The following is a 57,671-nucleotide window of genomic DNA, read 5'->3' as shown; positions in this document are numbered from 1 at the left end:
GGGGCCTTCAGGTGCAGGAAAATCTACATTACTGAATGTGCTAGCAACCATTGATACACCAACGACTGGTGGTATTACGATTGGTGATGTTAATTTAACGCATATGAAGGATGCTGAGCTAGCAGATTTTCGTCGTGATAATTTAGGATTTATTTTCCAAGATTATAATTTACTCGATTCTTTAACTGTGAGAGAGAACATTGTGTTGCCATTGGCGATTGCCAAAGTGCCTGCGAAGGATATTCATAAAAAGGTAAATCATATTGCGCAGCTTTTCGGTATTAGTGATTTACTTGATAAGTATCCTTACCAAATATCGGGTGGGCAAAAGCAGCGTACAGCCTCATCCCGTGCATTAGTAACAGAGCCGAAGCTGATTTTTGCTGATGAGCCAACAGGGGCGCTGGATTCTAAGTCAGCCACTGATTTATTGGAAAGCTTAAGTGACTTAAATCAATCACAGGCTGCCACAATTATGATGGTGACACATGATGCTTTTGCAGCGAGCTTCTGTCAGCGCATTTTATTTATTCAAGATGGACAGCTTTCACAGGAAATTCATCGTGGCATGCAAACACGTAAGCAATTCTTTCAAGAAATTTTGCAAGTGTTAGCGAGCATCGGGGGTGGTGTCAATGACGTTATTTAGTCTGGCACGTAAAAATATTCAACGCAATTTATCGAATTATTTTTTATATATTGCCTCGATGGTCTTTAGTATCGTGATTTACTTTACCTTTGTAACATTAAAATATAGTGATACACAGGGCTCTTCAAAGCAAATTCAAGGCTTAATGAGCGGGTCATCTGTAGTGCTATTATTTTTTATCGTTATTTTTATGGCATATTCCAATTCATTTTTTATGAAGAAGCGTAAAAAGGAAGTGGCGCTGTATTCGTTACTGGGTGTGCGTAAACAAAAAATTGGCTTTATGTTGTTTTTTGAAAATATCGTGATTGGGCTACTCTCTCTTGGGCTAGGGATTGGCTTGGGCTTCTTTGTGTCACAAGGATTATTCATGATTTTAGTACGCTTAATGGGCAATGAAGTCGTTACACAGCTAACATTTTCGATGCAGGCGCTTATGAATACGGCAGGCATTTTTGCTGTACTTTTTTTACTCACATCTTTACAGGGCTATCGTGTGATTTATCAATTTAAATTGATTGATCTATTCCATGCAGAAAAGCAAGGTGAGCAAATTCCAAGAGCTTCGATTGTATCTGTCATTTTTGGGGTGGCGTTATTAGCGTTTGGCTACTATACATCTGCAGCAGATATATTTACAAGCAATATTTGGCGCTTTTTCACAGCATTAGGCACACCGCTAGTTGTAATAGCTATGACAATTGCAGGGACATATTTATTATTTCATAGTGTTAGTGTGTTTGTGTTAACCACATTGAAAAAAGCAACGGCTTGGTCATGGAAGGGTTTGAATTTAATCGGTGTATCGCAATTATTGTACCGTATTCGTGCCAATGCAAAATCACTATCCATCATTGCAATTTTAAGTGCTACAACGATTACAGCAGGTGGTGGTGTCTTTGGTGTGTACTATAATGCTGAGACAACAGTGCGTCAAATGCTACCAAATACCTTTATGTGGAAGGGCGAAGCGGTGTCATTTTCGCAGGTAGACGTTTTATATAACGAGTCATTGGCAGTAAAAAATTTACGTGTAGATAATGAGCATGCCTTTTTTGAATATACGCTTTTAAAGGAATCGGATTATAATCGTCTAGCAAAGTGGCAGGGCAAGGATGAACAACTTCATGTTGCAGAAGGCTCAGCAATTGTATTAGATGCTACTTATGATGAACGTTTCTCACATGATTTCACAGGAGAAAATTTCAAATTAGCAAATGGTGATGCTTTCCATGTAGATAAAATGTATACAGACAGCGTGCTAAACTTTCAGCCAGCAGGTACGGTATTAGTGGTCAATGATGATGAATTTGCTACGACAGATGCAGAGGCTGTCACAATGCAGGTGGTTGGTTTGAACGATGACTTGAAGCAAAAGGCTGTTTCAAAGGAAATTTATCAACAGTTATCATCGGAACAACAGGACAGCTTTTCCAGTGTGCCACAAAGCTATGAAGAAAGCTTAGCGATGGTTGGCTCATTACTATTCGTTGGTAGCTTTTTAGGGCTAGTCTTTTTAGCTGCAACAGGCAGTATTATTTATTTCAAAGTATTAACAGAAGCGGAAGAAGATCAAGCCAAATATGCTATTTTAAATAAAATTGGTGTGAATAGTAAGCAAATATTGAAAACAGTAGCAGGGCAAGTAGCGGTTATTTTCAGCGCGCCACTACTTATCGGGATTGTGCATAGTACATTTGCACTCATTGCCTTGTCACAGCTTCTAAATATGAATATTACGAAACCTGTAATTATTTGGATGCTTATCTATTCAGCTATTTATGCAATTTATTATGTAGTAACAGTGCGTTCATTTTATAAAATTGTTAGACAGGAGACGAAATCATGAAAAAAGTATTCATAGGAATTGGTGCATTATTAGTAGTGCTTGTCGCAGGGCTTGTGGTGTTGATGACTGTGGACTTTAACCGTTTAAATAAGGATGCATATTATGTGCAAATTACAGCAGATGGGAAAGTAAAGGAAGATAAAGCAGACAATGGTGAGATTTTTAAGACATACTGGTATGAACTAGAGGCATACAATGAAAATGCTGAGGAAAAAGCGCTAACGTTTTCCGCACAGAAAAACTTGCGTCAGGATGCCTATTTGAAGCTATATGTGAAAAATGGCACAGAGGTTACATCATATGATGAAGTGCAATTTGATGAGTTGCCTAATAAAGTACAACAACAAATGAAATCCTGAAGGGTAAGGGCGAGGAGAAATGTTCTCCATCGCCCTTTTCGAATATGTGAAAAAGCATTGATACAACAATTGTTTCATTTCAGAAAGATGTGAATTTGCAACAGTAAGAATAAAATGTGGTTTTGCAGTACCAAAATTTCATGCAAAAAATGCAAAATTGGTTTTGTCGTATCAAAAAATCGTGCAAAACAATGCAGTTTACAACAGTTAAAATAAACGGAACGGATTCATTACATACTAATAGGAATTCATTGACGATTGCTCTTTATCGGCATACAATGAAGGTTGATAATATCGCCGAACGCAATGAAATGGAGTATGGTATTAGAAAAACATTGAAAGCATCGATATCTCTAATATTCCACCGGATTCGGTATATACTATTTATTGCTAATTATTTAACTTATGTGCTTGATTCTTCGGGAAAAATAGCTTCTTATCTTGATTCTAAAGATAAAAACCAAATAATGGTTATTTTGATGTTGTGTGGTGATTGAAATTGAGCGAAAAATTAAAACTAATTTCAATTATATTTCTTTATCTTTTTAGTGGATTTATTCTTTATGTTCTAACTGATGAACATAAAACCTTTTTCTTATTATATAAATTTATTTACAGAATACTTTTTTTCATAATTTTGTATTATGCTTATAAGCATTTAGCAAAGAAATATAAGTAATAAAAACCACTTCGTGGACGTGATTTATAAAATGTACCCTATACGATATAAACTTTGAAAAAAGACTATCGTATAGGGTATTTATCTTTTAATGAGAAAAAAGTGTTGAAGCGGATGAGAAATGACTTAAAAATTTTTTATTAAAAAAGATCAGGCATAACTAGAATGCAATCCAATCAGCATTTTTTAAAATACATAATAGGAAAAAAGATAATCCAAAAAATAAGAATTACATAATTAAGGGCTAAGAGCGGTTCGTGAAACGGATTGCTATTATTTTGATAATCTGTCACTACCCGAATTGCTAGCACTAGAATAGAACCGAGGGACATCAAGATTAAGTAAAGTTTCATACAGATTCATCCCCTTTTTTCATAATGACGTTTAAACTGTATCGATACTGTTGTGCCTTTTTGTATCTCAGAGCTAATGCTTACCGTACCGCCATGTGCCTGAATAATATCTCGTGCAATCGCTGTTCCTAGCCCCGTGCCAATAGTTTGCTCTGTATTTGTCCCACGGTAATAGCGCTCAAAAATATGCTCAAGATCCTCGGCTGCAATCCCTTTACCATTATCTGTGATGGTAATTGTCGTATCATCTACATGAATACGCACCGTTACATCAGCCTCATTATGCAATAACGCATTGTGGATAAAATTAAGGATGGCACGTCGCATAAAATGAATATCTATGGATTGTATCACCTTATTTGTAGAGGCATCAAACTCAATCGTAGCCTGTTCAAATTGTGGTGTATTCAGTACGTCAATCACAATTTCCCTTAAAAATGGAACAATATTGACTTCTTCCAATGCAAGAGGGAGTTTACCATGCTTTAAACGCATTGTTAAATTCAAGTCGTCTAGTAATTCTTGCATATGCAAGGATTGCTTTTCAATAATTTGTGCATACTCGGCATGTTCAGAGCCGTCATTTAATAGCTCAGCATAGCCACGAATGGAAGCGAGTGGCGTTTTCATATCATGAGATACATTGCTAATCCACTCATCACGTAATTGCTCTAATTGCGACAGTTCACGGGATACATCGTTTAATTGTTCAAAAACAGGCTGATAGACACCACGTTGAACATCATTTGGTACAGGTTTATGGCTTTTTAAATGTTGAATGCGTTCAATCAGTGCATATAGAGGCTTTGTGAGTGTACGACCAAAAAGCCAGCCAACAAGCGTAGCTACGAGCAAGTCAGCGATGATAATAAAAAGCCCTAATTTCCCAATCCACTGTAGTACAGATGCACCCGAAATATGCATAATCATTCTTGAAACATTACTTCCTTCAATGCCAATTAAATAGCTAATATTGTCCTTCGCCCCTATATAGACAGTTGTGTCCCCACCGAATTCTTTATATTTATACACCTGAACTAAGTCAATAGGTGCATAATGTGAAGGAGCATTGCTTGGCGTGAAATATGAATCAAGTACATCGCCATTGGGGCTCAAAAGCTGAATCCAAGCATTGCGTCCATGTAAAAGCTGTAAACCCTCTTCATAAACAAAAGGTAGTCCATCCTTTATTTCAATATAACGTTGAAATGTGCGCACAAAATCTTCGTCATTATTCATCCATGCGTCTTCATAGTTACTCATTTGTTGATTGAGTAATAGTGCGATGAAAATAGCTGTATTAACAAAAATCACAATGACTACAATCGCTAGGACAGAGAATAAAAAACGTGCAGTGAGCTTCCATTTCATTTGGAAGCCTCTTTTGGTACAACAAATTTATAGCCAAGCCCTTTAACGGTTGTAATATAAACAGGCTTTGACGGATTAGTTTCTACTTTTTCTCGCAGACGTCGAATATGTACCATCACCGTATTATCAGAGCCGAAAAAACCCTCACCCCAAACACGCTCAAACAATGTTTCTTTGCTTAATATGCGATTGGGATTGTGCATGAAACAAGCCATCAAGCCAACTTCCTTCGCCGTTAATTCTAACAGTACATCATCCTTCTGTACCTCTGTTGCATCGCTATTTATCTGGAAAGGGCCTACTTGAATGAACGAGGGTGTTTCTTGCGCTAGGTAGCCAGCTCGACGTAATTGTGCTTTGACACGATAAGCTACTTCTTTTGGGCTAAAAGGCTTTGTAATATAATCATCACCGCCAATAGCAAGTCCCAAAATCTTATCAATTTCCTCATTTTTAGCTGACATAAAGAGCACAGGTATATGTGAAGTTTCTCGAATACGCCTACATAAATCGTAGCCTTCACCATCTGGTAGCATTACATCCAGTAACACGATATCAGGGGATACCTGTTGAAAGCTTGTCCATGCCTCTTCAATAGAGCCAGCCGTGTATATATGGTGATAGCCTTCTCGCTGTAAAGATATTTTTAATAGATTGGCTAAATCTGCCTCATCATCTACAATTAAAATAGTTGGTTCCATTGCATGACACGTCCTTATTTAAAATTTTAAAAGCTTTGAAACCATTATGCCCTAAAAGGCGTACAAAGAGTATAACCTATTCAAGGAGGAATGAAGATGTTTAAAAAAATAGCAGCAGAAGCGTTTGGCTTGTCAGATATTGGGGTTGTGATTTCACCAGAGGATTATGACAAAACCGATGCCGATGATTTTATTCTCCACGAAATTGATGAAAAAATTTATTTTTTAATTAAAACAAAAGCAGATGAGTATTGCTTTACAAATCGTGCCATTATTCATGTGGATGGAGAAAGTGCGATGAGCAAGAAACGCTTACTACGCCGCTATGACTATTCTTTATATTCCATTAGTGACGTATTTTTGGAAACGGCAGGAACAATTGACCTTGATGTCGAAATTAAGTTTACAATTGGCAATGTGGCATTGTCTATCGATATCCACAAACGTTTCTTAGATGAAATTAAAGATTTATATAAGGCACTACATGCGATTAGCTATGAGCAAACGCATAATGCCTATAAGCTAGAAATGGCTGAAAGAAGTTTGTCCATTGCGGCAACCTCTTTAGGACGTATTGGCAATGACACAATTACACCAGCCTCATCATTTAAGGAAATTACACGTTTTACGAATGATTGGTTAGTTGACCATAAGCAACAATATAAGAAAGAAGATTTCACACATATTTTTAATCTCTATATTAATCAGTAGTTATCAGCTCTCTACAGGGATGTAGAGAGTCGTACATAAAGGAGTGGACAAGTATGGAAAATGAAGAATTTGTACAGGAACAAGAAGAAGTAGTAGCTGCTGAGACATTGTTTGTGAATGAATTTATTAATGGTATTCTTGATCCACAGCAAGAAATGTTAGGTCCTGTCAAAGATGGGGGCACGATTATTGCGAATACAGCTCCTGGTTGTTGGGGACCTATGTTAACACCAACAATTCGAGGTGGGCATGAGGTGACGAAGCCTGTATTTGTCGAAGGTGCAGAAGTAGGAGATGCCATTGTTATTCACATTAAATCCATACAAGTGACATCACTAGCGACTGCCTCTGGTTATGATGAAGTCCTTGCTGAACGCTGTATTGGCGACCCATTTGTAGCGGTGAAATGTCCAGGGTGTGGCAAACTTTATCCGAATACAGTGATTAAAGGTATCGGGCAACATGCTATTCGCTGTGCAACATGTGATACAGAGACAGCACCATTTCATATGGTTAATGGCTATACAATGGCATTTGATCACAAAAATGGTATGGGGTTAACTGTTGGGCGTGAAGGAGCTCGTCGTATCGCATTAGAAGCAAAGAATTATATGCGTACACCTGAAAATTCTGTGCAAAATCCTGTTGTGACGCTAGCGCCAAGTGATTTAATCGGAGTTATGGCAAGAATGCGCCCATTTTTAGGACAGCTTGGTACTACGCCATCGAAAGCAATGCCTGATTCTCACAATGCAGGTGATTTTGGCACGTTTTTAGTAGGTGCTCCACATGAATACGCATGGACAAAAGAAGAGCTTGATACACATCGAACAGATGGACATATGGATATTAGCCGTGTACGTGAAGGTGCCACATTAATTTGCCCTGTAAAAGTACGAGGTGGTGGTATTTATATTGGAGATATGCACGCAATGCAGGGAGATGGTGAAATTGCCGGGCATACGACCGATGTGTCAGGCATTGTGCAATTACAAGTACATGTATTGAAAAAAGTTTCACTTGAAGGTCCTATTTTATTGCCAAATGAAGAGGATTTACCATATACAGCAAAGCCTTTCACGAAAGAAGAAAAGCGTCGAGCAAAAGAATTAGCGGAAGAGTTTGGTGTGAAGCATGTAGAAGAAGCATTTCCAGTGTCCATTATTGGTACAGGAGCTACATTAAATGAAGCAACGGACAATGCGATTAGCCGAGCTGCGAAGCTTTTTGAAATGAGCGAGCCAGAGGTATTAAATCGTACGACCATTACAGGCTCTATCGAAATTGGTCGCCATCCTGGAGTCGTGACCGCTACCATGCAAATTCCTAAAACCGTGCTAAAAAAGATGCGTATCTACAAAACAGTAAAAAGGCAATATGATTAGTGTTAACTATTTGATTTTTTCACAAAATGAGCAGATTAGCTATTATGTAGCTAGTCTGCTGTTTTTTTGCGCAAGGCGGTTGATTTCTGGTTAGGAGTTGGTATAATAGAACGAAATTAAAACATACAAAGGTGGTAGGTTATATTGGAATTGGCACAGAGGCGAGTGAAATGGAAGCCAGCAAAAAAAGAACAAGAAAATCATATGATAAAAGCATACATAGCGAAAATGCGTGGCGGTGGACGAGCACCTTCACGTACTAATTTCGCAGATGCCATTACGGGTGCTGTTGGTGGGCTAATGTGTATTACCATCTTATTTGCATTAACCAATTACACAGGAGCTACTTGGTTAATGGCATCACTTGGCGGAAGCTGTGTATTAGTATTTGTCGTTTGGAATGCGCCATTATCACAGCCAAGGAATATTATAGGTGGTCATTGTTTATCAGCGATGATTGGGTTAATCATACACTCTTTATTAGGGACAAGTATTGTGACGATTGGTTTGGCTGTTGGGCTAACTATTTTTTGTATGGCGTTTCTTGGCATAATTCATCCACCCGCAGCAGCAAATCCGATTATTATTTTGTTAAATGGCTATGGATGGAGCTATTTATTCACACCTGTTTTAATCGGTACAGTTTTGATCGTACTATTAGGGTTAATTATTAATAACTTACGAGACACACGAAAATATCCGCTATTTTGGTAATGATAAATGGTTGTAACTTTTTTGTGGTACAACCGTCTACTGTTATAAGTAAGAGGTAATAAAATGATGTATGATTGTCAGTAAATTGTGCATTATAATGATAGCGCTAGCCATGACTAGTGTCGGCAATGAGCCATTCGTGACGAGACGCATGGGCTACCAACTTATGAGTGAAAGTCCGATGAGCTCATTTGCCTTTCTAGATGAATAAAAAGAGGCGTTCAGGACATGGTCTTGAACGTCTTTTATAAAGTTTTAAACATTTTATCCACAAGTTATGCAGGTAATCCACACTGCTTGATGATAGAGGTTATTTTCAAGCAAATTTCAACAAGTAGACAGTTATTTTTGTGGATAAGTCTGTGGGTAAGTGTAAAAATCTATGGATAAGTAGCTAATTTATGTAGATAACTGTCGTAGGAGAAGTGTCTACTATTGTCGAATTATGACGATAGTAGACACTTTTTAGTATTATTGTAAAATGCCTCGTTGGACTAATTCAGCAATATGCTCCTCATCGTAGCCAATCCCAGATAAAACTTCCTCATTATGCTCACCTAATTTAGCACCTACATGTTTATACACAGGCTCATGACTGTGGAATTTCAGGGCAGAGGCGATTTGCTGCTGTGATGTACCGTCATGTTTTGGAATATCCACAAGCATACCACGGGCCTGTAGCTGAGGATGTTCACAGGCTTCAGGAAATGTTAAAACAGGTTCCACACAGCCTTCAAATTCCTCATTAAAAACTTCCAGCCATTCTGCATACGTTTTCGATAAAAACGCATCCTGTACCGCCTCTTTAAAACGAATTTGTGTATAGTGAGAATCATTGAATGTATTATGAATCAACTCGGGAATATCCAATGCCTCGCAAAGTAACTTACGGAATTGAGGCTCTAAGCTACCAACAGAAAAAAAACGACCATCCTTTGTTTTATAGTAATCGTAATAACTACCACCATTTAATATTTCCTGTTCAGGCTGTGGTGTATGTCCGCCACTAATATAAGCAGGACCATAGATAGCATTTAATGAAAAAGTAGCATCTAAAATACTGACATCAATATACTGTCCTTCACCTGTTTTTTCACGATGTAAGGCTGCGGCAAGTATACCTACTGCGGCATGCATCGCCCCACCTGTGATATCTGCTAATTGAATGCCCATAGCAACAGGCTTTTTATTTTGATGACGAGAATAATCAGCAATACCAGCTAATGATAGATAGTTGTTGTCATGTCCAGGACGATTGCTGTAAGGACCTGTTTGCCCATAACCTGTAATGGAGCAATAAATAAGTTGTGGATTAACCGTCTTTAACGCATCGTAATCAATACCAAGCCGTTTCATAACACCTGGGCGAAAGCCTTCAATAATAATGTCATATTCTTGGACAAGTGACTTGACGATATCCACAGCTTCAGGTGCTTTTAAATTTAATGTTAACGATTTTTTAGAGCGATTTAAATATTGATGAATATAGGCTTCACGGTCTTCGTCATACGGTGGCATAATGCGAATCAAATCAACGCGTTTAGATGACTCTACGTGAATAACTTCCGCTCCTAAATCAGCAAAGAGCATCGTTGCCATTGGACCTGGCAATAATGCGGAAAAATCGAGAATTTTTAACCCCTTTAGTATGCTCAAATTTCTCAGCTCCCATGAATGAAATTGTATTAATACAGAATATATTTTTATTATCAGTATTATAACAGGATATTTTGTTATTTGGCTATGTTAATTTACTAATATACTTTTATTGAGAATTTAATGGGTATATATGGGTTAAAGATAAATATTTTGGTGTGTATTTAGCTGTTTATATGTTTTAATATAAACAAGCTAGTTCTATAGTTGGAGGTGAAATGGATGCGTATTCAACACTATAAAGAGATTTGGAGAAAGATTAAATTAGCGCATTTGATTATTGGCATTATCATTACGATATTCATGCTTTCAAGTATTAGTTTTGTTTGGAATGGCTATCAGGCAAATATTGATTCAGTCCGAACCCATACATTAGAAATGAATCGAGTATACGCTCAAAAATTGGCAACAACAAGTAATGGACGCTTACAGGAAACATTCGGTGTTTTGGATTATAGTGCCAATATTTTAAAAAATCATATGCATGATGAAGAGCTATTAAATGCAGAAGTAGATCGATTACGATTACAATATCAGCTATTCAATACAGTGTTTATCGTAACATCAGAGGGAAAAGTGCAATCTGTTTCACCATTATCATTAAATGTGAAAGGACAAATTCTTACAACAGCAGGACCACAAGAAGCGCTAACGAAGAAAGTACCGATTGTCTCAAAACCGTATATGAGCCTAGTAGGAGAGTTAGCTATTTGTATTTCTACACCGATTATTTCAGACGAGGGAAAATACCTTGGTATGTTAGGTGGTTTGATTTATTTAAATGAAAAAAATATTTTCCATACAATACTTGGCGAGCACTTTTATAACGATGACTCGTATGTGTTTGTAGTAGATGGTGATGGACGTATTATTTATCATCAAGATAAAAAACGTGTCAATGATATTGTGTTGGAAAACCCAGTTGTACGAAAAGTGATTATTGGAGAAAGCGGTGCTGAAGAGGTTGTCAATACGAAGGGCATCAAGATGTTAGCGGGTTATGCACCGATTCCATTAGCGGATTGGGGAGTGATTTCACAACGTCCATTAGATGCAGCATTAAATGGTTCCAACGAACAATTGCAAAATATGCTTGTGAAAGCAATTCCGTTTACGATGATTTTAGCTATTATTATTATTTGGATTGTGTCTTGGATTGTTCGACCATTACAGCAATTGGCTACCTTCACAGAAAGAAGTGCCATGGCTCAAAATATGGATAGTTTGAAATCCGTGCAGGGCTGGTATTTTGAGGCACATCATTTAAAAAATATATTAATTAAAAATTTAACCTTTTTACAAAGCCAAATTTCCTATTTTAAAGACCAATCGACAACGGATGCCTTAACAGGGCTGACAAATCGCCGTACCATTGATGCGATATTAGCTGAATGGTGTGCCAATAATATAGCGCATGCAATTATTTTAGTCGATGTGGATAACTTTAAACAGATTAATGATCGATATGGTCATCCAGTAGGGGATTCAGTATTGCAATTTTTGGCGAATACGATGGAGAAGGTAGCAAGAGAGCAAGATGTGTGCTGTCGTTATGGTGGAGAGGAGTTTATTATATTATTGCCTCACACAGATGCTGAGGAAGCAAAAGAGATAGCAGAACAATTGCGCAAAAAAATGATGCATAGTGTGAGTCCATGTGGCTATCCTGTGACACTATCAGCAGGTGTAGCAACATATCCTCAAAGTGCTACAAATCGAAAAGAGCTTATTGAGGCAGCAGATAATGCACTGTATCGTGCCAAGGAAGCAGGACGTAATTGTGTGATACAGGCAGACCAGCATTAATTTGCGTTTGAATGATTAAAGAATAGATAATTCGGGTAAACTATAGATAGATTATGGCAGGACACCATTTTTATCGACTTGAAAAATATAAGGTTATCCCCCTTTCCCTTATAACCCCACAAGTACGATAAAATGTGCCTATATATTATGAAAGCCAAGAGAGTAACATGCTCCTTGGCTTTTTTGTGCGGAAAAATTTCATTATTATGTATGAAGGTTCTTATATAAATGGTCGATATAAACAAGGAGAAAACGATTTGTGCGTATCGGAGTACAGGCAAGAAAGGAAGAATGGGATGGATAAGACAAAAATCCAAAAAGTAAATAAAGCATTAATTGCAACCGTTTTTGGAGCGAGTGGACTTGCGGTTGTTGTACCACCGCCGGAAAAAGTAGCGGCCGCTACACTACCATTTAAAGATGTTGATCAAAACTCAAGTCATTATAGTAGCATTGTGAAATTATATACGCAAAAAGTAATGGATGGCTATAAAGATAATACATTCCGTCCTGATGTGGCTGTAACACGTGGGGAGGTAGCGAAAATCATCGCAAAGGCATTAGAATTAGATGTCAATGATGTGGATGATCCGTATTTTAAAGATGTGTCTAAAAATAATGAGTATTATAAGTATATAGCAGCACTACAAAAGGCAGAGCTTATGTCAGGCTATGCGAATAACACGTTTATGCCGAACGAGGCGATTACTCGTGGACAATTAGCTGAATTATTAGTGCGTGCTTTTCATTTAGAGGTAGCCTCACAGTATAAAGGTGTCTTCAAAGATGTAGATAGTAAAACAAAAGGCGCACAATATATTCAAACATTGGTTGATTTAAAAATTGCAGAAGGCACAACACCTGTCACATTCTCACCATATGATACGGTGACACGAGGTCAGCTTGCGACATTTATTGTACGTACACAAAATCATAAGCAAGATGCTACATCGTTTAAAGTAACAGGTGTAGAAGATGAAATCGTCTATATTAATGGTGATCGTTATACAGTCCCAGAAAGTTTAGCTCATATTTTTAATGAAGATAATGCACCTGTTTTAAAAGGGGCTCTCATTGAAGGTGATTTTTCTGGCAAAACGATTCGTTCAATAGCGAAGCTAACACTGAATGCGAATGGTACAAGCTCGCAATTTTTAACATTAGATGGTGGTGGTCGTTCCTTTGGAGCAACAGTCATTGTGAATGGTAATTATATTGAATTTGACAATATTACATTTGCAGGAACGATGTTTGTTAATGAAGCGGCTCGTTCTTCACTACAGTTTACAGGCTTCTATCAAGATGCATTGAAGTTGGGTCGAATTGCGAGCAATAATTTAGCGTTTATTAATTGGTCAGATAATGGAAGCTCTACAAATGAAAGCCCATCCACTACGACGCCAAATAGCCCAACGACTAATTTTGAAAATTGGACAAATCAAAACGCAGACAAAAACCCAGCAAATCCAAGCAACAGCAAGCCATTTGAAAACTGGTCAAAAGAAAAAGATGAGATGAAAAACGTTGCCAAACATATTGAATTTTACAATAGTACCGTGGCACGCTTAGTCGTTTCTCAAAACGCTACAAAGATTGAAACAAATATGAAGTTACCACGAGTAGATATTATCAATGATGTGCAGGCATTTGAAATTCATGGGAATATTGGTACACTCAATATTGATACAAAGACACCACTAACAATTTACGGCAGTGGCAATATCGATTGGATTAACTATAATAGTGCAAAAGATTTAAAGCTGTATATCGATGGTCGAGTAGGTACACTATATGTAGGTAGTGGAGCAGGTCGTATTGATATTGGCGACTACACATATGTAGATAAAGTTGTACTACCGAAAGATGGGAAACCGAATAATAGCTTTGATGACTTCTTAAATGACCGTGATAATATTGGTGGTATTACAGACCCAGATGGTAAACCAATTGATCCAGATGATATAGAAAACCAAAAACCAACGGACAAAACGAAGCCAACGATTAGCATTACAACAGTAGATATATTAAATGGTAGTGAAATTAATGCAGAATTCACATCAGATGAAGTCGGCACATACTACTATATCGTGCGTGAAAAAGGCGCAGAAGCTCCGACAAAGCGAGAATTAATTGATCGTATTTCTGTAAACAATGTAGCGAGTGGTACAGGCGCAGCAGTTGTAGGAAAAAACAAAATTAATGTCAAAGGACTAGCCGAGAAGCAGGAATATGTGATTTATATTATGGTTGTTGATGGTGCGAAAAATGCATCGGATATGGCTTCACAAGGCTTCCAAATGAAGGATTCTTCACCACCAAAAGTAACATCCTTAACTGTGACACCTCTACATGGTGGGCAACGTGCTGAATTTAGCTTTGTTGCAAGTGAGCCAGGGGATTATTATTACTATGTGCGTAAGAAAACAACAGCAGCCGATCCAACAACAGCAGATATTATTGCAAATCCAACAGGTAAAGGTAAGGCAAAGGCAGGAGAACTTGGTATATCAGGTTTGCTAACAGATTTAGAGGCACTATCACCTTACCAATTATATGTTGTAATGAAAGATACATCTGGCAATAATTCAGTAGACCCAGCAGTTGTGAAGGAATTCTCGACAGGTGAATTAGATAATGTTCCACCATATGTAGTGGGTGGAAAGTTATTTATATTAGATGAGATTAAAAATGAATTTTATTTAACGGTTAGTGAGGAATTAGATCCACTTACAGCTACAAATGTAGAGAACTATGAGTTAACAGGGACAGGGATTATTAACCAAGGCTTACAAAAGCCAATTCGTCCAGAACATGTCGTCTACAATAAGGCTCAAAAACGATTAACATTCACGATTCCTTCCTTTACTGGTTTTGTTAACGGCGATAATTTAGTAGTCAATATTTCGCCAAAAGTCAAGGATTTGGCGGACAATGAATTTGAAAATATAACAAATATTCCACCAAATAGCAGTCCAAGAAATACAGCCGAATATATTCATAATGATACAGAATGGCCATATTTAACAATTATAGGTGATCCAGTAACAAATGCTGCAAAGGATCATACAATTGTCGAATTCAATGCTACGAAAGCAGGGACATATCATTATTTAATTATGGAGTCAGGTTTAAATTTAACGCGTGATGACCGTTTGCGATTAATTGAGGCGGTACAGTTAAATTCAAAAACCTTTACAGTAGGGACAGCGGATGTAGCGATTATTGGAAGTGGTGGTAATAAACCAGCACAGTTAGGAAAGCAAAAAGCTACTTTACCGTTACCAAATACAGTACCACCACTGGATCCATTCAAAAGCTATTCTGTCTATATGGTGTTACGAGACCGTTCAGGAAATGTATCCGATATTCAAACAAAGCATGTGATTGATGACCAAACAGCGCCAGTTATTGAAAGTACACAACTTAAAATAGCAGAAGGCGATAGAAAAGGGACATTCAGCTTTATTTCAGATGAAGAGGGATCATACTTTTATGTTTTAAGAACAACGGACGATACATCAACATTAGTGCCAACAAGTGCTGAGGAAGTAATTGCACGAGGACAAGCTACTACTATGCGTGTAGGTGAAAATAATATTAACCTTACGTTTGAGCCGCATAAAAACTATGAGCTTTATGTAGCGGTGCGAGATCGTTACGGCAATGCGACAATGCTACAGGTTGGCACACAATCAAAAGTGCTGACATTTGATGGTAAGCAAGAGAAAGCAATGCCGCTAACACCTAGTGGACAAGATAGTCAAAATAGACCTCTTGGCGTGATGGCTTATAAATTCTTCTCTGATGGGACACCACCAAGAGTAGAAGACCCAATCTTTAAGCAAATAGAAGGTAAAATATTTGAAGTTACATTTTCAGAGGCTGTTGATCTGACTAACGCTAACTTTGCTTTAGTGAATCCAGACACAGGTTTACCAATTTCACCAGCCTATGCGTCATGGAGATGGGAAGATACAGCGACTAAAAAAGATTGGGAGCCACGTAAGCTGCTAATCGAATTTGCAGCAGAGGTAAAAGAAAGCTTTAATATAACAATTAATGCCACTGTGAAAGATAAGGGTGGCTGGGCATTTAGTAAAGACAAAGCAGAATATAAATACCCAACAAAAGAAAATACAATTACTTCTGCAAAATTATTGCCAGATTCACATCCAAACTTATCAAGTGATCTAAATGTATCACGAAAAGTTTCTGTTGTGGCTAACTTGAATACAGATATTACATGGAGTCAACAATATTACTATGCAGTATTGGGTATAGGATATGATTTAACTTTAGAAAATGCGAAGGCAGTTATCGAAAAGGCAGATCGTAAAGACTTCTCTTACATCCCAGGTGGAGCTATCGTTTCCTATGGTAAAGGAGAAATTAAGCAACCTGCAGATGCGAGTTCGGTTAAAACATTTGATGCAATCCAAACGGGCAGTGATCCAAATTCAATCAATGTTTTCCAAACAAATCAACGTCTATACTTATTTACAAAAGATAAATATGGCAATATTGTTTATGCAAAGCTATATTCAAACCCAATGGACCCAGCAGCTCCAAACTATGTAATTATTCAAGCGAGAACACAATAAACGTCAAAAACCAAGTGATGATTTCTGAATCACTTGGTTTTTTGTTTAAATATAGTTATTTATATTATAGTACTCATTCTTCAGCACTTGCTAATACAAAATAAATTTCTTTAATAAAGGATTAGGAAACATTTTAAAGGGAAATTAATATAATGATTAACGAAAAGTAATTTATATTAGGTTAACGAAATTGCGTTTTCGTTAATATTATGTATAATGGAGGTAAGGAGGGTGAGGATTATGAGCAAAGCGATCTATGAAATGACTGAGATGAATATTGATCAGGGCTATCGTGCTCACAATCGGTATGTGATTGAAAAAGAAACAGATTATATTTTAAATAAAATTGTGACAATCATGCTAAGTGCTTTTTCAGATAAGTTAAAGGGTATTACATTTAGTAAGAACAGTATCCAATTCGATAGCGACTATCTACTTTCAGAACGTCATCGGAAAAATTTATTAAAATGGCTTCAACGAATAGCGAATATCGAACTACCTTCATCCGATTTAGAATTTGGTAAGTTAAAAATTGATTTAGAAAATTGGTACTATCAATTAGGTGGAGAGACTATCCACTTTGAATATCATCAAGACTACTTACTCACACCGATAGAAACGGCTAAGCAATTGGGCATTTCAAAAGTTACTTTAAATAAATATATGAAACAAGGTTTTGAACATGTTGATACAACTTCTCACCAAAAAATACCGAAATTTATGATTGATATTTGGCAAGATCCTGCATATGCTATTCGATTACAAATCATGGCACAAGAAAAACAACGTCAAAATCAAACACCAAAAGAACGCTTACATGAAATTAATCGTGAATTAACAGAACTGCAATTGAAGTATAGTGCGACAACATATCAGGAAGCATTTCAAGAATTTAATGGGGATTCAATGGATGACCCAACAGATTATTATATATGGCGAGATTTAGAAGATGAAAAAATAGAAATTCTGTCGCTTTTTAGAGGAATAGGGCGTAAGGAGAAGGAAAAGTAAGATGAAAGAGACAGCTAAACTTCTCCCAGCAGATATAGAAGAAATTCTTGAAGAATATGGACACTATTTAAAATCATATACACAGTTAAAAGATAAAGATTCGATTTTTGCAAGTTATAAAAGGAATACGAAAAGACTTGAAGTTCTTTTTCCACTGATAGAGCATCCTATTCACGGAATTACAGGTTTACATGTTGTTGAAAATTATGGTAATGATGGATATGTACGACAATATCATTATCAATGGAAAGTGATTGTACCTAAAAGCGGGATACAGACAGCTCACATATCTGGCTGGGGAAATGATGCACATGATGCGGAATGGACACCTGAAGAATATCGAGTTGCCACTGAGCCACATCATCATCACTATGACCCAAATGATCGCAGAAAGAGAAAAGAGAACTATGATGTACGATCCTTGAAAGATGCCTTTGCATTCATTGCAAAATATTTAGAGAGCAAGGAAGAATACACAGTACAGTAAAACAAGCCACTAGCGGAGAGTTTTTCCGTTAGTGGCTTGCTTTGTCTTACTGATTATCTTGTACACCATATCGCTGCTGTGGTCCCATCCAATCACTGACCTCTCGCCATTTTAGCTTTTTGGCAGAAATCCAGTGAATGTTATGAAGTGACGAGGTTTGGGGATGCCAATTGTAATGATTTGCCCAATAGAAATGCCCCTCATGCTGTAAGACGATAGCATCATAGATAATGGAATCATGATTTTCAGCACTTGGATGGATATGGAGCCCAGTGACTTCTTCAAAAAGCAATTCAATAGCTGATGGGTTATTGAATTGTCTTTGAAATAACATCCGCACATGTGTATCTAAGCCAGATGGTACTGTCATTGCTAAATTTTCATTTACATACGTGTCTGCCCACATATGCAGTTCCTTTAGACAACCATCGTGAAAATAACCAAATGTTTGTAATAAATGCTCGATATCAGCTTGATTGTGCACATGTATCCACGTCATACCTATCTTCCCCAATCCTTAATTATAAATCAGTTGGAATGTTCCAGATGTTGTTGTTTCTACTGTATATCGATCACCGTCAATTGTATAAGGAACAGTCTCCTGCATACCGAATTCATTGATTCGTACAATTTTAACGCTTTTTGGTAAATCCTCGATGATTAATGAAATCGCTGTATCAAATTCTACTAGCTTTTTATTCAATGTCGCATGGAATTTAATGCGGTTCCCAACCTTGGATAATGAAATCTCCATTACACCACTATCTTCATTGAGCAATGCATTCAATGGAGGAACAATAAGTGTCATATTCGATTTAGTTGTCAGCACAAAGCGTTTACTGTTGTCCTCTGTATCAGCTACATTGATTTGGGCAGTATACGTATTTTTTGTTTTGCCCATTGCTGTGGTTTTGCCAGGTTTTGCTGCTGAGCTTGAAAGAGTAGGTGTTGAGTTATCAGCTTTTGTAGTAGGTAGCGTGAAGTTCCCTTTTACATAATCCGCTAATGTCCACACATTGGAGACAAGCTGCTGCTGTGTAGGTGTCAATGCTTCAAAGGCTGTTTTCGCTGCCTGTACATCCATCTTTGAGGCTGTTTTAGGTGAAAGCGCCTTAATCATTTTTTCCACATTTTGTGCTGCACTCTTATCCCTTACTACAAGTTGCTCTGCTTCAATTAATAGAGCTTCCGTATTAGTTGGAAAAGAAATATACGGATTGGCTTTGCGTAAAGCATTCAATTCTGCACGAACTGTTGCTACATCTTGATGGAATGTACTGCGTGATGAATTGAGCAATTTAATTTTACTTGTCACTTGGTCAACAGTTGTATTCGGTGTCAGTGCAGAAGTTAGTAATTTTTGCGTTGCTGTGCTGACAAAAGATTTTTGTGCCGCATTTAACGTATTATACCAATCTCGCGTATCTAGGACATTTTGATAGTAGTTTACTGCTGTAGCTGGTACAGAAGCTAATTTTTCTTCAATTTGTGCTGCTAATTTTTTGTAAGACAATCTTGTTTGCTGGTGTGCAGAGAGTGTTGAATAATTTGTTACAGCCTGCTTGTCTACCTCATTTAAAGCGTTATAGGCTTTAAGTGCTGCATCTAATGATGTTTGGAAAGTAGCTGCTGCGTTATTAATAGTGGAGATTAATTGAATGACATTATATACGCTGGCACTATCAGCAACGATGGTAGTTGGTTCAGCCGCCAAGGTAGTTGTTGGTGTATAAATAAGTGCAGGTGCAGCAATAAGAGCGAGTAAGGCTAATTTTTTTGTATGTTTCATGGGAAGGCCTCCTAAGCACGAGATAATCAATGTATTAATTTTAACATAATTACCACTTAAAAATGTACAAGAGTTAAGGAGAATGATAATTTTTTACAATTATACTATCTTGAAATGTAAGATGCTGTTCTGCTCTAAATACGATATTATTTCGCCTTACAAAGAAAGACCAATTTTGTAATTGAGTTCTTTGGTGGGTGTATATGTTTGGTATAGGGTAATTTTATACAATTAAGCACAGGGGATTTTCATAGATTGATAGATAAAAAAGGAGAGTGAGGTCATTTGTTGTCATCGAAAAATTTTATAAGAATGGAGGAAAAGAGATGCAAAATAATCAAGCAAAAAAAGAATGGAAACGTGTATTGAATATGTTTCTTACAATAGTATTGATGGTAAGCAGCATTTCATTTATGGGGACGCCACAAAAAGTTAAGGCGGATACAGGTAATATACCAATATCATCACCTGCAGGAGTTAGTGGCGCTGTTTTATGGTTACGACCTGATAGAGGGATTAGTGTTGAAAGCGGTCAAATTGTATCTGAATGGCAAGATCAAAGTGGCAAAGCTAATCATGCTACACAGAATACTTCTAGTGCACAACCAATGTACCGTAATGATGCACAGTATAATGTTAATTTTAACCCAATGTTAGAGTTTAATAATAAGTATTTTAATCTTGATGTTACTAAACTTCCTACAGGTAACAAATCAAGAACAATTGTAGCTGTAGCAGCATCAAAGAACAATATAACTGATAATGCGTATATCATTTCATGGGGAACGGCTAACTCTGGTCAAATGATAGGTATGCTACAGCTTAATGGAACTACAAAAGGCGCGATGTCTATTTTTGGTGGCTCCTTCGCAAGTAATAATGGTTTCTGGCAAACAAACGTGCCGAATGAACTTATTGCAACATATGACGGTACAAATGGTGCATTATATAGCAAAACGACACAGATAGGTAAAGCACCACAAACATGGAATACTGCTAATACACAGGCACGTGTAGGAAGCATTATTCCTGGTAGTGGGCGTCCAGAAGCATGGATGGGAACAATTGGAGATATTATTGTGTATGACCGTCTTCTTAGTGATACAGAACGCAAACAAATCAGTTCGTATCTTGCTATTAAATATGGCTATACACTTGGCGTTGAGGGCACAAGTATTAACAATGCAGATTATCTAGCTTCTGATGCAAGTGTTCTGTGGGATGCAACTGCAAATGTAAATTATTATTATAATATCGCAGGCATTGCACGTGATGATGGGGGAGGGTTATTACAAAAGCAAAGTAACAGCACAAATCCAGGTCATCAAGTGATTATTGGTTTAAATAAAATTAGTGATAAAAACGCCAATAATACAGCACAATTCCCACAGGATATGCAGTATTTAATATGGGGAGATAATAATAAACCATTTGTCTATAATCAACCAATAAACGGTAGAATGCATACTGAACATATTTGGAAAGTTCAAAATGTAGGCAATATTGGACAAGTAGAATTTGCTATTCCTAAAGCAGCATTACCAGAAAAAGGTGCATTACTTGTTGGAAATGAAGATTTTAGCAATGCTCAAGAGTATCCATTAACATTGAAAACAATTAATGGTAAAGACTACTACACAACACAGTTAACGTTCATAGATGGTCAATACTTTACTCTAGTGACAACACAGCCTGAATTAGAAAAAGCAATATTGACACAAACAATTACAGATGAAAATAAAGTGACATTGGTTTTTGACCAAAGTGTAGAATTAACGAATTCAAATTTAGATGGCTTTACAATTACAAAAGATGGAGTGGAGATTCTATTACAAAATGTTCCTTACACAGTAGATGGAAATAAAATTATTTTAACATTGCCTGCAAGCGAAAATGTTACAAATGAATCAGTAGTTAAGGTGAAATATGACAAAGATACAGGTGTTGGTAACTTAGTAGGTAAAACAAATAATCTACCAGTTGGTAATTTTGAAGTAGAGGCAGTAAATCCATTGGCAGTTTCTTTAACAATTAATGAACCAAGTACAACCATCGTAACGCAGCCAAAGCCAACGATTAAAGGTGAAGTGGAAGCTGGCTCGATTGTTGATGTGGTGATAAAAGATAAATTAGGAAATGTAGTGCTGAATGCAGGAGGTTCAGCAAGTGTTGATACGAGTGGTAACTGGACATTCACACCATTAGTAGATTTAGCAATAGGTGACTACACAATTGAAGTGAAGGCTACAAAAGATAGTGCAACAGTTACTAAAACAAAGCCTTTAACAATTGTTGATAAAACAGCGCTTCAAAATAAAGTAACAGAAATAGAAGGGTTGACACCAGCGCATTATACATCAGAAACATGGACAGCCTTACAGCCAAAGTTAACAGAGGCGAAAGCTGTGCTAACCAATCCGACTGCGACTCAGCAAGAAATTGATAACGCATTGCAAGTGTTAAAAGGGGCACAGCAGGCATTAAAAGCACCAAAGCCAACAACGGTGGCATTGACACAAACAGTAACAGAGGGGAATCAGGTAACACTGACATTTAACCAAGAAGTAGAGCTCACAGACCTAACAGGCTTTACAGTGATGGTGGATGGTACACCAGTGACACCAACCTTTATAGTAGACCCAACAGACCACAAAAAAGTGATTTTCACATTACCAAATGGGACAGAAGTGACGAATAAAGAGGTCAAAGTCATTTACAATGGTGCAGGTAACTTAAAAGGCAAGGGAGCAACGGGTGCGCCTGTCGAGAATTTTGAGATGGTGGCAGAAAATCCATACAGTGCAGCATTCCAAATTACACAGCCAGGTCTAGTGACAGCCAATCCGCAGCCAACAATTGGTGGGCAAGTGGATGTGACCACAACTCCATCGACAGTCACGATTATTTTGAAAAAAGAACCAAGTGGTGAAGTAGTACAAGTAGAAGTACCAGCGCAAGTTGATCCAGTGACAGGTGAATGGACGTATACACCGCCAGCAGGTTTACCAGATGGCACATACAAAGTCATTGCAACTGCAACAAATGGTCAACAAACAGTGACAAAGGAACATATATTTACAATACCAACAGTGGATAAATCATTACTCATAGCACAGGTAGCTGAAGAGCCGCTTGTTGTTGCAGCAGGTCCATACACACCAGCAAGCTGGACAACGTATCAAGCGAAATTAACGGTAGCTAAACAGGTAATCAACAATCCAAATGCAACACAAACAGAAGTAAATGAAGCATTAGCACAGTTAACAGCAGCACAAAATACACTTGTGAAAGTAGGGAAAGGGCTAAGTGCTTTAACACCATTAACAGGTGGTACATTAAGTCCAAATTTCCAAACAGATATCACAGACTACACAATGACTGTAGACTATCCAACGACGATGACTAGCTTTGCTGGCATTCCAGTCGATGCAGGTGCAACTGTTACAACAACTGTGAATGGTCAACTTGGTACGATTGGACAAATTCCATTACAGGTAGGATTAAATACAATTGTCATCACGGTACAAGATACAAATGGTCACGTGAAGCAATATATCATTAAAGTATACCGTCAAGCAGATAGTTATGTGCCAGATAATAGTGGTAACACAGGTGGTGGCACGTCAACACCGACACCACCAGCGCCAACTCCAAGCGAAACAAAGACAAAAATCCAAGTGGAGCTTGAAATTGATGGTGAAAAACCATTAGAGAAAACAACGGTGGAAATTGAACGTACCAAGCATACAAATGGTGATATCACAGACTTTGTGGCATTAACAGAGGCAAATGCCAAGGAAGCCATTGAGAAGGCGAAAGCCATTGGCAACAATATTGCCCGTATCGTATTACCAGATGTCAATGATGAGGTGAAAGAAGCAACAGTAGAAATACCAAAGCAATCACTTCAATTACTACGTGACAATGGTTTATCATTAGAAATTTCATCTGTGAACGGTCATATTGCGATCCCAAATAGTTCAATGGAGGGCATTGATGACAAATTCTACTTCCGTTTAGTACCTGTGAAAAAAGAAAGTGAACGACAAGCCATTGAGGAGCGAGCACGTGCAGAGCAAGTTGTTCGTGCGACACTGCAAAGTAATGATGTACATGTATTGGCACGTCCGATGACAATTGAAACGAATATGCCAAAACGTCCAGTAGTGGTGACATTGCCATTAAAAGACGTGAAAGTTCCAACAAATGCAGCAGAGCGTGCGGCATTCTTGAAAACATTAGCTGTCTTTATTGAGCATTCCGATGGTGATAAAGAAGTTGTGATTCCTGAAGTAGTTACAATGGAAAAAGGACAGTTAGGCTTACAATTCACAGTGAATAAATTTAGTACCTTCACAATTATTCAAGTGGCTGAAGAAACAGTAGGCACACATACAGCGTATATCAAAGGCTTCCAGGACGGGACATTTGGTCCTGAGAAAAACGTAACACGTGCGCAAGTAGCGACAATGATTGCCCGTATTTTAGGCTATCAAGATGGTGAGAAAGTGGAGGTAGCACCGTTTAAGGATATCGCTAGCACACATCATGCGGCGGGAGCGATTGCCTTCGTGAAAGAGCAGGGCATTATGAATGGCGATGCGAATGGTAACTTCCGCGCTGATGAAAATATTACACGAGCTCAAATGGCGACAGTGGTAGCGAACTTCAAACAGCTACACATTGAAGAAAATGTAGCCATTACGTTCAATGATACAAAAGGGCATTGGGCACAATGGATTATTGAAGCGAATCGTGCAGCAGGCATCATCAACGGACGTCAAGATGGTAGCTTTGCACCAGATGCCCATTTAACACGAGCACAAGCCGTGGTCATGATGAACCGTATGTTTGAGCGTGGGCCACTTCATGGTGTCGCAATGCCAAGCTTCACAGATGTGGAAACAACGCATTGGGCATTCAAAGAAGTGGAAGAAGCAGCGAAATCTCATACGTATACAATGGACGAAGATGGGAACGAGCAGTTAGTGAAATAAGTAATAATTAGAACAGGCGTGGGTTATTCCTACGTCTGTTTTTTTATAGATGTGAGTATTAGTCCTTGTGTAGGTTTTGTATATATGCGTTTTTTATAATCATTAGTAAGCAAACGTATATATCATGTAAGTAGAAGGGATTGGAATTACAAGTGAAAAATAGTGCAAAATTCTACGATAAACTATTCAAAACAGCAATGGCTACAGCAATGGCAACAAGTGCAATCGCTGTAGTAGCACCAAATGTAACAAAAGCAGACACAGAGGAAGAAATCTTCCATGATGTGAAGACAGTTTCAGATTATTTTCCATATGTAAATGAGCTATTTGAGCGCGGGTTTGTTAGTGGTTATCCAGATGGCTCATTTAAGCCAACAGGTCTATTAACACGTGCCCAGGCATCTAAAATTTTAGCATTGAACTTAGGGTTAGATGTGACAAAATCATTTGACTATATATTTTTAGATGTTCCACAAAATGATTGGGCATATCCTTATGTAGCTGCACTAAAGGAAGCAGGTATTATTGATGGCTATCCAGATGGTTCGTTTAACCCAAATGCTCCAATTACACGTAATCAAATGGCTAAAATTATTGTTAAAGGGTATGGTTTAACACCAGCAACAGATATTACCCTGCCATTTACGGATATCACTAAAAATGACTGGGCTGCGCCATATATTCAAACATTATTTGATATGGGCATTACGATTGGTCAAACAACGACAACTTATGGTGGAGAGGCAACTGTTACACGTGCGAACATGGCTGCATTTACTATTCGTTCAGAGGTAAAAACTGATTATCAGGACAATCAACGTCCCGATGCAAATGTGATTTCAGCGATTCAAGATAATAAAATCACAATTGATGGCAAAGAATACTATATTAAAAAAGAGCTACAACCATTACTTCATGAACGTAATCTATCGGTATTAAATGAAGCTAATCTAGACTTTATTAAAATCGGTACAAAAATCGTAGGTATTCGTAATGTCGAGCTGTTACATGGTGGAACGGTTGATAATCCACTAACGCTTGATTTAGCAGGTGGAACAGTGGATACGAATATTACTATTGTAGGCGACTATATCAAACTAGCAAATGCTGAAATTACAGGTGATATTACAGTAAAAAAAGGTGATCAGAAACAAGTAGAATTCAATGATTTAGATTTAAATGGTCGTTTAATTATTGAGGGAGATGCAAAACGCCAGCAAGAATCAGTTGTAAAATTGAGTGGTACAAAGGTAGAAGAAGTGGTGGTAAATCGTGATCAAACGAAAATTATTACAGATAATGCGACACCAACTATCAATGTAGGTAGCAATGTATCAGCAATCGAAGTAGTAGGAAAAATTAATGCGATTGATTTCATAGGTAACCAAGATGTATTCGTAAAAGGAACATTAGAATCACAGGAATTAACGATTGAAACACCGATTAAAGTAACGCTTGAAAATAAAGCACAGCTACCATCTGTAGAAACACAACAATACGGTAGCCAACTGATTGTGCCAACAGATAGTACAATTGGCAAATTAATTAAACCAGACAATATTAAGCCTGAGGAAGCTGTGAAATTGCCAACAGGTGGTCTTCCATCAATCAGTCAAATTACAAATATTTCAGAAGTGGTGCGCCCAACTACGCCACCTGTAACACCTCCAGTTATTCCACCATCAACAGGTGACTCAGGTAATTCGGGTAATTCAGGCGGTGGCAGTACAACACCATCCTTCCCATCACAAACTGTGACGGTGAATAATGCTGTAGATGCACCAAACCAAGACCCATTAGCAGTTGGTATGGTTGGTACGATTGTCACAACAAGTAATGCGAATGTGGCAACGGCGACTATCACAAATGGCAAAATTAATATTACATCGAAAGGGCCTGGCACAGCTATTATTACGGTAAAAGAAGATGCGCCATCATTGAAAGAAGCACAAATACTTGTCACTGTTGATGCAAGCGGGAAAATAACACATACAATAAAACGTCCACTTGAAGTTGTACAAAATAAATTAACAGCAACACCAACGCCATCAGAAATAGAGCAAGTAGCGATTTATCAAGCATTAGCGATTCAAGGCATTACGTCAGAAAATGTAGCAGGTGTAACAAAAGCTGTGAAAGACGCAATTGCCGCTAAAGGTGGCCAATTAACAGAAACAGAGTTAAAGTTAACTGTGGATACAGCGATATTGCCCTATTTAATTAAAAAGGATAATAAGAGTTTAGAAGAAGTATTGACACCGCTTGATTTAGTCACAACAGGTCCAAATGGTACAAGTTTCACATGGCAATCGGTTGAGGTCGTGGGTAGCCATAATGCTACTATCGATTTGTCAACAGGTAATGTAACACGTGACAATGCAAATGATGAGAATGATACAGTGAAATTGCATGTCAAAGCAACAAATGGTTCAGAAACAAAAACAACAGCAATCGATACAACAATTGCAGAAGTGAAAAAACCTGAATTAGTAAGCGCTACATTACAGGATATAGATAACACTGGTGAAGTATCACCTGGTGATAAAATTGTGCTGAAATTTAGTGAGCTGGTTACGAACCAAGAGGGCGGAACGATAAGTGAACTTGCTGCAAGATGGTTTGGGCAGGACAAGGCAAATCTTTTTGGTGACAATGATGGCATATGGTCTACGGATGCGGATGGCAAAAGCGTATTAACGATTACCGTAGGTGCGAATCCTACTTTAACAGTGGGTACTAGCCTTACATTACTAGCTGACAAAGTAGCGGACAAATATGAAACAAAAAATGCACCAAGTACAGTGACAGTAGCCCTTGCACCATATGATTATCAAATTGTTACACAAAATGTAGCGGGTGCATTTTATTATAAGAACAATATCATTACAAGCGAAGCAGCAGAAAAGGTTCCAACAGCGATTACTTTCTCACGCAATGGCGCACCAATAACAGACGCTACTGTGACATACAGTGCTGCTGATGTGGCAACAGGTACAATTGAATCGGGTATTTTTACATTAAAATCTGTTCAAGTAACGAGAAATGCTAAAACGGAAACGGTCACATTTACAAATGGTGAAACGATTTCAGTAAATACAGCACCAGTATTAAATATCGTCAGTGCTACGGAATTTACAAGTGGTGTAAACAGTCCACATGTTCAGGATGGGCGTGTGAAAACGGTCAAAGTAGCTACAGCAAATATAATTACAGTGACTAGTACACAAACACTCAATTATCCAGTGATTATTGATGGACAAGACAAGCTAGAGCTTACCAGCGGTTTAGTGGTTAATGCAATAAAAGATGAAGTGCAATTAAACTATTTGAAAATATCAGGCTCAGCAAGTTCAATGGCAACTAACAATAGATGTTCATTAATAGTGTATGGTGCAACGAAGCTTATGTTAGATCATGTTAATATGGAGATACTTGGTGGCGGTGGCTACGGATTTGCAGGTATTATCTTAAAGCCACTCAATGCACAGCTTGTTATAAAAGATTCAACTGTTGATGCTCAATATACACAAGGTGGTGACAATGCACAGGTTGGATATGGTATACGTGCGGATGGTAAGAATGCAGCTATCACTATTATTAGTTCACAGATTACTTCAAAATCAATTGGAGATGTTGGAGCATATGGTATTAAAGGTGTTGAAGGTACTACTGTGACAATTACAGATGGCTCAGTAGGCGTAGAGGCAAGTGATCCTTATTCTCGTACTGTATATGGTATTCATCTAGGTAGCGACTCTAATTTGACAGTAGATGGTATAAGCACACTTAAAGTTGTTGCACCAAAAGCGAATGGCTTTGGTATTGGAAACAATGATAAGTATGCATCATTAAATGTCACTGAATCAGGTACAACATTTAATATAGATGCAGCAGCAGCAGGAAAACGAAAAGCACCTTATGAATATGATGTGGATACACTAAATAAAATCAATGCAGCATTAGCTAAAATCGATGAGACGTTGATTAAAAAGGCTAATCTATCCTTACAAGAGGTGACAACAGAGTTGAATTTACCAACTACTATAGACGATTTAGGAGTAACATGGTCTGCAACAACAGTAGATAGTGCAACAATTGCCCAAGATGGGACAGTTACAAGAAGTACAAATGACGACACAAATGATGTTGTGGTAGTAACAGCCACAATCACAGAAAATGGTATAACGAGAACGAAAGATTTTAATGTAACACTTATTGAACAGAAACTACCTACTGTCACATTGGCTGAGTTAAAGGACATAGACCAAGATGGGACACCAGATAATCTAGAGCTTACATTTAGCGAGTCAATCGCATCTCTAGATCAGGTTAAAATAGATGGTCAGATAGTTACAGGAGGAACATGGTCTCCAGATCGTAAAATATTAACGATTACGGTGACAGGTGTAACGTTAGCCGCCTCAAATGCTGAGGTGACAATACTGAAGGATGATCACAAAAACGAAAATGTACAACAAACGATAGCTCTTACAAAAAATTAGCACTTGCTAAAATTAATAATGCAAATGTGAATGTTTATACAGTGGCTGAAATTACAGTGCTTGCTGAGGTAGCTAAACCACCTGCTAGTTTTCAAAAAGTGAAAGATTTTATCGCTTCCTTAAAAGGGGAGCCATTTAACAAAAGTAGATATTAATGAATTGTTAAATAACGATGATGAGTTAATGAACATGGTTATTCGCTAAAGGTTAATTATACACATGGTAACTTAGTCAGTTTAACTAATATTGAAAGTGACCCATATATTTAAAAACGGGTACGCCTAAAAATTACCTTGTTAATTGGACAAATGCGAATAACGAAGTGATTACAGAGCTGATGTTTCAGCAACTGTATATATGCATTATGTTGTAGGAACTTCCTATATCCAATTAAAAGGTGTGGATGACGTTACATTTAATGGTGTCAATACACTTACACGTTCAGCAACATATCCAATAGATTAAGAGGCGGTTATCCTATAAAGTTCAAGCAAATAAAAACCTTGTCATTTTTAAATATGACAAGGTTTTTTGCTGTTATGGGTTATTTTGTTAGTAGATAATAATACAATGGTACAAATTAATTATCTGAAGGTGTAATATCGAAGTAGCTATTCATAATTGAGGATAATGACTTTTTAAATCTTTTTCCTCATTAGATATAGATGATATTTTATTTGAGCATGTGTAAATATCTTTTATTTTTTAGCAATTGCAAACGCAATGGTTGTCCCATATCCAACTTGACTCTCTACAATCAACTCTGAACCGAAAATTTGTCTTAATCGTTGCTCTGTATTGACTAAGCCAACACTTGTTTGTTTACGTGGCTTTGTTGTATCAAAGCCTACACCATTATCGATAATCGCTACAGTATACGCTTCAGTAGATTCTGTAATACGAATGGTGATGATACCCCCCTCTTTTCGAGGTAAAATACCATGCTGTATGGCATTTTCCACTAATGTTTGAATGACTAGTGGGGGCACGTGCAAATCGAAGTTATCGGGTAAATCCCACATGACTTGAATTCGGTCACCAAAACGAATTTGCTCAATGGTTAAATAAGAGCGTACAAGCTTTAGTTCATAATCAATCGGCACAACTAAATCGACATTTTGAAAATCGAAGCTCATTTGTAAATAGTCACTAAAGGCTAGTAATAACTCCTCCATTTGCTCATCATCCACGCCATGTAAGGAAATAATGGAGTTCAATGTATTAAAGAAGAAATGCGGCTGAATTTGTGCCTGTAGCCATGCTGCTTCAATGCGTAAGCGTTCCTCCCCAGAAAGCTTCATGCGCACCAGCGCTTGGATGCGTGCTGTAAATTCCGTCAAGTCCATTGGTTTTTTCACATAGTCATTGGCACCACTAGAAAAAGCAAGGTGAATATCTTCACGTTGCTGGCGAGCTGTTAAAAATAGAATCGGTAATTCAGCAATGGAAAACTGCTCACGAATGTGTTGCGCTAATTCATAGCCAGACATATAAGGCATCATAATATCTGATATAACCAAGTCGAAGCTACCTGCTTGGATTTTATCTAAGGCGGCTGCACCACTAGTAGCGGTGTCAATATGATAGGACTCGCTTGACATTGCATTCACTAATACCTGTAAATTAACAGGGTCATCATCCACAATTAAAATATGTGGCTGACTTGTAATGAGACTATCCTGTTCTGTTATGGCTACCTCTTTTTCAAAGCTAGAAAAATCAGTTTGGAATTTCCTTAAGCTATCTGGAGCAATGATATCTGTAGTAGTAATGACTTGATTATCTGCAATTGGCAATGAAAAGGTGAATGTTGACCCTTTTCCAACCTCTGATAGTAGAGATAATGTACCTCCGTGTAAAGTGACTAAATCCCGGCAAATACTTAGCCCAAGTCCAAGACCACCCCCAATAGCTGTCATGCTCGCATCAGCCTGCTCATATGGTTCGAATATTCGCTCTTGCAGCTTTTTATCAATACCAACACCTGTATCTGTAACTGAAATATAGAGCATAGCGTCTTTTCTTTCCACAGTAACAGTAATAGAGCCTTCTTCTGTAAATTTAATGGCATTGTAAATGAGGTTCGTGAAAATTTGAATAACCCGTGTCTCATCTGCCCAAACAAGTGGTGTATTTTCAGGAACATTAATGATTAATTTAATGGGCTTATTTTTTAGACGGAATAATAAGATCGTGTGAATACTATTGGCTAGACTGTGAAGATTCAGTGCTTTTGGATAGAGTCGCAATGTTTTTTCTTTTAGCTGCACTAAGTCGAGCAAATCGTCTAACACATGTGACATATGATTGCCGATGGATAAGAGTAATCGTAAGTCTTTATTTTCCTGCTTGTTCAACATCGCTTGTGTAATACTCATCATGCCATGTAACGGATTACGTAGCTCATGTGAGGTATTGGCTAGAAAATCATCCTTCGTTGCTATTTCTTTTTGTAGCTTAATGGAAAGCTGCTGTGTTTGGATAGTTGCCTGAAAATAGCGTGTAAATTCAAACGCAGAAAGCATTGTAATGGCTGCCAGTATGCCAATCGGATAGTGGCTATATGGCAAGGATAGGTTTTGCTTTTCTATATAAAATAAGGAATTATCAATAATCGCCACACCTGTTAATACTAAAAATAACATACCTTTTTGCTCTTTAATCCGTACAGTCATATGTAATGTAATAGCAATCGGTGTCACTATATACAGTACGCTGGTGATTTTGGAAAATTGGTAAACGTATTGGATTGGTGCAAGGACGATAAATAAGGCATATAGACTACATAGCCAAAGGAGCACCATAATGGCTTTTGATTTTGTATACTCCTTAACCAGTTCTTTAAAAAATAGCATAAGAAAAATCATAGTTAATATATACGCTAAAAACGAAAGCTTTTGCTCGATAATCCAGTTCGTTGGAAAATATACAAATAACAACTTATTACTGGAGACGATGACCGTTAAGATAGTTGTTATAAGTGTTAATGTAAAGTAGAAAAGAGACTTACTTCGTATACCTATAATAAAGAGTATTATAGTGAATAGTAAATAAAACAGGAAAATCACACAAACAAGAAGTTGTGTAATGACAGAAAAGCTTTTATATTGTTCGATTGAATGCAGATCACCTAATACAATTGTTTTTCTAAAGCCACCTTGTATATAATGATTGGATTGTTGGCCTTGTATAATAATATCGTTTTTGCCTTTGTGTAAAGGAAAATAATAAGTAGCCACTCTATCAATCGGGGCATTTTCCTCTGTATCAAAGGCTAACTTGCCGATCCCACCGATTAGCTTACCATTGACATACAATTCATAAGGAGACAAACCCTCAGGAATTGTTAGGCCATACATTTGAGGTGAATCATTATGCATAATTGTCAAACGATAAGAGCCAATCAGGATTTCATCTTGATTAGAAAAGTAGTGATTCCATGCTTCAGGAAGATTGGCATAAATAGAAGGCTCAATTGGATTTTCTTCTGTTGCTATAAGCGTGTTTGAGTAAAATGCCCATTCGCCGTTTAATTGTATTTTAAAATCTTTTGATGTGTCCTGTGTATCTAAATATAAAGTACCGTTTTGTATTTCAGCTCCCTCTGGTACATTCATAAGGTTTAACCAAGTGTAGCGAATGAAGGTGAGTATGCAAAAAAATAAGCTAGCAAATAACAGTATTTGAAACGTATTTGAAAGAACTTTCTGTTTTAGTATCATCTATCATAATTTCAACATAGTTAATAAAAATCCTGCAAGTATTACATGAACCAATTACGCTCCAGCATAATTGCCTCTGGATTTTGGATGTCCACTGAATAGTGGTGAAAATAGGTATTTAACATTCTCCTTGAGCTCAGATAAAAAAACAACAGGCTATACTTCACCTGTTGTCTTTGTCGGGATGGTAAACGAAATAGTTGTGCCATCTCCAATGTGGCTCTCGATGACCAATTTTGTACCGAAAATCTGTTTCAATCGTTGTTCCGTGTTCATAAGCCCAACACTTGTCTTTTTACGAGGAACAGCTGTATTAAAACCTACACCATTATCTGTAATAGCTACGGTATGGTCTTTTTCAGATTCAGTAATACGAATCGTAATAATGCCACCTTCTCTTCGTGGTAAAATGCCATGCTGGATTGCATTTTCCACTAATGTTTGAATGACTAGTGGGGGCACGTGCAATTCTAGGGTATCGGGTAGATTCCACACGACTTGAATTCGGTCACCAAAACGAATTTGCTCAATAATTAAATAAGAGCGCACAAGCTTTAGTTCATAATCAATCGGTACAACTAAATCGGCATTTTGAAAATCGAAGCTCATTTGTAAATAGTCACTAAAGGCTAGCAATAACTCCTCCATCTGTTCATCGTCCACGCCATGTAAGGAAATAATGGAGTTCAATGTATTAAAGAAGAAATGCGGCTGAATTTGTGCCTGTAGCCATGCTGCTTCAATACGTAAACGCTCTTCATTTGATAATTTCATGCGTACAAGTGCCTGTACCCGTGCTTTAAATTCTACATACTCCATTGGCTTTTTCACAAAATCATTGGCGCCACTTATAAAGGCAAGCTGAATATCCTCATGCTGCTGTTTAGCGGTTAAAAATAAAATCGGTAATTCTGAAATCGTAAACTGTTTACGAATATGTTGCGCCAGTTCATAGCCAGACATATTAGGCATCATAATATCTGAAATAACGAGGTCAAAAATTGTATTTTGCAATTTTTTTATAGCCTCTGCACCATTTAGCGCTGTTTCAACATCATAGGGCTCTGTTGATAAAACATTGACAAGCACTTGTAAATTGACAGGATCATCATCCACAATTAAAATGCGTGGACGACTTGTAATGAAAGGATTGGTGTCTATTATCGCAGCAATTTCCTGTTCAATATTATTCACCATGGATGTATATTTATCGAAAGCCTCTGTATGACTGGGTTCAGGAATAGTATCATTATCTATCTGTTTTTTAGTAATTGGTAAGGAGAAGGTGAATGTTGAGCCTTTACCAATTTCCGAGGATAGAGATAAGGTGCCACCATGTAAAACGATTAAATCCTTACAAATACTTAGCCCAAGTCCAAGACCACCACCAACAGCGGTCATGCTAGAATCTGCCTGTTCATATGGTTCAAATATGCGCTTTTGAAGCTCTTTATCAATACCAATGCCTGTATCTGTGATAGAAATATAAAGCATAGAGCCTTTTTTCTCCGCAGTAAGTGTAATAGAGCCTTCTTCTGTAAATTTAATCGCATTGTGAAGAAGATTGGTGAAAATTTGAATAACCCTTATTTCATCTGCCCAAACAACGGGTGTGTCGATTGGAATATTGACAATTAACTGGATAGGTTTACCTGATAAACGAAAAGCGAATATACTTTTCATACGTTGCGCCACATCGTGTATTTGAATGGCTTTTGGATAGAGCCTTAATGTTTGCTCTTTTAATTGTACTAAATCAAGCAAATCATCTAAGACATGTGACATATGTCTACCAATGGACAACAGTAATTTTAAATCATCATTCTCCTGCTTATTTAACAATAGCTGCGTAATGCTCATCATACCGTGTAAAGGATTACGTAGCTCATGGGATGTGTTGGCAAGAAATTCATCTTTCGCATGAATTTCCTTCTGTAATTTCAATGACAGTTTTTCTGTTTCTATTGTTGTATCATAATAGCGCGCAAACCAAAATGCAGATATAGCAGTTGCTGCAATCAGTAAGTCGAATGGATAATGACTATAAGGGGCAGTAGAATTTTGCTGTAAAAGTACAAACAGTGAATTGTTCGCTGTTGCCACACCAGCTAAAGCTAAAAACACGCTCCCTTTACCGCCTTTGGCTACAGCAATAAACATATAAATTGTCATCAGAATGGGTGAAACGATAAATAATAACAGAAAGGCTACACGCATTTTTAAAATATATTCAATAGGTGCAATTAGCGTAAAAGCTAAATAGATTCCACAGCATAACGACAGTATGAGCAAAGCCTTCGATTTTATATATTCTTTTACAAGCTCTCGCAAAAATAAAATAAAGAAGAGCATATTATTGATGTACGTTAGGAAATATAATTTTTGACCCCAAATCCAATTGAAAGGTAAATAAATATATAATAATTTATTGCTGGAAACAAGAGCCGTAGCAATGGTTGTGATAATAATAACAGCAAAATAAATCAATGCTTTATTACGAAAACCGATAACCCAAAGTAAAAGGATAAATAATATATAAAAAAGAAAAATAATACAAAAAAGAATTTGTGCAATAACGGCTATAAATCGTGCCTGTGACATTGACTGCAAATCACCTAAAATAATTTCTTTCGTCATCCCACCATCTGTATAAGGATTTGCCTGTATGCCTTGGATAATAATTTCATTTTCTTGGGCATCTAGCATAAAATAATAGGTAGCAGGACGGCTTACAGGAGCAGCTTCTATGTTGTCCAATGTCATATTGCCTAAGCCACCTATAAGCTTCTTATTTACATAAACTTCATATGGGGTCAATCCATCAGGTATTGTGATTCCATACATTTGAGGCACATCTGTGTGTTCCTTTAAAATAGTTAGGCGGTAGGAGCCATAATGTATACCGTCTTGCTTATGAAAATAGGGGCTCCATGATTCTGGTAGGTGGCTATAGGTTGGTTTGACACTCTTCTGTGACTCAGAAATGAGCAAAGTATTCGTATATAATTCCCATTCGCCAGATAATTTTATTTGGAACCCTTTATTTGTATGGAGTGTGTTTAAATCCAAAACACCTTGTTGGATATTTGCCTCATCTCCTACATTCATAAAATCCATCCATAGAAGGCGCATCACGACGAGAATACTAAAAAATAAAAGCGTCAATAAAAATATATTTATATAATGTGGATTAGTTTTATTTTTCATCATGCCCATACATTCCACAAAAATTGATAAAATCCTTCTTTTTGTGTAGTAGTGAAGGTTGGGAAATGATTTTCCAAAAAATGTGGTAAAGGTTTTGTATAGAATTTTTTTCTATAATTTAGTGTATAAGAGTTTGGATTTTTTAGGGAGGTAGCTCTCATGAGAGTAGTATTAGTAGATGATGAACATTTACCATTGACACGCTTAAAGACACTCCTAGAAAAATATGATGTCTTTGAGCTTTCGGTAGTTGGTGTTTATATGGGGGCACATGAGGCATTGTCATCCATTCAAAGTGTACAACCAGACGTTGTATTTTTAGATATTATGATGCCTGATATGGATGGGCTGGAGCTTGGTGAAAAAATTTTAGAATTATTACCGAATGTGGAAGTCGTATTTACATCAGGCTTCGATAAATTTGCAATAGACGCGTTTAATTTGCATGCCATTGATTATTTGCTAAAGCCTGTCCAAAAATCACGACTTGAAAAAACGCTGACAAGGCTACAGCGAGTTTATCAAAAAAATCAGCAAGTAGTAGAAAAACAACAAATGATTCAGCTTTTGGGTGATTTACATATTATTGCAGCTGATGGTACAAGCCAACCAATGAAATGGCGTACATCAAAGGCTAAAGAATTGTTTACCTATATGCTTAGCCGTCGCAATGAAATGGTGTACCGAGAAACCATCTTGGAGCTGTTTTGGCAGGATTCTGATATAGATAAGGCGTCAAAGCAATTATATACAGCTATTTATACGATACGACAAACATTGAAAAAATATGGATTAGATGGTGTACAAATTTCAAGTTTGACATTGAATTCAGGCTATAAAATGACTGTGAATAATGTGGTAATTGATATTGAGCAATGGTTGGCTCAAATCAAAGCATTACCGTTATTGGAGCAAAGTACCTTAACAGAGCATATACAGGCTTTTGAGGCATATACTGGTGAGTATTTGGGGGATAGTGATTATCTTTGGGCAGAGGGTGAAAAAGTACGCTTAAAGCATTTGTGGTTACATCAAGCTCAAAAATTACAGGATTTTTATGTTGCTAATGGAGATTATCAGGCTGCAATTAAAGTGCAAGAACGGGTTCAATATGTGTATCCAGAGGAAGAGGATAGCTATTTTACATTGATGCAGCTTTATGCACAAACAGATAACGTGCTGGCAGTAGAAGCGCAATATAGTGAATTGACAAGAATGCTGCAAGAGCATTATGCTGTAGAGCCAAATAAAGACGTGGTTAATTGGTATCAAAGGTGGAAAAATTGATAGAAATATAGCAAAAAGCAGCGATATGATTCCATCAACATCGCTGCTTTTGTATAAGGCAATAGTTATTTAGCGTTTCGCATTATAGAATGCTGAAAGCGCATTATTTAAATTATTTAAAGCTTGTGTGATTGCATTGTAATCTGTGTAAGAGCTGTTAACGACTGTTTGAGCATATTGTATAGCATTGTATAAGTTAGTGCTGTATGATTGTGGTACCCATGGCGTTCCCCAAATAACCTCAGAGCCGTTACCTGATGGAGAAGCATATGTGTTCTGATATTCAGCCCATGCTGTTGTAATACGTTGTTGTAATGTTGTAGTATCTGTGTAGTAACCATTTGTATTATTTTTTTGAGCGGTTTTATATACCTGAATGGCGTTGTTTAAGTAAGAGCTTGCATTAGCAATATCTGTTGCTGTAGAAGCGCTGTTATTCACAGTATTGCGTGCATATTCAACAGCAATATCGATAGTATTTCGTGCAGCTTGTGTTGTCCAAGGTACATTGTATCCTAGTCCATAGCCATTATCAGAAACAGCTACATATTGAACAGAATTAATCAGTACACTTAATGCGTTTCGATCCGTATTATAACCATTAGAGCCATTTGACACATTTCGTTTAGCATTTTGATACACTTGAATCGCATTATTTAAGCTGTTGCTTGCATTGATAATATCATTTGTTGTTGAGTAGTAGTTGTTAATGACATTACGAGCAGATGTGATAGCCGCTTCAATCGCATTTCGTTCAGCCTGTGTTGTCCAAGGCACATTGTTACCCAACTCATAACCATTCACAGAAACTGTCACAAGTTGAATAGAATTGATTAATGCTTGTAGCGAGTTTTTATCAGTTGCACCATATTTTGTTCCTACTTTTTGGACAGCTTGATAAGCAGCTAAGGCATTTTTATATTGAGTGATAGCTGTATTTACTTGTGCTTGTGTTGCCTTTGAATTGTTTAAGATTAGGCGAGAGCTTGTGATAATGGAGTCAAAAATAACACGATCGGCTTGTGTTGTCCATTTTGCTGTATTGGATACTTCATAACCGTATGTCGAAACAGCTACATATGGTGGTGAAGCTAATAATTTTGCAAGCTCTTCCTTGTTAGCTGTTGGTAGTGTGACAGATGCTTTTGAATCATCCACTTGTGTTTTTGTTACTTGGTGGCCTGAATCTAAGGCTACTTTTGCGCCACGTTTCACTGTAATTTGCTCGATTTTACCTTCACCATATAGGCTGAAATCTTTCTCCACATCTACTACTAATTTATCTGCATTTGAATATAAGTCTAGATTGATAACTTTATCTAACACAGTAACGGAAGAAATTGTTTGGTCTGATGTTAATCTTACTTTACTTCGTTGCACACTGACCTTCGAAGATTTCACATCCTGCAATACAACACTTAACCAATCTAATTTTTTTAGTTGTAAAGATTTTAATGTAATTGTTTCTTCAACTGTTACATTTTCAAGTGTTACCGCTTTTTTAACACGGCTTGAGACGATTAATTCGCCAGTTACAGTGACATTCTCAACCTTTGTATAATCACCATTTACTGTTAACGTACCAGCGATTTTTGCTGCGCCACCATTAAAAACAACTGATTTTTTATTTGAGCCAGCTTTAGATAAAGTTAAAGATGTTACACTTGTAATTTCGCCCCCTCTTACAACAATTGTTGCTTGGGCATTTGATAGTGCAGTACGGTTATCCGTGCTAAATAGTCCTTTTACAGCACTTCCTATTCTGTACTGACCATTAGATGTACTCACTTTGTCTGATGTAACGTTGGTGATTGTTACTGCTTCACCTGCAGGGGTAATTGCCGCAATTTGTTGTTTTACGTGGTTGCTTACTGAGTCGCTAGAAGCAGCACTTGCAATCGGGGCGGGTACTACTAGTGTTGCTGTAATAGCAGTAGCCATAAAAGTAGTTAGTGCTTTGTTTTTCATTAGTAAGTCACTCCAATCATTGAATTAATAGATAATATATCATATATTACTAGATTTTAGTATGAAAAGCGCTCCGTTGTTTGAATGTACTGCCTAAAATAAGAAAAAAGTCCCTATTTTTCGCCCTCTCTTATAATCATTCTATTTAACTATCTATTCTCAGATTATGTTACAATAGTTGTCACCTAGTATATATCAAGGAGGGAGTTTGTGATGAAAAAATCGAAAAGTATTGCTTTGAAATTATCTTTGTTAATTGTTGGGTTATTTCTACTATTGTTTGTTACATATACGCTCATAACAAGTAATGTGATGAAAAATCAAAGCGTACAAGAGGCTGAAAAAATGACAACAGAAACAGCCGCACTTTCAGCAATGAAAATGAGTGAACGATTGAAAAAAGCAAATACAGCTTTAATTACTACAAAAGGTATTTTAGAAAACTTAAAAAATAATGATGATCTATATACAGATGATATTATCGAAGTCATTAATAATAATTTACAAAATAATGTTGATTTAGTAGGCGGTGGAGCTGTTTTTGAAAAAGATGCTGTGATACTAGCTGAAGAAACAGAAACCGCTTTATTTGATAAAGAAGGTCGATATATTCCATACTCATTCAGAGATGGGGATCATATCTCTACAGATAATATTGGGAGTTTAGAGGATAAAAGTGTAACAGAATGGTATTGGATTCCGAAAGAAGAGAAACGTAGTATTTTGACGGAGCCTTACGATTATGAGGTAAATGGACAAATGATACTAATGGCTACGATTGCTGTGCCATTAGTAGATGAGGACGGGCAGTTCTTTGGCGTATTAACAGGCGATGTGTCTGTCGATTACCTAAATGATGTAATAAAATCTGTCGATATAGATGGTGGTTATGCAGCGATTATTGGCAATAGCGGTACGGTTGTGACAAGTAGTGTTAGTGACCAGAAGCTAGATGGTGCGAATATGCGAGATAGTATGGATTGGGACAACATTAAACAACAGCTAGAGAGTGACCATAGTAAAAGTATGTATATGGATTCTGATTACTTTGATGGTCGAGCTTACACCGTTTTGGAGTCGTTAGTGCTAGAAGCTATTGATGAAACTTGGGTTGTACAAATGGTGTTACCAGAATCACAAATTTTAAAGCAATATCATCAACAGCTGACATTTACGGTAATCTCCGCTATTATCATGGTTGTTTTAATGACGTTGTCTAGTATATGGTTTATTTATAAACAACTGAGACCATTGAAGTATTTACGACAATCCATCGAAATCGCAGCAGATGGTGATTTAACGAACAAAATAGATGAGAAATATATCAACATGGATGAAATTGGTACGGTAACAATGGCGTATAATCACATGTTAGATGAGACGAATAAGGTCATTCGTACTGTGCAAAACTCGACAATAACAATGAATGACGCATCAAACCGAGTGAATAGTGCTTTTAATGCGATTGTGGTGTCGAGTGTGGAGGTTGCAACAGCCATTGATGAGATTGCACAAGGAACGTCGAAGCAATCTGAAGATACAGAAGAAACGAATTATCGTATGATGGATTTAGCAGAGCAAATTGATGCTATTACCGCGTTATCTCAAGAGATGGAGCAGCTATCAGAGAAAACGCAAATAACGGCAGGCCAAGGCATGAAAGAAGTAGAAGAATTGCGAAATTGTAATGTGCAGACGAATGAGATGAATGAACGCATTCAACAGCAAATGACATCACTAGCAGCAGATATTGCAAACATTAGCCAAATCATCACGTCTATTCAAGGCATTGCTGAGCAAACCAATTTATTAGCTTTAAATGCTAGTATTGAGGCGGCCCGTGCAGGTGAGCATGGTAAAGGCTTCGCTGTTGTGGCAGAGGAAGTGCGTAAATTAGCAGAGCAATCCAACAAGGAAACAGAAGTGATTAAGCAAACAATTGCTGGCGTACTCGCTAATTCACAGCAAACCGTAGAGGTTATCGAATCCAATACGCATTTGGCACAGGCTCAAAACAAATCTGTGCACAATACAGAGCAAGCTTTTGCTGAAAATAATGAGCTATCTCGCTCAATTGCAATGTCTATTCAAGAATTAATGACTAAACTTTCAGCGATGCTTGAGCATAAAGATCAAGCAGTTACGGCAATTCAGAGCATTTCAGCCATTTCAGAGGAAACTGCGGCATCTGCAGAACAAGTAAGTGCAACGGCATTAGATCAACAAGGAGAGCTACAAAAAGTGGCAGAATCCATTCACGATGTCGATCAAATTTCAAAAGAATTACAGCATGCCATTGAACGTTTTAAACTGATGTCCTAATTAGAAAGTCCCAACGAATGATTTAGTGGATTCGTTGGGACTTTTATGTGAAATATAGCTTAAGAGATGCAGCACATAATCGTTTTACAACAAAATAAATTAGCTTGAGATGCAAAGAATGGTAGTATATACTATAATGCAACTTTTGGTATAAACTATTACTATATTGTACATCTGCAAAGGGGCTGAATACAGTTGCGTAAAAAATTGGGGTTATGGCATAAGATTAGTATTTTACTGATTAGCATTATTTTTTTATTTAGTGTGGGACTTGGCTTTATCGTCTACAACAGTACGAAAAATACAGTAGAGCTTGCATTGCAAGAGAATGGGAAGATTTTAGTGAATCATGTTGTAGGACAGTTGGACAGTGACGACTTTGCCCAATTAGCTGCAAATCCAGTCGATGGTGCTTTATATCGTGAATTACAGCAAAAGTTGACAACGATTTTGGAAACGAACTATGTAAAATATATTTATACATTTAAAGAAACAGCAGATGGCACACAGGCGATGACACTTGTGGATGCGGGTGATTTAAACAGTGATGAAACATACCAAATTGGTGAAATTATTGAGGATATCCCATTTGAAAGTATCGCCAGCAATATTAAAAAAACACATGAGGCCTTTAGTGAATATACCTCTATAGAAGGGGGCGGGGACTTCATTTCTTCTTATGCACCCATTTTATCGAAAGATGGTAAAATTGTGGCATATGTAGGTTTAGATATTGATAGCTCTATTGTCTCTGATATTCAAAAGACAGCGATTGCTAAATATTTACCTATTTTAGTAGGCGTTATTATTTTGCTTAGTATTGTGATGATGTTCGCTGTTTATTTCTACATACGGAAAGTATTGAAGCCTATTTTTATTATGAAACGAGCTACAGTGGCGTTTGCGGATGGTGATATAGCAACAGCGCAAAAAGTATTGGATAATCTCGATTTTAAATCCAACGATGATATTGCTGACTTTAGTATGAATTTCAAAGCGATGATGCAATCGATGTATGAAATTATTCACAATGTAGCTGCTATGGGGACAGATATTTTTCATGCGACGACAAGTCTTCAGGAAGTGGGAGATCATGTACAGCAATCGAGCAATCAATTGAGTATGAGTGTGGAGGAAATTGAGGATAGTGTCAGTCGCCAACAGCAATATTCTACACATTCCTTACAAACAATGCGTGAAATGGCTGGGGATATTGCGCAAATTACGCATTCGGTATCATCTGTGATGCATAGTTCAGCAACAGCGGCTGAACGTGTTCAATACAGCCAAACAGAGGCAAATCGAATTACTGGACAGATGAATAAGGTATCCGATTTGGTTGTGCAAACAGCGGAGAAGGTCAATGGATTGGGCGAGCGTTATACCGTGATTGAAGAAATGATTAGTGTTATTCAAAGCATTGCCGATCAAACGAATTTGCTAGCGCTTAATGCAGCGATTGAAGCCGCAAGAGCTGGTGAGCATGGCAAAGGCTTTGCGATTGTGGCAGAGGAAGTTAAAAAATTAGCAGAGATGACGAAAGGCTCAGCAGAAGATATTCGTCAACATATTTTTGAATTTAAGCAACTAACAGAAAATGCATTGGATGAAATGAATCATAGTGTGGTGGAAGTGAAAGAAGGAACACATTTGGTACTAGCTATTAGCAATGAGCTGAATGATTTATTAGAGGCAGTCAGAGTTGTAGAAAAAGACGTAACAAATGTCGTGGCAGTTACAAACACATTAGCGCAAAATACGAAGGTGGTTTCTCAGGCGATTGAGCAAACTAATGCTGTTTCCGAAACAGTCATGTTGGAAACAACAAGCGTAACAGATGCTTCTCAAATGCAAAAATCTTCAGTAACACAGCTGAGTGGGACAATGGAGGAATTGATGGAGCAGGTGAAGCGTTTAGAGCAAATGAAGCAAAATTATAAATTATAGATTGATCCATCGATGGAATTTATCCCGTATTAACAGGCTGTAAGATCTCCACTTCAAAATAGGGAGTGGAGAGGAACTGTGTAAGTGGGGGCAACAGCCTGTAAAAACCCGATTGGTAGTTTTACTTTATATGTAGCCTTACTTCAACGAAGATGTACGGAAATTCGTATCGAAATCGTCTGTATTCCAAGGAGAGGAGTGAGCAGATGGTTTATTTAGGAATGATTTTTTTCAAAATTGTGATGCCTATTTTACTATTATTAGCACTTGGAGCGATTTTGCAAAAAAAATTCAAGTTTAATTTGAAGGCACTATCCCAATTAATCACCTATTGTTTTATGCCAGCAGCGGTTTTTAGCAATTTATATGCAACAACGATTGAGCTTTCGGTATTAGGGCAGGTGGCTTTCTTTATCGTGCTTTTCATTGGTAGTCAAATGATACTGAGTCATTTTATAGCGAGAGCGTTGCACCTACGAAAAACAGAGGCGGCTGTATTTAAAAATAGCGTGGTGCTCATTAATTCAGGGAATTATGGTATTCCTGTAGCCCAAATGATTTTTGCTACCCAGCCAATTGGTGTAGCGATTCAAGTCATTCTTGTTATTTTTCAAAATATGACGACCTATACATATGGTCTGTATAACTTGATTTCCTCCACTAAATCAGGGTTAACCATTGTGAAGGATTTCTTGAAAATGCCGATTATTCATGCACTACTAATCGGTGTGCTTATGAATTATTTTGATGTAACATTACCTCCATTTATTCAAATTCCTGTTGAACATGTGGCAGATGGCTTTGTGGCAGTTGCACTTATTACTTTAGGAGCACAGTTATCACAACTTGAAATAAAATCCATGTTCAATAAAACGGTCTTTATTAGCTGTTTTACACGACTGATTGTAGGGCCAAGTATTGCTTTAGGCGTTATTTTATTACTAGGCTTAGATGGCGTTGTAGCACAATCTTTATTAATAGCGAGTGCCTTTCCTACTTCACGTAATAGCTCTAGCTTAGCATTGGAATATGATGTGGAATCTGCTACAGCGGCACAAACTGTTTTATTTTCAACGATTGTGAGTTGTTTAACAGTAACAGTTGTTATTTATTTAGCAGAGTTGTTATTTGCTTAGCTTTCTGCTAAACTGACATCAAACTTAATAGTGATTAACTAGGGGAGTCCGATAAGTCGGGCTGAGAGGGAAACACAGTGAAGTTTCTTGACCCTTTGGACCTGATCTGGCTCATACCAGCGTGGGAAAGTTAAGAAATTATTGCTTCAAGTAATAATATTACCTTTACGTGTATAGTCGGATCCAATTGTTATTGGATTCGGCTTTTTCATTTTGTTGGGTGAGCTTAGTTCGGTCCTATCAAAACAATAATAAGGGAGCGAAATGTGTTATGCCAACAGTTAGTGAGAAAAACATGACGATTATGTCCAGCTTTGAAGGAAGTCAGAAGGTATATATCGAAGGTTCACGTCCAGATATTTTGGTGCCAATGCGTGAAATTAGCCTGAGCCCAACAACAGGTAGCTTTGGAGAAGAAGTAAATGCGCCTGTACGTATTTATGATACGAGTGGTCCGTACACAGATCCAATGCATACAATAGATGTGACGAAAGGTTTACCCGCGTTGCGCAGTACGTGGATTCGTGAACGTGGTGATGTAGAGGAATATGAGGGCCGTGCTATAAAGCCAGAGGATAATGGGTTTCGTAAAATAGATGATCCACGTATGCAAGAAAATATTTTTCCTAATTTAGTGAGAAAGCCATTGCGTGCTAAAGAAGGTAAAAATGTGACACAACTACATTATGCAAGGAAGGGCATCATTACACCTGAAATGGAGTTTATCGCAATTCGTGAAAATATGGACGCTGAATTTGTACGTGCAGAGGTGGCGGCAGGACGTGCGATTATCCCAGCCAACATTAATCATCCAGAAGCAGAGCCAATGATTATTGGACGTAATTTCCATGTGAAAATCAATGCCAATATTGGAAATTCAGCGGTATCCTCCTCTATTGCAGAGGAAGTAGAGAAAATGACTTGGGCAACACGCTGGGGTGCGGATACAATGATGGATTTATCGACAGGTAAGCATATTCATACAACAAGAGAATGGATTATTCGTAATGCCGCAGTTCCTGTTGGCACAGTGCCGATTTATCAGGCATTGGAGAAGGTGAATGGCATTGCGGAGGATTTAACATGGGAGGTCTACCGTGATACGTTAATTGAGCAGGCAGAGCAGGGAGTCGATTATTTTACAATTCATGCAGGTGTGCTATTACGTTATGTTCCATTAACAGCAAACCGTGTGACGGGCATCGTGTCTCGTGGTGGCTCTATTATGGCACAGTGGTGTTTATATCATCATCAGGAAAATTTCCTGTATACGCATTTTGAAGAGATTTGCGAAATTATGAAGAAATATGATGTGGCTTTTTCACTAGGTGATGGCTTGCGCCCAGGCTCTATTGCAGATGCCAATGATGAAGCCCAATTTGCTGAATTAGAAACATTAGGCGAATTAACACAAATTGCGTGGGAGCATGATGTCCAAGTGATGGTAGAAGGACCTGGACATGTACCAATGCATTTAATTAAAGAAAATATGGACAAGCAATTAGAGCTATGTAAGGAAGCACCATTTTATACATTAGGGCCGTTGACGACAGATATTGCACCAGGCTACGACCATATTACATCTGCCATTGGTGCGGCAATGATAGGTTGGTTTGGTACAGCGATGTTATGCTATGTAACACCAAAGGAGCATTTAGGTTTGCCGAATCGTGAGGATGTGCGAGTAGGGGTGATTACTTATAAAATTGCTGCACATGCGGCGGATTTAGCAAAAGGACATCCTGGCGCACAACAACGAGATGATGCACTGTCAAAGGCACGTTTTGAGTTTCGTTGGCGTGATCAATTCAATTTATCATTAGACCCAGAGCGAGCAATGGAGTATCATGATGAAACATTGCCAGCAGAGGGAGCAAAAACGGCACATTTTTGTTCGATGTGTGGACCGAAGTTTTGCAGTATGAGAATCTCGCAGGATATTCGTAATTATGCGAAGGAGAAAGAGTTAAATACAACAGAGGCAATTCATCAAGGCATGCAGGAAAAAGCAGCTGAATTTAAACAGGCAGGTAGCCAGATTTATCAATAAAAAAGCCTCACCTATTGCAGCATATTTATAGACAATCGACAGCTAGTATCAATATGAAAGCACCATACAATGTAAATAATTTACACAATGTATGGTGCTTTTCGCATTTATTTAAGCATTTGCTGTTTGCTTCACATATGGGTTTGAAAGGTCCATACCTTCTAAAGAAAGTCCTAACGCTTTCGCTACACCTTCACCATATGCTGGATCCGCTAAATAGCAATGAAGAATATGACGACGTTTAATGAACTCTTCTACTGGAGCCATTTCACTTGCTGTTGTCTCGAATAGACGTTGCTGTTCTTCAGCCGTCATCAAGCGGAATAGCTTACCTGGTTGCTCAAAGTAATTATTGTCATCTTCACGGAAATCATGGATACCTGCATGTCCATCAATACGTAGTTCAGGCTCTTTATAATCTAAATTATGTTCCCATTCACCATAGCTATTTGGCTCATAACCCATAGTTGAACCAAGATTGCCATCAAAGCGCATTGCACCGTCACGATGGAATGTGCGGAATGGACATTTTGGTGCGTTCACAGGTAGCATATAGTGATTCACGCCTAGACGGTAACGCTGTGCATCTGCATAAGCGAAAATACGACCTTGTAACATTTTATCTGGTGAGAAGCCAATACCAGGAATGATGTTAGATGGTGCAAATGCTGCTTGCTCAACCTCTGCAAAATAATTATCTGCATTTTTATTTAACTCAAACTCACCAACTGGAATAAGAGGGAAGTCTTTTTTATACCAAACTTTCGTTAAATCGAAAGGATTATATGGTAATTCGCGTGCTTGTTCTTCTGTCATCACTTGAATGTACATTTTCCATTTTGGGAAATCCTTGTTTTCGATTGCTTCATATAAATCACGTTGAGAAGATTCACGGTCTTTACCGATAATCTCAGACGCTTCAGCACCAGATAAGTTTTTAATACCTTGCTCTGTGCGGAAATGGAATTTTACCCATACACGCTCATTTTCTGCGTTGATAAAGCTATATGTGTGTGAACCAAAGCCGTGCATATGACGGTAACCATTTGGAATACCACGGTCAGACATAACAATTGTCACTTGATGAAGTGCTTCAGGCAATGAAGTCCAAAAATCCCAGTTGGAATTGGCATTATGCATATTTGTACGAGGATCACGTTTTACCACATGGTTTAAATCTGTAAAATGTAATGGATCACGGAAGAAGAAGACAGGTGTATTGTTACCTACTAAATCCCAGTTACCTTCCTCTGTATAGAATTTTAAAGCAAAACCACGGATATCACGCTCAGCATCTGCTGCCCCACGTTCACCTGCTACTGTAGAGAAGCGCGCAAACATTTCTGTTTTCTTACCAATCTCTGAGAAGATTTTTGCTTTTGTATATTGTGTAATATCATGCGTTACAGTAAAAGTACCAAATGCACCTGAACCTTTTGCGTGCATACGACGTTCAGGAATTACTTCACGGTTAAAGTTGGCTAATTTCTCAACTAACCATACATCTTGTAGTAAAAGAGGACCACGAGGACCCGCTGACATGGAGTCATGATTACTTACTACTGGAGCACCACCTGCTGTTGTAAATCGACGGCTACGTTCATTGGAATTTGTCATATTCGTTTTACCTCCTAAAAAAATGTTAGTCAAACTCTTCATCAATAACTATAACAAATCTAAAATAGAATTGCTAGTAAATTATAATTATTCTTGTTAAGTAATTTCTAAAGTAGTTTATTAATTCTGACTATAGCTATTTTTTACGATAACGACTAGGTGTTGTACCCATATGCTGTTTAAAGATTTTAATAAAGTAATTGGCATCTTCAAAACCGTTTAACTGCGCGATTTCACTAATCGAAAAATCTGTTTCTACTAGCATTTTTGTTGCATGTTGTATTCTTATTTGCTGTACATAACGCTTAAAAGGGATACCTTGTTTTTTAGCAAAAAGAGCACTTAAGTAATTGGGGCTAATGCCTAGCCGATGTGCTACAAATGATAATGATAATGTACTATCTTGGAATTGCTGGTCAATGACTTCGATGGCTACTTCAATATAATCTGCTCTTTTCTCTGAACGCACCTCACGCGCTAATTCAATCAATTTTTGTGTAAATGAGATGATGCCATTTAAAATAGTATAAAATATGGGGTGCTCTAAAATTAAATGAAAAAGCTGGCGGTAATGCTGCTCAAGGACAGCCTTCTCATGTAATTTATATTTCAGCATAAAGCGGCGAATTTGCGCTAATACGCTTGTAAGATGGATGCGTAAATCATCTTGCTCATAGTAAATATCCTCATGTGATAAACGATATAAAAATACTTTAACTGCCTCGATATTGCCATCTTCTAAACTACTAATTAACAATTGCTGTTCTTCGGGTGTCAGTAATGGGTCAAGTGGCTGTGTTTCTAGCTGCTTGCTTGTATAAAAAATATGTCCAAAGCCCTCGTAGAAGCTACGGTGTAATGTACGTTGTGTTAAAAGGTACATTTGCTTTAATGTTGAGAGAGGTCCATCGTAAATCCCAATATTTAAAAAGCTACTATTCGTCAATTGCCATTCCTTCATTAATGTACGCACATCTTTTTCAACAATTTTTAAATCATCTGTTTGGAATAGACAGACGATTTTATCTGTTAATGGGTATACCTGCATGGAATCATAAATGGGTGTTTGCTGAAGCCACACATATAATTTGTTGAACATATCCAGATGCTCAGGTTCAATCATTGTGAAATAAAAAGTTGTTTTTAGCGAATCTGTTGGACTATCTAAAAATAATCGATAATAGAAAGAATTATCTAATGGCGTTTGCTTTATTTCGTCAACTTTTCTTGTACGAAGTGAAACAGTCATTAATTTTTGCTTAAACAACTCTAAGTCAATTGGTTTTACGAATAGATGTGCAACTTGTAGCTCAATTGCTTTAAGCGCATTTTTAAATAACGGCTCTGCAGTCATGGCAAAAATAGTGCCTGTATACTGCTGTAACAGGCGATAAAGAGCAGTGGAGCGATTATTAGCAATTACATCAATATTTAATAAAATGACATCTGGCTCAAATTGTTGAATGGTGTGAGAAGTCTCTGTCATAGCTGAGCAAATTTCAATTATCACATCTCCAGGGAAATATGTTTGTAAAAACCAACGAATCCCTGTTAAATCGGTTGGATCTCGATCAATTAATAATACTTTCATTTGGATATACCTTTCGTAAAAAAATCTAATTTTATAAAAGAATGCGGTTACATTATTAAAAATAACACAGAAATACATAAAAAATTCTATTTTCTCTATTAAAATTCTCTATTTTCTGAAAAGGGAAATTTGTACAATAGAATCAAAGAGCATTACATCGAATTTAGGGGGATCTGAAATGAAGTCGGTAATCGAACTTGATGGCAATACATTAACAAGACAGCAAATTGAAGAAATTGTAAAAGGGAATGCTACGGTAGTGCTATCTGCGGGCAGTGTAGAGCGTATCCGTTTAAGCAGAGAGCGCATTGAAAAACGTTTAGCGGAAGGGCAAACGATTTACGGTGTGAATACAGGCTTTGGACAACTGAGCAATATTAAAATAGCAGATGAGGATATTGAATTACTTCAATTAAATTTATTGCGCTCAGATGGTATGGGGGTTGGAGAGCCGTTCCCAACAGATGTTGTACGTGCCATGATGGTACTACGAGCGAATGCTTTAGCTCGTGGATTCTCTGGTATTCGTGAGGAAACCGTACAATTACTAATCGAGTTTATTAATAAAGGTGTACACCCTATTGTTCCGTCACAGGGCTCTGTAGGCGCAAGTGGTGATTTAGCGCCATTATCACATTTAGCTTTAGTGTTAGTTGGTGAAGGTAAAGCTGAATATGAGGGTGAAGTATTGAGTGGCAGTGAGGCATTACAGCGTGCTGGTTTAACAGCTGTTCGCTTACAAGCCAAAGAAGGATTAGCACTTGTGAATGGTACACAGGCTATGACAGGTATTGGTGTATTAACGGTGAATGAGGCGGAGCGTATTGGGCTTGCAGCAGATATGGCAGCTAGCTTAACACTAGAGGCATTAAAAGGTATTATTTCCGCGTTTGATCCAGCACTTTTAGCTGTACGACCGCATCCAGAGTTAGAGCTTGTAGGTGGGCGCATCCGTAAATGGCTAGAGGGCAGTCAACGTATAACGAAGCAAGGAGAAGTACGTATGCAGGATGCTTATTCACTGCGTTGTATTCCACAGGTGCATGGTGCATCTTGGCAATCATTCTTCTATGCACAGGACCGTGTACAAACAGAGATGAATGCAACAACGGATAATCCAATTGTGTTAGAAAACGGTGAGGTATTATCAGGAGGACATTTCCATGGTCAGCCAATTGCTTTAGCGATGGACTTCTTAAAAATTGGTGTCTGTGAATGGGCGAATATTTCAGAGCGTCGTACAGAGCGTATGGTCAACCCACATCTAAATGGTGATTTACCACCATTTTTAGCGGTGAATCCAGGGCTTGAATGTGGCTTAATGATTGCTCAATATACTGCAGCATCTATTGTTTCGGAAAATAAAGTATTGGCACATCCATCGAGCGTGGATTCTATACCGACATCTGGTAACCAAGAGGACCATGTAAGTATGGGGACAACTTCTGCTCGCCAAGTACGTCAAATCGTCCACAATGCAGCACGTGTTATTGCGATTGAGATGATTAGTGCATCACAGGCTATTTATTTAGATAAAGCAGAAGATCAATTATCGGCAACAACGAGAAGTTTCTTAGAGAAAGTACGTGAATTCTGTCCACCGCTTGAAACAGATAAGGTCATTGGTGAAGAGATTGATGCTTTAGCAAACTATTTATTAAAAAGTAATACATTAGTAGAGTTAGCTAACTAAAAAGGAGTGTGTTTTTTATGGTATTCAAAACAAGTATTCGTGCACCACGTGGGAATGAATTAACATGTAAAGGTTGGACACAAGAGGCAGCTATGCGTATGTTAATGAACAATTTAGATCCTGAAGTGGCAGAAAATCCAGATGAATTGATTGTTTATGGCGGTATCGGAAAAGCAGCACGTAATTGGGAGAGCTACGAACAAATTATTGCTTCATTAAAAGAGTTAGAAAATGATGAAACATTGCTTGTGCAATCAGGGAAGCCTGTAGCGATATTCCGTACACATGAAAATGCACCACGTGTGTTAATTGCTAATTCTAATTTAGTCCCTGCATGGGCAAACTGGGAGCATTTTTATGAATTAGAGGATCGTGATTTGATGATGTATGGTCAAATGACAGCAGGTAGCTGGATTTATATCGGGGCACAAGGTATTTTACAAGGAACTTATTTATCGTTTGTAGAAGCGGGTAAAAAGGTATTTGGTACAGCGGATTTGCGTGGTAAATTCATTTTGACTGGTGGCATGGGTGGCATGAGTGGTGCACAGCCATTAGCAGGAAAAATGGCTGGTGCTGTTATTCTAGTAGTAGAGGTAGAGCGTGCACGTATCGAGCGTAAGATTAAAGAAGGTTACTGTGATTACATCGTGGAAACAGTGGATGAAGCTATAGAATTAGTAAATAAACTACGTGAGCAAAAAGAGCCTGCTTCCATTGGTCTTGTAGGTAACTGTGTAGACGTGAATCGTGAGTTGCTAAACCGTGGTATTATTCCTGATTTTGTGACAGACCAAACATCTGCACATGACCCAATCAATGGCTATGTACCAAATGGTATGACATTTGAGGAAGCACTGGCACTGCGCAAAAATGATGTGAAAACATATGAGCAAAAAGCAAAAGAAACAATGGCTGAGCATGTTCGTACAATGTTAGAGTTCCAACAAGCAGGTGCAGAGGTATTTGATTATGGTAATAATATCCGTGCGTATGCAAAGGAAATGGGTGTAGAAAATGCTTTTGATTTCCCAGGTTTCGTACCAGCATACATTCGTCCATTGTTCTGTGAAGGAAAAGGACCTTTCCGTTGGGCAGCATTATCAGGTAACCCAGAGGATATTTATAAAACAGATGCATTAGCGAAAGAAATGTTTGGTGATGATGAAGGGCTTGTCAACTGGATTGATATGGCGCAAAAAATGGTGAAATGGCAAGGGTTACCTGCACGTATTTGCTGGTTGGGTTATGGCGATCGTCATCGCTTTGCATTGAAAGTGAATGAAATGGTAGCGAGCGGTGAATTATCAGCACCGATTGTTTTCGGACGAGATCATTTAGATTCTGGCTCTGTTGCATCACCAAACCGTGAAACAGAGGGCATGAGAGATGGCTCAGATGCGGTATCTGACTGGCCAATTTTAAATGCGCTAGTGAATACGGCTGGTGGTGCAAGCTGGGTAAGTGTACATCACGGCGGTGGTGTAGGTATGGGTTACTCTCAACATGCAGGGCAAGTCCTTGTAGCAGATGGCTCCCAGCTAGCGGCAGAAAAAATTGCCCGTGTATTAGTATCAGATCCAGGTATGGGTGTTGTACGTCATGCGGATGCAGGTTATGATATTGCGATTAACACAGCGAAAAACAAAGGTGTGCGTATGCCAATGTTAAAGGATGATGCAAAGTGACAGTATTAATTAAAAATGCCAATGAAGTCATTACATTGAATAATGGTGTGGCAGGACCTCGTACAAAGGAGCAAATGCGTGATATTGCCATTGTGGAAAATGGCAGTGTGTTATTGGATGGCGATCGTATTGTAGCAGTTGGCTCCTTGTCGCAGCTAGAGGCAGAGTATGCAGAGTTAATTGCACAGGCACAAGTTATTGATGCAACAGGCAAAATCGTGATGCCTGGTCTTGTGGATTGTCATACGCATTTAGTGCATGGTGGTACGCGTGAGCAGGAGTTTAATATGCGATTGAATGGCTCCACATATATGGAGATTATGAATGCTGGCGGTGGTATCCATGCCACAACAAAGCGTACACGAGAAACAAGCTTTGAGGAATTGTATGACAAAACAAGGAAGCATTTAGATATGTTTTTAAAGCATGGTGTGACAACCGTTGAGGCGAAATCAGGCTATGGTTTAGATTGGGAAGCAGAGAAAAAGCAATTAGAAGTGGCGAAAAAATTACAGGCTACACATGCAGTTGATGTTGTTAGTACCTTTATGGGCGCACATGCAGTACCACGCGATTATAAAGGACGTGAGGATGAGTTTGTTGATATTGTCATTCATGAAATGCTACCACAAGTAGCTGAGCTAGGGTTAGCGGAATTCAATGATGTCTTCTGTGAGCATGGTGTCTTTACGCCTGAGCAATCCCGTCGCATTTTAGAAGCGGGGAAAGCATTAGGATTAACGCCGAAAATTCATGCCGATGAAATTGAACCATATGAAGGTGCAGAGTTAGCTGCTGAAGTAGGGGCGATTTCTGCGGAACATTTACTTGTTGCATCAGATGAAGGAATACGTAAAATGGCGGAGGCTGGGACGATTGCTGTGTTACTGCCGGGTACAGCATTTTTCCTACGTGCACCATTTGCGAGAGGTCGTTTAATGGTTGATGAAGGTGTGCCAGTGGCGATTTCTACTGACTTTAATCCAGGTTCCTCACCAACAATTAGCTTGCCGTTTATTATGAATTTAGCATGTATGAACATGGGGATGACATTAGAGGAAGTATTAACAGCGACGACGATTAATGCAGCCTATGCGATTAATCGAGGAGAACAAATTGGTTCTCTTGAAGCTGGAAAACAAGCAGATGTAATTGTATTGGATGTTGCCAACTATAAACAATTACAATACTTCTATGGTATGAATCATACCAACACAGTCATTAAAAACGGTCAGGTCGTTGTGCAAGATGGGGTTCTTTTACAACATTAAATCGTTACAGAAAAAGCATAAATGGTGCAGAGATGCATTATTTATGCTTTTTTCATGTAGAATATGAATAAGAAAGGGGCTCGTGGATGTGCAACTGACATTAACATTTCTTATTTTAGGAATTACGATTTTGGCCTTTATTACGAATAAAGTACGAGTAGATCTTGTGGCTATGCTGTCATTGCTGGCATTTGTCATTACAGGTATTTTAACACCTGTAGAAGCACTTGCTGGTTTCTCTAATTCAGTTGTTTTGATGATTGCAGGATTATTTATTGTAGGAGCAGGTCTTTTGAGAACAGGACTTGCTGGTATGGCAGGACAACTATTATTAAAATGGTCTGGGAATAGTGAACTGAAATTATTTACACTATTACTCATTATCGTTGGTTCAGTTGGGGCTTTCATGAGCAATACGGGTACTGTTGCATTGATGATGCCAATCGTTGTTAGTATTGCGATTAGTATCAAAGAAAGTCCTTCGAAATTTTTGTTACCACTTTCCTATGTAGCAAGTCTTTCGGGGCTGATGACACTAATCGCTTCTCCAACGAACTTGATTGTGAGTCAATTATTGGTTGATCGAGGTTATAAGAAGCTTAGCTTTTTTGAAATAACGCCGATTGGTATCGTGGGGATGCTTGTAGGGATTACGTATTTAGTCATTATTCGTAATCGTTTATTGCCAAATGATAAGAGAGAGATTCAAACAGGTTCAAGTTATACATTATCGCCTAAGAAAATTATGCGACAATATGACTTGAATAATCATTTGTTTAAAATTTTTGTGCCAGAAGGGTCTTCTATTATTAATGCTTCACTAGCAGAGCTTAAATTACCAGCTAAGTATTCGCTTTGTATGATGAAAATTCACCGAAAATCGCTGGAGGGAATAAATTTACTTCCTATGACCTATCAAGAAATGGCGGGACCAACTAGTGTTATACATGCTAAAGATGAGCTGTACGTACAGGGCGATGAAGAAAACGTCCATCACTTTGCGGATGCTTATGGCTTAGAAATGCAAGAATTAGCAGAAGGAGAAGCGGACGAGTTAGTATCGAAACATCTGGGTATTGCTGAGGTACTATTGACACCTAATTCTAGCTTTATCAATGAAACAGTAAGCTCATTAGGTTTCCGTGAAAAATATAATTTGAATATTATTGGTATTAATCGTAGAGGTGGCTATCAAATGCAGAACATGGTAGAACATCGTTTAAGATTTGGTGATGCGATTCTAGTGCAAGGTGCTTGGGATGAAATTTTACTACTTGCGAAAGAGACACAGGATGTTGTGGTAGTGGGGCAACCAAGAGAGCATGCAAGTGTAGCGGCGGCTACTGGTAAGGCTGGGGTAGCTGGCGTAATTATGCTTGCGATGATTATGTTGATGGTTTTTGAAGTTTTCCCTGCTGTGATTTCTGTGATGATTGGGGCTGTGCTCATGATCTTAACAGGCTGTTTACGCAATATGGAGGATGCATATAATCATATTAATTTTGAAAGTATTGTTCTTGTTGCGGCTATGCTCCCAATGGCGACTGCTTTGGAGAAAACGGGTGGTATGGTATTATTATCAGATATTATTATTCATGCACTTGGTAGTTATGGTGCTTATGGTGTACTGATAGGTGTCTATGTTGTAACAGCTGTCTTTGGGCAATTTATTAGTAATACCGCCACAGCCGTTTTGTTTGCACCTATAGCTATGAGTGCTGCAATAGCGATGGATGCAAATCCGACCACATTTATGATAGCTGTTGCTGTTGCAGCAAGTATGGCCTTCGCTACACCAATTGCTTCTCCGACGAATTCATTAGTAATGACGGCGGGTGGCTATAAATTTATGGATTTCGTGAGAATTGGTATACCTTTACAAGTGATTATGTTCATCGTTATGGTGCTTATTATTCCATTATTATTTCCGTTTTAATTATGGACTTCGTATAGAGGTTTTCTATACGGAGTTTTTATATTATGAAGCTGATATTGAGGAAAAGGGAATTTTATGTTTGTTGTATATTCGAAGTGTGTGGTAATATTAGAGTAATTTGCAGTACAAAAGAAATCATTTGAACTTTGTTGAAAGTGTAATGATAGATATTTTCTTTTGCGCCTTTATATAGGAAGTTTTTCAATGAAATAAAAAAATGAAAACTTTTTATAGAAAAAGTATTGACCTTTATTAAAATACAGTATAATATTATACAAGTCGCCACGGTGACGAGCTAAAAATAACATGAACCTTGAAAACTGAACAAACAAAGTGTAATCAATAAAGTAAGACAATTTTGGACATCATACCAAAATATGATGCCAGCAATGTTTTTTGTGCGAAAGCGTAGTGAAACATAGCGTCAGCAATTTTTTTATGTATCGAAAGCGAAGCGACAGATACAACAATGAGATTTGAGCTATTCAAATTTCTCTTTTATGGAGAGTTTGATCCTGGCTCAGGACGAACGCTGGCGGCGTGCCTAATACATGCAAGTCGAGCGGACGAAGAAGGAGCTTGCTCCTTTGACGTTAGCGGCGGACGGGTGAGTAAC

General features: G+C 37.8%; 31 protein-coding genes, 1 rRNA gene and 1 riboswitch (1 of these 33 running past the window's edge). Of the genes, 22 read left to right on the top strand and 10 right to left on the bottom strand.

Features of this window, described 5'->3' with window-relative positions; genetic code table 11:
• The 3 genes in view from OPF91_RS16730 to OPF91_RS16720 are tightly spaced (each overlapping or abutting the next) and all read left to right on the top strand, a layout consistent with a single transcriptional unit that may run on beyond the window.
• Positions 1-649, top strand: partial view of an ABC transporter ATP-binding protein gene (locus OPF91_RS16730; protein WP_264990074.1) — the 3' portion only. The gene continues 119 nt to the left of window position 1, outside the view; the window shows 649 of its 768 coding nt (coding positions 120-768); its start codon lies off the left edge, out of view; it ends in the stop codon at positions 647-649.
• Positions 636-2,498, top strand: coding sequence for an FtsX-like permease family protein (locus OPF91_RS16725; RefSeq protein ID WP_264990073.1), 1,863 nt, complete (start codon positions 636-638; stop codon positions 2,496-2,498). The genes OPF91_RS16730 and OPF91_RS16725 overlap by 14 nt, the downstream gene beginning before the upstream one ends.
• Positions 2,495-2,857 (top strand): YxeA family protein, encoded by a 363-nt coding sequence (locus OPF91_RS16720; RefSeq protein WP_264990072.1) that lies wholly within the window; start codon positions 2,495-2,497, stop codon positions 2,855-2,857. Before OPF91_RS16725 ends, OPF91_RS16720 begins: the two co-directional genes overlap by 4 nt.
• Positions 2,858-3,895: 1,038 nt before the next feature.
• Here the strand turns inward: OPF91_RS16720 and OPF91_RS16715 are convergent.
• Both OPF91_RS16715 and OPF91_RS16710 read right to left on the bottom strand, forming a co-directional pair.
• Positions 3,896-5,260 carry a sensor histidine kinase gene (locus tag OPF91_RS16715; protein WP_264990071.1) on the bottom strand — a complete coding sequence of 455 codons (1,365 nt, stop codon included), beginning with the start codon at positions 5,258-5,260 and terminating at the stop codon, positions 3,896-3,898.
• Positions 5,257-5,961, bottom strand: a complete 705-nt coding sequence (locus tag OPF91_RS16710; protein WP_264990070.1) for a response regulator transcription factor — start codon at positions 5,959-5,961, stop codon at positions 5,257-5,259. Before OPF91_RS16710 ends, OPF91_RS16715 begins: the two co-directional genes overlap by 4 nt.
• 96 nt (positions 5,962-6,057) lie before the next feature.
• Between OPF91_RS16710 and OPF91_RS16705 the strand changes: the two genes are divergently transcribed.
• The 3 genes from OPF91_RS16705 (at position 6,058) to OPF91_RS16695 (ending at position 8,771) form a co-directional block, all read left to right on the top strand.
• On the top strand, positions 6,058-6,672 hold the full coding sequence (locus OPF91_RS16705; RefSeq protein WP_264990069.1) for a PH domain-containing protein: 615 nt from the start codon (positions 6,058-6,060) through the stop codon (positions 6,670-6,672).
• A 53-nt stretch (positions 6,673-6,725) separates the two neighbouring features.
• Positions 6,726-8,057, top strand: coding sequence for an acetamidase/formamidase family protein (locus OPF91_RS16700; RefSeq protein ID WP_264990068.1), 1,332 nt, complete (start codon positions 6,726-6,728; stop codon positions 8,055-8,057).
• 204 nt (positions 8,058-8,261) lie between these two features.
• Positions 8,262-8,771 (top strand): HPP family protein, encoded by a 510-nt coding sequence (locus tag OPF91_RS16695; protein WP_264990114.1) that lies wholly within the window; start codon positions 8,262-8,264, stop codon positions 8,769-8,771.
• Positions 8,772-9,242: 471 nt separating this feature from the next.
• On the opposite strand, the gene OPF91_RS16690 is transcribed toward OPF91_RS16695, so the two are convergent.
• Entirely contained in the window at positions 9,243-10,427 is a 1,185-nt protein-coding gene (locus OPF91_RS16690; protein WP_264990067.1) for a CaiB/BaiF CoA transferase family protein, read from the bottom strand.
• 222 nt (positions 10,428-10,649) lie between these two features.
• On the opposite strand from OPF91_RS16690, the gene OPF91_RS16685 reads away from it, so the two are divergent.
• From OPF91_RS16685 to OPF91_RS16670, 4 genes are all read left to right on the top strand, one after another.
• On the top strand, positions 10,650-12,233 hold the full coding sequence (locus OPF91_RS16685) for a sensor domain-containing diguanylate cyclase (RefSeq protein WP_264990066.1): 1,584 nt from the start codon (positions 10,650-10,652) through the stop codon (positions 12,231-12,233).
• Positions 12,234-12,529: 296 nt separating this feature from the next.
• A complete protein-coding gene (locus OPF91_RS16680; RefSeq protein ID WP_264990065.1) occupies positions 12,530-16,834 on the top strand; it encodes an S-layer homology domain-containing protein in 4,305 nt (1,434 codons plus the stop codon).
• A 240-nt stretch (positions 16,835-17,074) separates the two neighbouring features.
• Positions 17,075-17,845, top strand: a complete 771-nt coding sequence (locus OPF91_RS16675; RefSeq protein WP_264990064.1) for a DNA-binding protein — start codon at positions 17,075-17,077, stop codon at positions 17,843-17,845.
• A 1-nt stretch (position 17,846) separates the two neighbouring features.
• A complete protein-coding gene (locus tag OPF91_RS16670) occupies positions 17,847-18,332 on the top strand; it encodes a DUF6516 family protein (RefSeq protein WP_264990063.1) in 486 nt (161 codons plus the stop codon).
• Positions 18,333-18,378: 46 nt separating this feature from the next.
• Here the strand turns inward: OPF91_RS16670 and OPF91_RS16665 are convergent, their stop codons facing one another.
• Both OPF91_RS16665 and OPF91_RS16660 read right to left on the bottom strand, forming a co-directional pair.
• Positions 18,379-18,831, bottom strand: coding sequence for a hypothetical protein (locus OPF91_RS16665; protein ID WP_264990062.1), 453 nt, complete (start codon positions 18,829-18,831; stop codon positions 18,379-18,381).
• 18 nt (positions 18,832-18,849) lie between these two features.
• On the bottom strand, positions 18,850-20,121 hold the full coding sequence (locus tag OPF91_RS16660) for a hypothetical protein (RefSeq protein WP_264990061.1): 1,272 nt from the start codon (positions 20,119-20,121) through the stop codon (positions 18,850-18,852).
• A gap of 326 nt (positions 20,122-20,447) precedes the next feature.
• Between OPF91_RS16660 and OPF91_RS16655 the strand changes: the two genes are divergently transcribed.
• A complete protein-coding gene (locus OPF91_RS16655; protein WP_264990060.1) occupies positions 20,448-25,118 on the top strand; it encodes a DUF8202 domain-containing protein in 4,671 nt (1,556 codons plus the stop codon).
• Positions 25,119-25,258: 140 nt separating this feature from the next.
• Positions 25,259-29,620 carry an S-layer homology domain-containing protein gene (locus OPF91_RS16650; RefSeq protein ID WP_264990059.1) on the top strand — a complete coding sequence of 1,454 codons (4,362 nt, stop codon included), beginning with the start codon at positions 25,259-25,261 and terminating at the stop codon, positions 29,618-29,620.
• A 698-nt stretch (positions 29,621-30,318) separates the two neighbouring features.
• Here the strand turns inward: OPF91_RS16650 and OPF91_RS16645 are convergent.
• Together OPF91_RS16645 and OPF91_RS16640 are read right to left on the bottom strand one after the other, a co-directional pair.
• Positions 30,319-33,237 carry a hybrid sensor histidine kinase/response regulator gene (locus OPF91_RS16645; RefSeq protein ID WP_264990058.1) on the bottom strand — a complete coding sequence of 973 codons (2,919 nt, stop codon included), beginning with the start codon at positions 33,235-33,237 and terminating at the stop codon, positions 30,319-30,321.
• 261 nt (positions 33,238-33,498) lie between these two features.
• On the bottom strand, positions 33,499-36,450 hold the full coding sequence (locus tag OPF91_RS16640; RefSeq protein ID WP_264990057.1) for an ATP-binding protein: 2,952 nt from the start codon (positions 36,448-36,450) through the stop codon (positions 33,499-33,501).
• Between the two features lie 258 nt (positions 36,451-36,708).
• Here OPF91_RS16640 and OPF91_RS16635 point away from each other — a divergent pair, with 258 nt between their 5' ends.
• Complete coding sequence (locus tag OPF91_RS16635; RefSeq protein WP_264990056.1) at positions 36,709-37,836, top strand: response regulator; 1,128 nt, start codon at positions 36,709-36,711, stop codon at positions 37,834-37,836.
• A gap of 69 nt (positions 37,837-37,905) precedes the next feature.
• Here OPF91_RS16635 and OPF91_RS16630 read toward each other — a convergent pair whose 3' ends face one another.
• A complete protein-coding gene (locus OPF91_RS16630) occupies positions 37,906-39,804 on the bottom strand; it encodes an S-layer protein (RefSeq protein WP_264990055.1) in 1,899 nt (632 codons plus the stop codon).
• A 213-nt stretch (positions 39,805-40,017) separates the two neighbouring features.
• Here OPF91_RS16630 and OPF91_RS16625 point away from each other — a divergent pair, with 213 nt between their 5' ends.
• The 4 genes from OPF91_RS16625 (at position 40,018) to thiC (ending at position 47,259) form a co-directional block, all read left to right on the top strand.
• On the top strand, positions 40,018-42,126 hold the full coding sequence (locus tag OPF91_RS16625; protein ID WP_264990054.1) for a methyl-accepting chemotaxis protein: 2,109 nt from the start codon (positions 40,018-40,020) through the stop codon (positions 42,124-42,126).
• A gap of 195 nt (positions 42,127-42,321) precedes the next feature.
• A complete protein-coding gene (locus OPF91_RS16620; RefSeq protein WP_264990053.1) occupies positions 42,322-44,073 on the top strand; it encodes a methyl-accepting chemotaxis protein in 1,752 nt (583 codons plus the stop codon).
• Positions 44,074-44,279: 206 nt separating this feature from the next.
• Complete coding sequence (locus OPF91_RS16615; protein ID WP_264990052.1) at positions 44,280-45,209, top strand: AEC family transporter; 930 nt, start codon at positions 44,280-44,282, stop codon at positions 45,207-45,209.
• A 30-nt stretch (positions 45,210-45,239) separates the two neighbouring features.
• Positions 45,240-45,354: riboswitch (TPP riboswitch) on the top strand.
• A gap of 126 nt (positions 45,355-45,480) precedes the next feature.
• On the top strand, positions 45,481-47,259 hold the full coding sequence (gene thiC, locus OPF91_RS16610; RefSeq protein ID WP_264990051.1) for a phosphomethylpyrimidine synthase ThiC: 1,779 nt from the start codon (positions 45,481-45,483) through the stop codon (positions 47,257-47,259).
• 111 nt (positions 47,260-47,370) lie between these two features.
• Here the strand turns inward: thiC and OPF91_RS16605 are convergent, their stop codons facing one another.
• Both OPF91_RS16605 and OPF91_RS16600 read right to left on the bottom strand, forming a co-directional pair.
• Positions 47,371-48,876 carry a catalase gene (locus OPF91_RS16605; protein WP_264990050.1) on the bottom strand — a complete coding sequence of 502 codons (1,506 nt, stop codon included), beginning with the start codon at positions 48,874-48,876 and terminating at the stop codon, positions 47,371-47,373.
• A 136-nt stretch (positions 48,877-49,012) separates the two neighbouring features.
• A complete protein-coding gene (locus tag OPF91_RS16600) occupies positions 49,013-50,467 on the bottom strand; it encodes an AraC family transcriptional regulator (RefSeq protein ID WP_264990049.1) in 1,455 nt (484 codons plus the stop codon).
• 178 nt (positions 50,468-50,645) lie between these two features.
• Here OPF91_RS16600 and hutH point away from each other — a divergent pair, with 178 nt between their 5' ends.
• The 5 genes from hutH to OPF91_RS16575 all read left to right on the top strand — a co-directional run.
• Positions 50,646-52,160 carry a histidine ammonia-lyase gene (gene hutH, locus OPF91_RS16595; RefSeq protein WP_264990048.1) on the top strand — a complete coding sequence of 505 codons (1,515 nt, stop codon included), beginning with the start codon at positions 50,646-50,648 and terminating at the stop codon, positions 52,158-52,160.
• 17 nt (positions 52,161-52,177) lie between these two features.
• On the top strand, positions 52,178-53,848 hold the full coding sequence (hutU, locus tag OPF91_RS16590) for a urocanate hydratase (RefSeq protein ID WP_264990047.1): 1,671 nt from the start codon (positions 52,178-52,180) through the stop codon (positions 53,846-53,848).
• Positions 53,845-55,119 (top strand): imidazolonepropionase, encoded by a 1,275-nt coding sequence (gene hutI, locus OPF91_RS16585; protein WP_264990046.1) that lies wholly within the window; start codon positions 53,845-53,847, stop codon positions 55,117-55,119. Before hutU ends, hutI begins: the two co-directional genes overlap by 4 nt.
• An 82-nt stretch (positions 55,120-55,201) precedes the next feature.
• A complete protein-coding gene (locus OPF91_RS16580; RefSeq protein ID WP_264990045.1) occupies positions 55,202-57,055 on the top strand; it encodes an SLC13 family permease in 1,854 nt (617 codons plus the stop codon).
• Between the two features lie 497 nt (positions 57,056-57,552).
• A 16S ribosomal RNA gene (locus OPF91_RS16575) occupies positions 57,553-57,671 on the top strand; the annotation flags it as partial.

The sequence above is a fragment of the Lysinibacillus piscis genome, assembly GCF_026012395.1.
In the GTDB taxonomy this organism is placed as follows: Bacteria; Bacillota; Bacilli; order Bacillales_A; family Planococcaceae; genus Lysinibacillus; species Lysinibacillus piscis.
This window is presented reverse-complemented; position numbering and strand designations above follow the sequence as displayed.

Excerpts from the sequence above, each read along its gene's own strand:
- OPF91_RS16660 (WP_264990061.1), bottom strand. The coding sequence starts at position 20,121 with ATGAAACATACAAAAAAATTAGCCTTACTCGCTCTTATTGCTGCACCT.
- OPF91_RS16625 (WP_264990054.1), top strand. The coding sequence starts at position 40,018 with ATGAAAAAATCGAAAAGTATTGCTTTGAAATTATCTTTGTTAATTGTT.
- OPF91_RS16720 (WP_264990072.1), top strand. The coding sequence starts at position 2,495 with ATGAAAAAAGTATTCATAGGAATTGGTGCATTATTAGTAGTGCTTGTC.
- thiC (WP_264990051.1), top strand. The coding sequence starts at position 45,481 with ATGCCAACAGTTAGTGAGAAAAACATGACGATTATGTCCAGCTTTGAA.
- OPF91_RS16725 (WP_264990073.1), top strand. The coding sequence starts at position 636 with ATGACGTTATTTAGTCTGGCACGTAAAAATATTCAACGCAATTTATCG.
- OPF91_RS16655 (WP_264990060.1), top strand. The coding sequence starts at position 20,448 with ATGCAAAATAATCAAGCAAAAAAAGAATGGAAACGTGTATTGAATATG.
- OPF91_RS16715 (WP_264990071.1), bottom strand. The coding sequence starts at position 5,260 with ATGAAATGGAAGCTCACTGCACGTTTTTTATTCTCTGTCCTAGCGATT.
- OPF91_RS16630 (WP_264990055.1), bottom strand. The coding sequence starts at position 39,804 with ATGAAAAACAAAGCACTAACTACTTTTATGGCTACTGCTATTACAGCA.
- OPF91_RS16635 (WP_264990056.1), top strand. The coding sequence starts at position 36,709 with ATGAGAGTAGTATTAGTAGATGATGAACATTTACCATTGACACGCTTA.
- OPF91_RS16685 (WP_264990066.1), top strand. The coding sequence starts at position 10,650 with ATGCGTATTCAACACTATAAAGAGATTTGGAGAAAGATTAAATTAGCG.
- OPF91_RS16645 (WP_264990058.1), bottom strand. The coding sequence starts at position 33,237 with ATGAATGTACCAGAGGGAGCTGAAATACAAAACGGTACTTTATATTTA.
- OPF91_RS16665 (WP_264990062.1), bottom strand. The coding sequence starts at position 18,831 with ATGACGTGGATACATGTGCACAATCAAGCTGATATCGAGCATTTATTA.
- OPF91_RS16675 (WP_264990064.1), top strand. The coding sequence starts at position 17,075 with ATGAGCAAAGCGATCTATGAAATGACTGAGATGAATATTGATCAGGGC.
- OPF91_RS16640 (WP_264990057.1), bottom strand. The coding sequence starts at position 36,450 with ATGAATGTAGGAGATGAGGCAAATATCCAACAAGGTGTTTTGGATTTA.
- hutU (WP_264990047.1), top strand. The coding sequence starts at position 52,178 with ATGGTATTCAAAACAAGTATTCGTGCACCACGTGGGAATGAATTAACA.
- OPF91_RS16605 (WP_264990050.1), bottom strand. The coding sequence starts at position 48,876 with ATGACAAATTCCAATGAACGTAGCCGTCGATTTACAACAGCAGGTGGT.
- OPF91_RS16615 (WP_264990052.1), top strand. The coding sequence starts at position 44,280 with ATGGTTTATTTAGGAATGATTTTTTTCAAAATTGTGATGCCTATTTTA.
- OPF91_RS16670 (WP_264990063.1), top strand. The coding sequence starts at position 17,847 with ATGAAAGAGACAGCTAAACTTCTCCCAGCAGATATAGAAGAAATTCTT.
- OPF91_RS16600 (WP_264990049.1), bottom strand. The coding sequence starts at position 50,467 with ATGAAAGTATTATTAATTGATCGAGATCCAACCGATTTAACAGGGATT.
- OPF91_RS16705 (WP_264990069.1), top strand. The coding sequence starts at position 6,058 with ATGTTTAAAAAAATAGCAGCAGAAGCGTTTGGCTTGTCAGATATTGGG.
- OPF91_RS16700 (WP_264990068.1), top strand. The coding sequence starts at position 6,726 with ATGGAAAATGAAGAATTTGTACAGGAACAAGAAGAAGTAGTAGCTGCT.
- OPF91_RS16710 (WP_264990070.1), bottom strand. The coding sequence starts at position 5,961 with ATGGAACCAACTATTTTAATTGTAGATGATGAGGCAGATTTAGCCAAT.
- OPF91_RS16680 (WP_264990065.1), top strand. The coding sequence starts at position 12,530 with ATGGATAAGACAAAAATCCAAAAAGTAAATAAAGCATTAATTGCAACC.
- OPF91_RS16695 (WP_264990114.1), top strand. The coding sequence starts at position 8,262 with ATGATAAAAGCATACATAGCGAAAATGCGTGGCGGTGGACGAGCACCT.
- hutH (WP_264990048.1), top strand. The coding sequence starts at position 50,646 with ATGAAGTCGGTAATCGAACTTGATGGCAATACATTAACAAGACAGCAA.